At 56.6% G+C, this 49,306-nt stretch carries 44 protein-coding genes and 2 pseudogenes; 34 read left to right on the plus strand and 12 right to left on the minus strand.

Features of this window, described 5'->3' with window-relative positions:
* Positions 1-333: 333 nt before the first annotated feature.
* Positions 334-741 carry a hypothetical protein gene (locus tag EKA13_RS11650; protein WP_065759554.1) on the plus strand — a complete coding sequence of 136 codons (408 nt, stop codon included), beginning with the start codon at positions 334-336 and terminating at the stop codon, positions 739-741.
* Between the two features lie 544 nt (positions 742-1,285).
* On the opposite strand, the gene EKA13_RS11655 is transcribed toward EKA13_RS11650, so the two are convergent.
* From EKA13_RS11655 to EKA13_RS11675, 5 genes are all read right to left on the minus strand, one after another.
* Positions 1,286-1,510, minus strand: a complete 225-nt coding sequence (locus EKA13_RS11655; RefSeq protein WP_065759555.1) for a hypothetical protein — start codon at positions 1,508-1,510, stop codon at positions 1,286-1,288.
* A gap of 127 nt (positions 1,511-1,637) precedes the next feature.
* Complete coding sequence (locus tag EKA13_RS11660; protein WP_065759556.1) at positions 1,638-2,663, minus strand: hypothetical protein; 1,026 nt, start codon at positions 2,661-2,663, stop codon at positions 1,638-1,640.
* A gap of 487 nt (positions 2,664-3,150) precedes the next feature.
* A complete protein-coding gene (locus EKA13_RS11665; RefSeq protein ID WP_065759557.1) occupies positions 3,151-5,205 on the minus strand; it encodes a hypothetical protein in 2,055 nt (684 codons plus the stop codon).
* Between the two features lie 17 nt (positions 5,206-5,222).
* Positions 5,223-5,453 (minus strand): hypothetical protein, encoded by a 231-nt coding sequence (locus EKA13_RS11670; RefSeq protein ID WP_065759558.1) that lies wholly within the window; start codon positions 5,451-5,453, stop codon positions 5,223-5,225.
* 386 nt (positions 5,454-5,839) lie between these two features.
* Positions 5,840-6,046, minus strand: a complete 207-nt coding sequence (locus tag EKA13_RS11675; RefSeq protein ID WP_083199793.1) for a hypothetical protein — start codon at positions 6,044-6,046, stop codon at positions 5,840-5,842.
* 272 nt (positions 6,047-6,318) lie between these two features.
* Between EKA13_RS11675 and EKA13_RS11680 the strand changes: the two are divergent.
* A pseudogene (locus EKA13_RS11680) lies at positions 6,319-7,481 on the plus strand (IS3 family transposase).
* A 430-nt stretch (positions 7,482-7,911) separates the two neighbouring features.
* Here EKA13_RS11680 and gyrB read toward each other — a convergent pair.
* The 4 genes from gyrB to dnaA are packed head-to-tail and all read right to left on the minus strand — an operon-like array spanning position 7,912 to position 14,107.
* Complete coding sequence (gene gyrB, locus EKA13_RS11685) at positions 7,912-10,329, minus strand: DNA topoisomerase (ATP-hydrolyzing) subunit B (RefSeq protein WP_065759559.1); 2,418 nt, start codon at positions 10,327-10,329, stop codon at positions 7,912-7,914.
* 4 nt (positions 10,330-10,333) lie between these two features.
* Positions 10,334-11,437 (minus strand): DNA replication/repair protein RecF, encoded by a 1,104-nt coding sequence (gene recF / locus EKA13_RS11690; RefSeq protein ID WP_065759560.1) that lies wholly within the window; start codon positions 11,435-11,437, stop codon positions 10,334-10,336.
* 20 nt (positions 11,438-11,457) lie between these two features.
* Positions 11,458-12,561, minus strand: a complete 1,104-nt coding sequence (gene dnaN, locus EKA13_RS11695) for a DNA polymerase III subunit beta (RefSeq protein WP_065759561.1) — start codon at positions 12,559-12,561, stop codon at positions 11,458-11,460.
* A gap of 40 nt (positions 12,562-12,601) precedes the next feature.
* Positions 12,602-14,107: a chromosomal replication initiator protein DnaA gene (gene dnaA, locus EKA13_RS11700; protein ID WP_065759562.1), complete on the minus strand. Its 1,506-nt coding sequence runs from the start codon at positions 14,105-14,107 to the stop codon at positions 12,602-12,604.
* A gap of 582 nt (positions 14,108-14,689) precedes the next feature.
* Between dnaA and rpmH the strand changes: the two genes are divergently transcribed.
* The 21 genes from rpmH (at position 14,690) to glmS (ending at position 34,927) form a co-directional block, all read left to right on the plus strand.
* On the plus strand, positions 14,690-14,824 hold the full coding sequence (rpmH, locus tag EKA13_RS11705) for a 50S ribosomal protein L34 (protein WP_002551315.1): 135 nt from the start codon (positions 14,690-14,692) through the stop codon (positions 14,822-14,824).
* A 13-nt stretch (positions 14,825-14,837) separates the two neighbouring features.
* Entirely contained in the window at positions 14,838-15,239 is a 402-nt protein-coding gene (rnpA, locus tag EKA13_RS11710) for a ribonuclease P protein component (RefSeq protein ID WP_065759563.1), read from the plus strand.
* Positions 15,232-15,477, plus strand: a complete 246-nt coding sequence (gene yidD / locus EKA13_RS11715; protein WP_083199795.1) for a membrane protein insertion efficiency factor YidD — start codon at positions 15,232-15,234, stop codon at positions 15,475-15,477. Before rnpA ends, yidD begins: the two co-directional genes overlap by 8 nt.
* Positions 15,478-15,479: 2 nt before the next feature.
* On the plus strand, positions 15,480-17,153 hold the full coding sequence (gene yidC / locus EKA13_RS11720) for a membrane protein insertase YidC (RefSeq protein ID WP_065759564.1): 1,674 nt from the start codon (positions 15,480-15,482) through the stop codon (positions 17,151-17,153).
* A gap of 83 nt (positions 17,154-17,236) precedes the next feature.
* Positions 17,237-18,607, plus strand: coding sequence for a tRNA uridine-5-carboxymethylaminomethyl(34) synthesis GTPase MnmE (gene mnmE / locus EKA13_RS11725; protein ID WP_065759565.1), 1,371 nt, complete (start codon positions 17,237-17,239; stop codon positions 18,605-18,607).
* A 515-nt stretch (positions 18,608-19,122) separates the two neighbouring features.
* Complete coding sequence (gene mnmG, locus EKA13_RS11730) at positions 19,123-21,015, plus strand: tRNA uridine-5-carboxymethylaminomethyl(34) synthesis enzyme MnmG (RefSeq protein ID WP_065759566.1); 1,893 nt, start codon at positions 19,123-19,125, stop codon at positions 21,013-21,015.
* 5 nt (positions 21,016-21,020) lie between these two features.
* Complete coding sequence (gene rsmG / locus EKA13_RS11735) at positions 21,021-21,656, plus strand: 16S rRNA (guanine(527)-N(7))-methyltransferase RsmG (protein WP_176717420.1); 636 nt, start codon at positions 21,021-21,023, stop codon at positions 21,654-21,656.
* 18 nt (positions 21,657-21,674) lie between these two features.
* On the plus strand, positions 21,675-22,466 hold the full coding sequence (locus tag EKA13_RS11740; protein ID WP_065759568.1) for a ParA family protein: 792 nt from the start codon (positions 21,675-21,677) through the stop codon (positions 22,464-22,466).
* Positions 22,467-22,475: 9 nt separating this feature from the next.
* Entirely contained in the window at positions 22,476-23,348 is an 873-nt protein-coding gene (locus EKA13_RS11745; protein WP_065759569.1) for a ParB/RepB/Spo0J family partition protein, read from the plus strand.
* A gap of 149 nt (positions 23,349-23,497) precedes the next feature.
* On the plus strand, positions 23,498-23,905 hold the full coding sequence (locus tag EKA13_RS11750; protein ID WP_065759570.1) for a F0F1 ATP synthase subunit I: 408 nt from the start codon (positions 23,498-23,500) through the stop codon (positions 23,903-23,905).
* Between the two features lie 16 nt (positions 23,906-23,921).
* Complete coding sequence (gene atpB / locus EKA13_RS11755; RefSeq protein WP_065759571.1) at positions 23,922-24,791, plus strand: F0F1 ATP synthase subunit A; 870 nt, start codon at positions 23,922-23,924, stop codon at positions 24,789-24,791.
* 144 nt (positions 24,792-24,935) lie between these two features.
* The gene (atpE, locus tag EKA13_RS11760; protein ID WP_003097235.1) at positions 24,936-25,193 is read left to right on the plus strand and encodes a F0F1 ATP synthase subunit C; all 258 of its coding nucleotides are present in this window, start codon (positions 24,936-24,938) and stop codon (positions 25,191-25,193) included.
* A gap of 57 nt (positions 25,194-25,250) precedes the next feature.
* Positions 25,251-25,721: a F0F1 ATP synthase subunit B gene (locus tag EKA13_RS11765; RefSeq protein WP_065759572.1), complete on the plus strand. Its 471-nt coding sequence runs from the start codon at positions 25,251-25,253 to the stop codon at positions 25,719-25,721.
* Positions 25,722-25,733: 12 nt separating this feature from the next.
* Positions 25,734-26,270, plus strand: coding sequence for a F0F1 ATP synthase subunit delta (locus EKA13_RS11770; protein ID WP_065759573.1), 537 nt, complete (start codon positions 25,734-25,736; stop codon positions 26,268-26,270).
* Between the two features lie 21 nt (positions 26,271-26,291).
* Entirely contained in the window at positions 26,292-27,836 is a 1,545-nt protein-coding gene (atpA, locus tag EKA13_RS11775; RefSeq protein WP_065759574.1) for a F0F1 ATP synthase subunit alpha, read from the plus strand.
* 50 nt (positions 27,837-27,886) lie between these two features.
* Positions 27,887-28,747, plus strand: a complete 861-nt coding sequence (gene atpG / locus EKA13_RS11780) for a F0F1 ATP synthase subunit gamma (protein WP_065759575.1) — start codon at positions 27,887-27,889, stop codon at positions 28,745-28,747.
* 27 nt (positions 28,748-28,774) lie between these two features.
* Positions 28,775-30,151 (plus strand): F0F1 ATP synthase subunit beta, encoded by a 1,377-nt coding sequence (atpD, locus tag EKA13_RS11785; RefSeq protein WP_065759576.1) that lies wholly within the window; start codon positions 28,775-28,777, stop codon positions 30,149-30,151.
* Between the two features lie 44 nt (positions 30,152-30,195).
* Positions 30,196-30,621, plus strand: coding sequence for a F0F1 ATP synthase subunit epsilon (locus tag EKA13_RS11790; protein ID WP_065759577.1), 426 nt, complete (start codon positions 30,196-30,198; stop codon positions 30,619-30,621).
* Between the two features lie 115 nt (positions 30,622-30,736).
* Positions 30,737-32,104, plus strand: a complete 1,368-nt coding sequence (gene glmU, locus EKA13_RS11795; protein WP_065759578.1) for a bifunctional UDP-N-acetylglucosamine diphosphorylase/glucosamine-1-phosphate N-acetyltransferase GlmU — start codon at positions 30,737-30,739, stop codon at positions 32,102-32,104.
* Positions 32,105-32,312: 208 nt separating this feature from the next.
* Positions 32,313-33,080, plus strand: coding sequence for a DeoR/GlpR family DNA-binding transcription regulator (locus EKA13_RS11800; protein ID WP_065759579.1), 768 nt, complete (start codon positions 32,313-32,315; stop codon positions 33,078-33,080).
* An 11-nt stretch (positions 33,081-33,091) separates the two neighbouring features.
* Positions 33,092-34,927 (plus strand): glutamine--fructose-6-phosphate transaminase (isomerizing), encoded by a 1,836-nt coding sequence (gene glmS / locus EKA13_RS11805; protein WP_065759580.1) that lies wholly within the window; start codon positions 33,092-33,094, stop codon positions 34,925-34,927.
* Between the two features lie 58 nt (positions 34,928-34,985).
* Here the strand turns inward: glmS and EKA13_RS28835 are convergent, their stop codons facing one another.
* From EKA13_RS28835 to EKA13_RS11815, 3 genes and pseudogenes are all read right to left on the minus strand, one after another.
* Complete coding sequence (locus EKA13_RS28835; protein ID WP_425415171.1) at positions 34,986-35,690, minus strand: methyl-accepting chemotaxis protein; 705 nt, start codon at positions 35,688-35,690, stop codon at positions 34,986-34,988.
* Between the two features lie 153 nt (positions 35,691-35,843).
* Positions 35,844-36,560: pseudogene (locus EKA13_RS28840) on the minus strand (HAMP domain-containing protein); the annotation flags it as partial.
* A gap of 513 nt (positions 36,561-37,073) precedes the next feature.
* Positions 37,074-37,961 (minus strand): LysR family transcriptional regulator, encoded by an 888-nt coding sequence (locus EKA13_RS11815; RefSeq protein WP_065759582.1) that lies wholly within the window; start codon positions 37,959-37,961, stop codon positions 37,074-37,076.
* 130 nt (positions 37,962-38,091) lie between these two features.
* Between EKA13_RS11815 and EKA13_RS11820 the strand changes: the two genes are divergently transcribed.
* The 11 genes from EKA13_RS11820 (at position 38,092) to catA (ending at position 49,182) form a co-directional block, all read left to right on the plus strand.
* The gene (locus EKA13_RS11820; RefSeq protein ID WP_065759583.1) at positions 38,092-39,048 is read left to right on the plus strand and encodes an AraC family transcriptional regulator; all 957 of its coding nucleotides are present in this window, start codon (positions 38,092-38,094) and stop codon (positions 39,046-39,048) included.
* 163 nt (positions 39,049-39,211) lie between these two features.
* Positions 39,212-40,546: an MFS transporter gene (locus EKA13_RS11825; protein WP_065759584.1), complete on the plus strand. Its 1,335-nt coding sequence runs from the start codon at positions 39,212-39,214 to the stop codon at positions 40,544-40,546.
* Between the two features lie 80 nt (positions 40,547-40,626).
* Positions 40,627-41,880 (plus strand): OprD family porin, encoded by a 1,254-nt coding sequence (locus EKA13_RS11830; protein ID WP_065759585.1) that lies wholly within the window; start codon positions 40,627-40,629, stop codon positions 41,878-41,880.
* Between the two features lie 104 nt (positions 41,881-41,984).
* A complete protein-coding gene (locus EKA13_RS11835) occupies positions 41,985-42,941 on the plus strand; it encodes an AraC family transcriptional regulator (protein WP_065759586.1) in 957 nt (318 codons plus the stop codon).
* A 105-nt stretch (positions 42,942-43,046) separates the two neighbouring features.
* On the plus strand, positions 43,047-44,405 hold the full coding sequence (gene benA, locus EKA13_RS11840; protein WP_065759587.1) for a benzoate 1,2-dioxygenase large subunit: 1,359 nt from the start codon (positions 43,047-43,049) through the stop codon (positions 44,403-44,405).
* Complete coding sequence (gene benB, locus EKA13_RS11845; RefSeq protein WP_065759588.1) at positions 44,402-44,890, plus strand: benzoate 1,2-dioxygenase small subunit; 489 nt, start codon at positions 44,402-44,404, stop codon at positions 44,888-44,890. The genes benA and benB overlap by 4 nt, the downstream gene beginning before the upstream one ends.
* Positions 44,891-44,929: 39 nt before the next feature.
* Entirely contained in the window at positions 44,930-45,940 is a 1,011-nt protein-coding gene (gene benC / locus EKA13_RS11850) for a benzoate 1,2-dioxygenase electron transfer component BenC (protein ID WP_065759589.1), read from the plus strand.
* A gap of 62 nt (positions 45,941-46,002) precedes the next feature.
* Complete coding sequence (locus tag EKA13_RS11855; protein WP_065759590.1) at positions 46,003-46,764, plus strand: 1,6-dihydroxycyclohexa-2,4-diene-1-carboxylate dehydrogenase; 762 nt, start codon at positions 46,003-46,005, stop codon at positions 46,762-46,764.
* Between the two features lie 19 nt (positions 46,765-46,783).
* Positions 46,784-47,905 (plus strand): muconate cycloisomerase family protein, encoded by a 1,122-nt coding sequence (locus EKA13_RS11860; protein ID WP_065759591.1) that lies wholly within the window; start codon positions 46,784-46,786, stop codon positions 47,903-47,905.
* 14 nt (positions 47,906-47,919) lie between these two features.
* Complete coding sequence (catC, locus tag EKA13_RS11865; RefSeq protein WP_065759592.1) at positions 47,920-48,210, plus strand: muconolactone Delta-isomerase; 291 nt, start codon at positions 47,920-47,922, stop codon at positions 48,208-48,210.
* Positions 48,211-48,249: 39 nt separating this feature from the next.
* Complete coding sequence (catA, locus tag EKA13_RS11870) at positions 48,250-49,182, plus strand: catechol 1,2-dioxygenase (protein WP_065759593.1); 933 nt, start codon at positions 48,250-48,252, stop codon at positions 49,180-49,182.
* The last annotated feature ends 124 nt before the right edge of the window (positions 49,183-49,306 follow it).

Consider the following 49,306-nt stretch of genomic DNA (forward strand, 5'->3'; position numbering starts at 1 on the left):
TGAGAGCCTACAGCTAATGTAGGTTCACAAAATAGATGATTCGGTTGCCCCTGCAAACATTGACGAAAACTCACCTTTTCTGTGAGGCCGCCGGTTAGGTCTCACAAAAAAAATGAGAAGAGCCTATTCGCCTCACACAATAGTTGGTTCCACGTGGAACATGGGCGCGCAGGCGAACCGGCTGAGTGAATCGCCTCTTGTTTTCCTGAACACATCCAGCAGCACGGCCAGGTCCCTCAAAAAACTCCGCACCCACTGGATAAATACACAGTTAGCCCCCATCTTGTGTTCCAGGGCCAGCGCACCGCTGTCTCCCACAGTGAGGAAAGATCTATGCGTTTGATGCTTCAGGCTGTGTTTTCGTTGGCTGTTCCCCTTGCTATGCTAGCTGGCACCAGTGAAGCGAGCGAAATCGCACGTGTTGAATTTCCAGCGAATCAAGGGAATTACGTTCAGGCCTATGAGAGCGGTGGAACCAAATGGATCGAGCTTGTAACTGTCGATGCCAACGGCCACCGTCGTACTGCTAAGGGGACGGTTTCGCCCGGAAAGGGTGCTGATTTCTCCAAGCGGCTTTACGAGGTCTCAGCTGATTTTGGTCCATGTGGTACAGGGGAATTGATGCAGCCGGACTACGTCGGTAAAACTGTTTACTTTCAGGGCTTTAAAAATGGGACAGGTACATGTGAAATCCAGAATCCTCCCTATGAACTCACGCGGATCATCCGTCAAGTCGACTGAGAACTCCAAGTTTGACTGACGAGAGTCGCTGAGGATCTCGTAAGTTTCTAGTCAACAGCGACAAAGAGAAAGGGGCCGCTGTTTTTAGGCGAACTCTTTCTGCTAGAGGCACGTTAGGATGAGGAGTAGTCGCAGCGATCCTTTAGCTCCCAGTCTAGCGACCTTGGGTTCAGAATCCGACCGGCAATGCCCGCCGTCACTACTTCAGAGGAACCAGCTTCCTCTGCTGCCAAAATCGCGGGGGGGCTCATACTGGTACCCAGGCCCGACTAATGCGCAGTTGCAGCCCTCGATTGCAAGGCTATCCTACGCTGCACGCGTGTCAATCAAAATCCGATGCATCACTTTGGTTCACAGAGGTGAACAATCCATCTGACGCGGTGTAAACGCAATCTACGACATAGCCATATTCTTTAAGGCCTTGCGGTTGTTGGCCTCCGCAGAAGCACCTGATCCCTGAGCTTCAATAATGAAGCTAAGCAGGGAAATGACCTGAAGTAGAAGTACGCGTCGTGCGCGATCAGCGCACGACCCGTATTTTCTCTCACCCGTCGATCCCGATGCGCTTGAGGCTTTCAAGGGCCTTTCCACACTCAGGTGAGCCGTGCCGTAAGCCGCAGGCCAATGCAGCTTTGAGGCTGATGACACCGGCTACGAAACCGACTTGATTGCCGACCTCATGTCCGTTCGCAAATCCCTGATCATAGGCAATTTCCACAAGTGCATTGATCGCCGCCAGGGTGTCTTGTTTTTTGGTACTGTTCTGCATATCTACTCCGCGAGCATTCAGCTCATATCGCTCGGTTAGGTGGCGGCGCCTTCAGGTTTGGGGTGAGCGAATCCCGCTCCCATAGCCAATCCCTAACGGGGGGCATAGCCCGCCACCGTAAGAAAAATCAGCTATTGAGAGCAGGTGTCTTGTTTTGGTCACCCGTGCTGCTCGCCTCACCGCACTGGCACTGAGTGGGTACATCCGGATAGTCGCTGTGATTCTCAATGAACAGCGTTCGGCAGGTTTCGCACCCATGGATCCGGGGCAGGGATTTAAGGCCGCTCGGCAGCACATCGCTCAGAGGCTCGTTATGCCAAGGAGCCCCGTCAAGGATCCTGGAGCGAAGGATGTTTCCCAGCCGCCAGGTGTCACTTTGTGCGCGCCAAGACCACATCGGTGCAGAAAGCGAATACTGGATGAAGGTCTCTTGTGACTGCTTGGCGAGCGGGTACTTGGGGCGGGTCCAGCCGGAATCGATGATGCTGAACCCCATGCCCATTTCTGCGCTCGGATGGGTCTGTTCACCAAAGAAACGGTCATGCGTCGCTGGAGCGGTCGCATGATGGTCAGTCGGCGGGAATACCCACAGATAACACTCACCTCGGTTGACCATGCTGATGAGTTCGCTTGGCCCTCGCATAGGGAAATTTGCAGCCAGGGCGAAGCGATCCTTCCACGACATTTTGGGAGGCGGCGCAATACCAGCAGCGATCGCCAACGTGGCAGTCTTGGGGATGAAGCGATCGCCTAGCTCGTTCAGATCCAGATTTTTGCAGAGGGCCTTGAAAGCCTTTTTGCGAGTCTTCGAGGTGAAGGAGGGGTCAAGAAGCAGGCGAACCTGGTTCACGCCGATTCCCGCGGTTCGTAGCACCTCGATGACTTCTTCTGCCACACCGACTGCTTGAAGATCGGTCAATCCTAAGCACTTTTTCGCGCGCTCGACCGCCGCGTAGAGGTTGTACTGCCGAGTCTCGTTGTCACGATAGACCTGGATTGGCAGCTTGTCTTGGGAGGCAACTTGCGGTGCAACGGAGCCGATCGCCGCGTGGAACAGCTGGTGGATGTCCTGATGAGAGTAAGGACGGCCAGAAGCCGAGAACGAGGCGTGCAGCTGAGCAGCGAGAGGTTGAAGCAGCTTTTTTGCAGACATGACTATCCCCTAATGAGCGACGTTGGGGTAGCTGCGCTTGTAGGGCCGTTAGACGCGAAGCTGGACGTCGAATCAGGTTCAATCATGAGTAGGAGTCGAGTTTGATTTGCTTGCACGGCCACCATGCAAAACCCGACGCGGTAATCACACCAGATTCGTCGGGTTTTGGCAATAGGGTCCTCGGGTGAGCGAGGGCAGATAGGAGGAGGACGCTCCTGCTCGATCACGTCAGAAGCGGGAAAGCCAGAAGCACATTGAGTGCTTCCGGCTCAATCGTTCGCCCAGAATCAAGGAGTGCCGGGTAGCACGCGACATCTAGAGCTGCGGCTTTGCTCGCCAGGATCAACTGAATCCCCTTACAGAGGGATCTACAAATTGACCCAGACTAGCTTCTGCACAGGCACTGGTAATGCGGCCCTCGAACCACCTATTTTTTAGAGCTCTTCAAAATATCTCTGGGTCTAATCATCAATAAATTGTAACTTAGCTATGTAGATGACGGAAGAGCGGTCGGGTCGATTTTACTTACCACGCCAGTGGAGAAATCAATATCATAATTAGCGGAAATTCTTGCCAGCGTGCTTCGCTCCCTCAATAACTCATTGAATTTCCTTTGATTACGCACTGACCTGTTCTTGGTTAGAATACGAGATGCTATTTTTGCAGAGATCAATGGCACGCCTACCACAGAGGAAGCACAAAGAATTTGGATTAATAAATGTTTTCCAACATTTAACCCCCAGAAATTTGCAGCAACAGCCGCGGCAAAGCCTATGCCTAATACAAATCTCCAAATAATCTTAGATCTCTTCTCCTCAATGGAAATACTCTTGAACAAAAGGTCCTGTAGGTCTTCAATTTCCCTGCTAACTGACTCTTCGTCCCTCCGCTGCTGTTGTAATTTTAGCTCATGAATTTCTTCGTTTTTCGAAACAAGCTCGGCAGTAATGTCGTCTATGGATTTTTGGTTGAGCTGTATTGCTTTTTCCTTGGATTTTAATTCAAGCGCAAGTTTACTTTTCGCTTCTTCGCTTTGGAAATTTATTTTGCGCTGGGAAGATAAAATATCATTAATTTCTTGCTGGTGCCTAGCTGCCTGCTCTTCTTCTTTCGCTATGTGCTCCAAAGCCATTGAATCCCGAATCTCGGTTTCAAAGTCCACGAAGGCACGCTCAGCATCAGCCAGGTTGTCAATTACTGGGGTTTGATTAAGCAAATAGATTGCGCGATGTTGCGAAGATCGCAGGCTTGTCATCATTTCAACAAAGCTATCAGCTTTATCTCCAGATGCTTCTTTCAGAAAGTTTGTGACTTTTGATAGCAAAAAATGGTTGGGCTCAAGTGCTGAGGCGCAGTTGGCCAGCAATTTCTGGTGAGTGAGCTCTGTAGATGCAGCACTACCATACAGAACAAAAATTAGGCCCGCCATGTAGCGCCCAGTTACAGCCGGTGGTGTATAGTTCTCCTTATAAGCCAAGTTGGCAATTGTAAAGTCAAAAGATACTGATGCAACTTTAACGTTTTCCGTTACAAAAATGTGCTGACATTCATGGAAGTAGTTTCGGGAATTGATTTTTCCAGCCCTGAGCCTCATGACTCCTGCAACAGCCTCTGCGTCCCTCTGGCGAGCGTGCAATGCGTACGACCCTAGATCCCTAGTTAAATTCTCTACCTGCTCTTCCGAGAAATAGGACACGTTTTTAGATACAGGTATGACATAAATTTGCCTGCTCTTAAGATAGCCCTCTACATCAGTCAATATGAGCTGAACCTGTGAGCGGAACGCGGCACTACCCATGCGTCTATGGGTTGCCCGCCTTATACCTGTCCCATCTTGAGTAGTGGCAGATCTCAAGTTATCTCTGAGCTCGTCAACATGCGGCTTGAATATATATAAAGAGGCACCTTTTTCTCTTAGACTGTCAATGAGAAGCTTAGTATGAGCACTTACCAGCTCCTCATTTAAATCTAAATACGACATCACCAGCGGCGCATCCAGGTATAGACGAAGTGATTGCAGCGTAAAAGAGCTATTTGGCTCTCTTAGGTTGAGGATGTATTCAGCTAAAATTGCTCCTGAAGCAATGTTAATCAGTTGATTGTAGAAGTGTTTCTTATCAACACTGGTGTGCATTACATAAGCCGCACTGATGATTTTCATCTGTTCGACCTGAGCTTGCGATGGCCTACCACTTAATGAGTTATAATCGCCATTTGAAATGTCCTCGTTCTCGTCATTTTCCGTAGGACGCAACTGCAATAGCCTGCTGCTCCGAGGATTGTTGTTGCTTGGTCTTAACAGACTTATTTGGAAGTCGGCTGTTGCAATCTGGTTGAAAAAGTGCTTGCGGAGTAGTTCCTCCGGCATTTCAATCCTGGACTTTTCTATTACAGTTTTAGAATAGCCAATAAAATCCTCTAGTATTTCTTCGATATCACTTTCTGTTGTCGTCGTTAGTCCATCATCGGTTTTCTCGTTGTACTTGTACATCGCTCCCGAACGATTACTACTTGTCTTGCTTATAATATTGGCTTTTTCCATCCGAGGCACAAGCTCATCTAACGCCCAAGGATGCACATCAATACCATATAATTTTTTAGTTCTTTGCTTAAATGGTCGCGTTCGAAATATTTCCCCGACTGTTCTTTAGCAATCGGAGCAATCAACGGCACTAGACCTGTCAATATATCATTCTGCGCGCCAGTCTGAGCTAAGTAAGCATATGCAAGAAGTGGGCGCTCATAATCTATTTTCATTCTGACTGCCTCTGTCATTGCGCCTTGTTGCATTTTCTGTCCTTAGGATGTAAGAGATGCCAAACAGATAAGGCATATTGATATCATTCTGCTTCAACATGCTGATGCTTTTCAAGCGGGAGGTCTTAACGCTTGTGAGCTAGTAATTGTTGGGAACACTCATACCTCTTCTTCTACCCGATGCGGACGAGCTGAAAGAGGTGATCTACTCAGTACCGATCCCGTCTTGCTCCTCTCTCAGATTGGGGAAGAATTTTCCACGACACGGTTTTTCTTCTGACAGAAAGTCGCACTCGTTTCGCCCGGAGCGAAATTGATCGAGCCTGGTTCGCTCATTGTTGCGTCGCTGCGACATCTGTGAAGTCAACTTTGATCAAAGTTACGCGCAGGGTGCCCCAGCATTGGGTAATGCCTCTCGATCAATTGGCGGTACAAGGCTGACGGCCCAGCGCACTGAGCTGATACTCGTTTACAGCTCGAAATTGCATTTCAGCTATCTGACGAAGGCGCTGGATTTCATGATCAGGACAACCATTGAGCTGAGCTTCGTGATAACGCTTCATCGCCTCGACAGCGTCGGTGTACAAGGGATGGTCGGGAAAAATGATCGGAAATTTTTTTGTCACTGCCCTAACCTCTCAGTGAAATGGTTGACTGTGGCTGCCTCGCCTTCACAATCTGAAAGTAAACAGCGGTCTGATAACGCAAATTCGCGAATATCTGAAGACGCTCTACCTCAGGCTCTGCCAAAGGCTGAACCCTCAGCGTTGCTTCCCGGATTGCCTCAAACGCTTGCCTCATCGCGCCCGATCAATGAGCGCTTCCCAATCACAGTGTAGTGGTCTAATGAAACCGGACACCTATTTAGGCGAGAATGCTCGCCAGATTGAGGTGTCAGATGACCAAACAACGCCGTTCCTTTTCTGCTGAATTCAAACGCGAGGCTGCCGACCTCGTGCTCAAGCAAAACTACAGCTACATCGAAGCTAGCCGTTCACTCGGCGTCGGCGAGTCGGCCCTGCGCCGCTGGGTTGATCAGGTTCAGCAGGAGCGCCAAGGTGTTACGCCGCAGAGCAAAGCATTGACCCCGGAACAACAGAAAATTCAGGAGCTGGAAGCCCGGATTGCCCGTCTTGAACGGGAAAAATCCATATTAAAAAAGGCTACCGCGCTCTTGATGTCGGAAGATCACGAGCGTACGCGCTGATCAATCAGCTGAGCGTCCATGAGCCGGTTGATTGGCTGTGCAAGGTGTTTGAAGTCACCCGCTCGTGTTACTACGCCTAGCGCCTTAGGCGCCGCACGCCCGATGTTGAACGGCTGCGGTTGCGCAGCCGGGTGAGCGAGTTGTTCATGCAAAGTCGTAGCGCTGCCGGCAGCCGCAGCATCTTGTCGCTGATGCTTGAAGACGGTGAGCAGCTTGGTCGGTTCAAAGTGCGCAGCTTGATGCGCGAGCTTGATTTAGTCAGTAAACAACCCGGCTCACATGCCTACAAACGAGCGACGGCAGAGCGACTCGATATCCCGAACATCTTGAATCGGGAGTTCGATGTCCCGGCCCCCAACCAAGTGTGGTGCGGCGACATCACTTACATTTGGGCCCAGGGGAAATGGCATTACTTGGCGGTCGTGCTGGATCTTTGCACGCGCCGGGTGGTGGGCTGGGCGTTGTCGGAAAAGCCGGACGCTGAACTGGTGAGCAAGGCCCTGGATATGGCCTACGAGCAGCGTAGCAGGCCTTCGAGTCTGCTGTTTCACTCAGATCAGGGGTCGCAATACGCAAGCCGGCTATTTCGTCAGCGATTGTGGCGTTATCGCATGCGCCAGAGCATGAGTCGCCGAGGAAATTGCTGGGACAACGCGCCAATGGAGCGCGTGTTCCGCAGCTTGAAAACGGAATGGATACCGACTACGTTCTACAGAACGGCTCAAGAAGCCCAGCGCGATATCAGCCACTTCTTGATGCATCGGTACAACTGGGTAAGACCCCATCAATTTAACGGTGGGCTGGCGCCAGCTCGGGCCGAGGAAAAACTTAACGTCGTGTCCGGGATTAGTTGACCACTACAAATCGGAAAAAGTTGGTCATAGATCTTATTCCAACATCCCTTCGAAATCTACAAAAAATCCAACTTGGCAACTTCCAATAAATGCCGCTTCAATACCCAGGTGTTTAAATTAATACTTAACGCGTACGCTTAATTAACTATTACATATTCAGATATTAGTTTTTAATATCCTTTGAGTCCCTCTGCTGCTCAAATTCGCCCGCCGATCCTCTGAGCATTTCCGGCGCTCCATCAGATCCCTTCCTCAACGCCCCACATTTCCATCATTTTCCCATGAGCGGAGTAGGGCGCCCCAGCAGGAATTCCAGGCAAAAAAAAGCCCGCGAAGGCGGGCTTGATGGTGACCGACAGGGCCCAGGGTTGCAGCCCGGCCGGTCAACTATTCGTGAAACGAAGCATCTATTGTGTGAACCTACAGCTAATCAGAAGTCCAGGTTGGACACTGCCAGTGCGTTGCTCTCGATGAACTCACGACGCGGCTCCACCGCATCGCCCATCAAGGTGTTGAAGATCTGATCGGCAGCGATCGCGTCTTCGATGGTCACCCTGAGCATGCGACGCACGCTTGGGTCCATGGTGGTTTCCCACAGTTGGTCCGGGTTCATCTCGCCCAGCCCTTTGTAGCGCTGGATGGTGTGGCGCTTGGTGCTTTCAGTCATCAGCCAGTCAAGGGCTTCCTTGAACTCGGTAACGGCCTTCTTGCGCTCGCCACGTTGAACATAGGCGCCGTCGTCCAGCAGAGTGACCAACTGCGAACCCAGAGCGGTAACGGTTCGGTAGTCGTTACTGCCAAAGAAGTCACGGTTGAAGGTCACGTAGCTGGCCAAGCCGTGAGAGGTGATTTCCACTTCTGGCAGCCAGACATTGCGCTCGCGGTCTTCACGCAGGCTGGCCTTGTAGACCAGGCCGGACTTCTCGCTGGTGCGCAGGCGCTCGTCGAACTTGGCCAACCAGGCTTGCATCCCGGCATGGTCAGACAATTGTTCAAGCGATACCGCCGGCAGGTAGATGAAGTGCTCGGTCAGCTCCTGTGGGTACAGGCGCGACAGACGCTTGAGGGTCTTCATCACGGTGCGGAACTCGTTGACCAGACGCTCCAGCGCCTCACCGGAAATCCCCGGGGCCGAGTCGTTCAGGTGCAGGCTTGCGTCCTCGAGGGCCGACTGGGTCATGTACTCTTCCATGGCCTCGTCGTCCTTGATGTACTGCTCCTGTTTGCCTTTCTTCACTTTGTACAGCGGTGGCTGGGCAATGTAGATATAGCCGCGCTCAACCAGCTCCGGCAACTGACGGAAGAAGAAGGTCAGCAGCAGGGTACGAATGTGCGAACCGTCAACGTCAGCATCGGTCATGATGATGATGTTGTGATAACGCAGCTTTTCGATGTTGTACTCGTCGCGCCCGATACCACAACCCAACGCAGTGATCAGCGTGCCAACTTCCTGGGAAGAGATCATCTTGTCGAAACGTGCTTTCTCGACGTTGAGGATCTTACCTTTGAGCGGCAGGATTGCCTGGGTCTTGCGGTTACGGCCTTGCTTGGCCGAACCACCTGCGGAGTCACCCTCCACCAGGTACAGTTCGGAAAGGGCAGGGTCTTTCTCCTGGCAGTCAGCCAGTTTGCCTGGCAGGCCGGCGATATCCAGCGCACCTTTACGGCGGGTCATTTCCCGTGCCTTGCGCGCTGCTTCACGAGCACGCGCCGCGTCGATCATCTTGCCAACAACGGCCTTGGCTTCGTTCGGGTTCTCCAGCAGGAAGTCGGAGAAGTACTTGCCCATCTCCTGCTCCACTGCCGTCTTCACTTCAGAAGAAACCAGCTTGTCTTTGGTCTGGGAACTGAACTTCGGATCTGGAACCTTGACCGAGATGATCGCGGTCAGACCTTCACGGGCATCGTCGCCAGTGGTCGAGACCTTGTTCTTCTTGGCCAGACCTTCCTGCTCGATGTAGTTGTTCAGGTTACGGGTCAGCGCCGAGCGGAAACCAACCAGGTGAGTACCGCCGTCACGCTGTGGAATGTTGTTGGTGAAGCACAACAGGTTCTCGTTGAAGCTGTCGTTCCACTGCAGGGCAATCTCGACACCCACACCGTCTTCACGCTGAACGTTGAAGTGGAACACCTGGTTGACCGGCGTCTTGTTGGTGTTCAGGTACTCAACGAATGCGCGCAGACCACCTTCGTACTTGAAGTGTTCGTCCTTACCGGAGCGCTCATCCTTCAGCAGGATGCCGACGCCCGAGTTGAGGAACGACAGTTCGCGAATACGCTTGGCCAGGATGTCCCAGCTGAAGTGGATATTCTTGAAGGTCTCAGCCGATGGCTTGAAGTGGATCTGGGTACCAGTCGTTTCACTTTCACCAACGATTTTCATCGGAGCCTGTGGAACACCATGAACGTAGATCTGTTCCCAGATCTTGCCGCTGCGGCGAACGGTCAATACCAGTTGCTCAGAAAGGGCGTTTACTACAGAAACACCCACACCGTGCAGACCACCGGAGACTTTATACGAGTTGTCGTCGAATTTACCGCCAGCGTGCAGAACGGTCATGATGACCTCTGCTGCGGAGACGCCTTCTTCTTTATGCACATCGACCGGGATACCACGGCCGTTGTCGCGGACGGTGATGGACTCGTCCGGGTGAATGATTACGGTGATGTCGTCACAGTGGCCAGCGAGGGCTTCGTCGATCGAGTTATCGACCACCTCGAACACCATGTGGTGCAGGCCGCTACCATCATCGGTGTCGCCAATGTACATACCGGGACGCTTGCGCACGGCATCCAGCCCTTTCAGCACTTTAATGCTGGAGGAGTCGTACGTTTGATTTTCGCTCATGCCTTCACTCCCGATGGTCGTGGGTCTGGGTGATACGGCCCTGTTCCACGTGGAACAAGGCAACTGGCGTTTCCGTCTGCCAGCCTTCCCTCAATAATTCGTGATCTACACAGGTGATAAATACCTGGCAGCGTAATTCTTCCAACAAACGACAAAGCGCGTGGCGGTGCTGCTCATCCAGCTCGGACGGCAAGTCATCCACCAGATAAATACACTGACCTCGCCGAGCCTGGCTGACCAGATGGCCTTGGGCGATACGTAATGCGCACACCACTAGCTTTTGCTGGCCCCGGGAGAGAATCTCCGCGGCGTTATGCCCGCCTAGCCTCAAGCGCAGATCCGCACGTTGCGGCCCGGCCTGGGTGTGGCCCATTTGCTGATCCCGCTGCAGGGAGCTGGCGAGAACTTCACTAAGCTCCCGGTCCTTGTCCCAACCGCGGTAATAGCTGAGGGTCAATCCTTCAAGCTCGACCAACTCACTCAAGGTTTGCTCGAAAACCGGCTTCAAGGCTTTGATGTAAGTACGGCGGTATTCATCCAATTCCGCACTGGCCAGGCACAATTCCCGGTCCCATGCCGCTTGCGAAACTGGGTCAAGTGTACCATGCCGCAACCATGAGTTCCGCTGCCGCAGGGCCTTCTGCAGTCGCTGCCAGGTTCCCATGAAGCGAGGTTCCACGTGGAACACCCCCCAATCGAGAAACTGCCGGCGGATTTTCGGAGCGCCCTCAAGGAGGCGAAAGCTGTCCGGATTGATCAATTGCAACGGCAGAATTTCAGCCAATTGAGCCGTGCTACGGGCATTCTGCCCGTCAATACGAATAGTGAACTCCCCTTGGCGATCTCGGGAAATACCCAGGTTGCTTGAACCACCCTCGGCCAATTCAACCTGACCGAACACGGTGCAGGCCAACTGTTCATACTGAATAACCGGGTTCAAACGTGTGCTGCGGAAGGAGCGGGCAAGACCCAGCAAATGGATCGCTTCAAGAACGCTGGTTTTTCCGCTGCCGTTGGCGCCATGCAGAATGTTGATGCGGGGGGAGGGGGAGAATGTCACCGGGTGCAGGTTACGCACCGCGGTGACAGAAACGCGACTGAGGGACATCTAGACTATGCGAGACAAGGTTACAGACGCATCGGCATGACGACGTATGCGGAATCGTCATTGCCTGCTTCCTGCAGCAGGGCACTGCTGTTGGAGTCAGACAGAATCAGACGAACCTGCTCGGTGGTCATGACACCCAGTACGTCCAACAGGTAGCTGACGTTGAAACCGATTTCCAACGAGCTGCCGTTGTAGTCGACGCTGATTTCCTCTTCCGCTTCTTCCTGCTCCGGGTTGTTCGCCTGAATCTTCAGCTGGGCATTGGCCAGTTGCAGACGAATACCACGGTACTTTTCGTTGGACAGAATTGCGGTACGGCTGAATGCCTCACGCAGTGCCTGACGGTCGCCCACTACCAGCTTGTCGCCGCCCTTGGGCAGCACGCGCTCGTAGTCCGGGAACTTGCCATCGACCAGCTTCGAGGTGAACGTGAACTCGCCAGTGGTTGCACGGATATGGTGTTGGCCAAGCACAATACTAACAGTGCCTTCAGGCTCGGTCAGTAGACGCGCCAGCTCAAGAATACCCTTACGTGGCACGATCACCTGATGACGATCTGCTTGATCAATGTTTGCGCTCATCGAGCACATTGCCAGGCGATGGCCATCGGTAGCAACGGCTCGCAGTGTGCCTGTGGATACTTCCAGCAGCATACCGTTGAGGTAGTAACGAACATCCTGTTGCGCCATGGCAAAGCTGGTACGCTCGATCAATCGGCGCAGTTTGCTTTGCTCCAGGGTGCAGGTCAGCGAACCAGGGCCTTCCTCGACTGTCGGGAAATCGTTGGCAGGCAGGGTCGACAGGGTGAAGCGGCTGCGACCCGCCTTGACCAGCAGCTTTTGCTCATCGACCTTGATGTCGATCAGCGCATCGCTCGGCAGGCTTTTGCAGATGTCCATCAGCTTGCGCGCAGGTACCGTGATCTCGCCAGGTTCGGCAGGCTCTTCCAATTGCACACGGCCAACCAGTTCCACTTCCAGGTCGGTACCGGTAAGCGACAGTTGTTGGCCTTGGACAACCAGCAGCACGTTGGACAATACCGGCAAGGTCTGACGGCGCTCGACGACGCCTGCGACCAGTTGCAGGGGTTTCAACAGGGCTTCGCGTTGAATGGTGAAATGCATGGTCTAGTCCCTTGCCTTTAATAAGCTGCGCTGACAGTCATCACGTTGTCAGCGTCCGCAGCAGGTTCTTGTAGTCCTCGCGGATATCCGCGTCGGATTCCTTGAGTTCGTTAATCTTGCGGCACGCGTGCAACACTGTGGTGTGGTCACGACCGCCAAATACGTCGCCAATTTCAGGCAAGCTGTGGTTGGTCAGTTCCTTGGACAACGCCATCGCCACTTGTCGTGGTCGCGCGACCGAGCGGGAACGCCGCTTGGACAACAGATCGGAGATCTTGATCTTGTAGTACTCGGCAACGGTGCGCTGGATGTTATCCACACTCACCAGTTTGTCCTGCAGCGCCAGCAGATCCTTGAGCGACTCCCGAATCAGTTCAATGGTGATGTCACGGCCCATGAAGTGCGAATGGGCAATAACCCGCTTGAGCGCACCTTCAAGTTCACGGACGTTGGAACGAATCCGCTGAGCGATAAAGAACGCCGCATCGTGCGGGAGATCGACCTTGGCCTGATCGGCCTTCTTCATCAGGATCGCCACCCGCGTCTCCAGCTCCGGTGGCTCGACGGCAACCGTCAATCCCCAACCGAAACGAGACTTCAGGCGTTCTTCCAGGCCTTCGATTTCCTTCGGGTAACGGTCACTGGTGAGAATGACCTGCTGACCACCCTCAAGCAAGGCGTTGAAGGTGTGGAAAAACTCTTCCTGCGAACGCTCTTTACGGGCAAAGAACTGAATGTCATCGATCAGCAGCGCATCGACCGAACGGTAGAAACGCTTGAATTCGTTGATGGCATTGAGTTGCAGTGCCTTCACCATATCCGCAACAAAACGCTCGGAATGCAGGTAGACAACCTTGGCATTCGGATTTTTCTTGAGCAGGTGGTTACCCACAGCGTGCATCAAGTGCGTTTTACCCAGGCCAACGCCCCCATAAAGGAAGAGGGGGTTATAGCCATGTTTCGGGTTGTCGGCCACTTGCCAGGCAGCCGCACGGGCCAACTGGTTGGATTTACCCTCGACAAAGTTCTCGAAGGTAAAGGTACGGTTCAGGTAGCTGGTGTGTTTCAACGCACCTTCAACCTGCACGGTTCGTTGTTCGGCCCGGCCGCCAGAAGCAGGGGGGGCGTTGTTTTCCCCCATGGCATCGAAGCTATCGCGTGAAGGCGCATCCTCGATTTGAGCCACAACTGGCGCAGCGATCGGTTCAACGACCGGCGGGGCGACTTGAGCGGCTTGCGCCTGGGAAGCGGCAACAGCGGCCGCCAGCGGCGCATTGGGCGCAGCGCGAGGCGCAGAGCTGCGTCTGCTGCCTATTAATAAGGAAAGCGCTGGCGCAATGCCGTTGCCCTGTTCGCCTAGCAGTTCGAGCAGACGCCCAAGGTACTTCTCATTGACCCAATCGAGAACGAAACGGTTGGGCGCATACACGCGCAACTCGTCGCCTTCGGCTTCGACCTGTAGCGGACGGATCCAGGTGTTGAATTGCTGGGCAGGCAGTTCATCGCGCAGAAGCTCTACGCACTGCTGCCAAAGTTCCACTGACACGGATATCCCCTGAGTTTGAAAGCCGGTGAGGCAAAAACAAGCAGCCATTGTACCCGACCGGCCGCGCAGTTATCCACATGCCGATGCGATGAGCGTGGTGATAGATCAGCGACTTAGTGAACAAAATGATGCCGGAGGGGTGTGAATAAGCCCTGTGGATAACCGTACCTGAGGTCTTTGCACAAGTCCGGGTCGAAATCTGTTGATAACTCGCGTGTTGATAACTCACATTTTTATCCACAGATTTTCCGAGCGTTCGGCACAGCCAGGGCACCGCTTCCCGACAAGGTTTAAATTCTCTGTACGCTATGAAGATAAAGGCCTGTAGAACCTTATCCACAGAATTCTTCTACATAAGCTTTATAAGATTTACAGAAAAGCTTTAAATAATTCCTCTCTCTTTTTTTATGTTTAGGTCTGAACCCTGTACCTCGACACGTTCACACCCAACCCCCACCCATGTGACCACCTATAAGGAAAAGCTGGTTGGAAATTGACCTATGGCCTTGCTTTCTCTAGAATCGCCGATCTCTTAAAACGGGGGCCATTCCGGCCCGTAGTCGACGAACCAGGTAACACGCCATGAAACGTACTTTCCAACCAAGCACCATCAAGCGCGCTCGCACTCACGGTTTCCGTGCCCGTATGGCCACCAAGAACGGTCGTGCCGTTCTGTCGCGTCGTCGTGCCAAAGGCCGTAAGCGTCTGGCCGTTTGATCATTCGGCACAGGTGGTGAGTCAGGACTTCAGTCGGGAAAAGCGTCTGCTGACCCCCCGACATTTCAAAGCGGTCTTCGACTCCCCAACCGGCAAGGTTCCAGGCAAGAATCTTTTGCTCCTTGCCCGCGAGAACGGTCTGGATCATCCCCGCTTGGGGCTTGTGATCGGAAAAAAGAGCGTCAAGCTCTCCGTTCAGCGAAATCGACTCAAGCGATTGATGCGCGACTCATTCCGCCTTCACCAAGATTTATTGGCAGGTTGGGATATCGTTATCGTTGCGCGCAAAGGCCTGGGCGAGATCGAAAACCCAGAATTGCACCAACATTTTGGCAAGCTCTGGAAGCGTCTTGCGCGTAATCGGCCCGCTCCAGCGCCAACCGAATCCGTAGGGGTAGACAGTCCAGATGCGTAAACTGGTACTCGTTCCGATCCAGTTTTACCGTTACGCCATTAGTCCTCTGATGGCCAATCACTGTCGTTTCTACCCCTCCTGCTCCTGCTACGCACTCGAAGCCATTGAGTCTCATGGTCTTCTGCGTGGCAGTTGGCTGACCGTTCGTCGACTGGGGCGTTGCCATCCGTGGAACCCTGGTGGATACGACCCGGTTCCGCCCGCTTCTTCTTCCCGTACTTCTTCGATAGCCGAGTAATCATGGATATTAAACGCACGATCCTGATCGTCGCCCTGGCAATCGTGTCTTATGTCATGGTTCTTAAGTGGAACCAGGACTACGGACAGGCAGCCTTGCCGACCCAGAACGCCGCCACCGCGCCGGCGTTGCCGGACACCGCGCGGGCCGCAAGCAATTCCGCCAGTGCCGATGTTCCGAGCGCCAACCCCGAGTCGAATTCGACCGAACTGGCCCCGGTTGCCATCAGCAAAGACCTGATTCGGGTCAAGACCGATGTTCTTGATCTGGCTATCGATCCCAATGGCGGTGATATCGCGCAGCTGATGCTGCCGAAATACCCACGCCGTCAGGACCATCCCGATATTCCGTTCCAGCTGTTCGACAACGGCGGCGAGCGCGTTTACCTGGCACAGAGCGGTCTGACCGGTACCAACGGCCCGGATGCTCGTCCATCTGGTCGCCCGCTGTACGCTACCGAACAGAAAAGTTATCAACTGGCCGACGGTCAGGATCAACTGGTCGTCGACCTGAAGTTCAGCGACAACGGCGTCAACTACATCAAGCGCTTTACACTCAAGCGCGGTGAGTACGACCTGACGGTCAGCTACCTGATCGACAACCAGAGCGGTCAGGCCTGGAGCGGCAACCTGTTTGCCCAGCTCAAGCGCGATGCCAGCTCGGATCCGTCCTCGAGCACTGCCACCGGTACTGCCACTTACCTGGGTGCTGCCCTGTGGACAAGTGCAGAGCCGTACAAAAAAGTGTCGATGAAAGACATCGACAAGGGCAATCTGAAAGAAAATGTGTCTGGTGGTTGGGTAGCCTGGCTGCAGCACTACTTCGTGACGGCCTGGATTCCGAACAAGTCTGACAACAACATCGTTCAGACGCGCAAGGACAGCCAAGGCAACTACATCATCGGTTTCACTGGCCCGACACTGGAAGTCGCTGCAGGTGGTAAAGCCGAAACCAGCACCATGCTGTATGCCGGTCCGAAAATTCAGTCCAAGCTCAAGGAGTTGTCCCCAGGCCTGGAACTGACCGTCGACTACGGCATTCTCTGGTTCATTGCCCAGCCAATTTTCTGGCTGCTGCAACATATCCACAGCCTCCTGGGTAACTGGGGCTGGTCGATCATTGTCCTGACCATGCTGATCAAGGCACTGTTCTTCCCGCTGTCGGCTGCCAGCTATCGTTCGATGGCGCGCATGCGTGCCGTGGCACCCAAGCTTGCTTCGCTGAAAGAACAATTTGGCGATGACCGGCAGAAAATGTCGCAGGCCATGATGGAGCTGTACAAGAAAGAGAAGATCAACCCGCTGGGCGGCTGCCTGCCGATCCTGGTGCAGATGCCAGTCTTCCTTTCGCTGTACTGGGTGTTGCTGGAAAGCGTGGAAATGCGCCAGGCACCTTGGATGTTCTGGATTACCGACCTGTCGATCAAGGATCCGTTCTTCATCCTGCCGATCATCATGGGCGCGACCATGTTCATTCAGCAGCGCCTGAACCCAACCCCGCCGGATCCGATGCAGGCCAAGGTGATGAAGCTGATGCCAATCATCTTCACCTTCTTCTTCCTGTGGTTCCCTGCAGGTCTGGTGCTGTACTGGGTTGTGAACAACGTGTTGTCCATCACTCAGCAGTGGTACATCACCCGTAGCATCGAAGCGGCTAGCAAGAAAGCTGCTGCATAACGGGTTAGCCAGCTAACCTGTGGATAAACGCCCCCTCGTGGGGCGTTTTGCTATCTGTCGTTTTTGTCGTGAGGCCATCGATCATGAATACTCCGCGTGAAACCATCGCTGCCATCGCCACCGCCCAAGGGCGCGGAGGGGTAGGGATTGTGCGTATCTCCGGCCCCTTGGCGAGCCAAGCCGGGTTGTTGATCGCTGGCCGGACACTAACCCCGCGCTACGCGCATTACGGGCCTTTTCGCGGCGACGATGGCCAGGTCATCGACGAAGGGCTGGCGCTGTACTTCCCTGGACCGAATTCGTTTACCGGTGAAGACGTACTCGAACTCCAGGGGCACGGTGGCCCGGTGGTGCTGGACATGCTCTTGCAGCGTTGCCTGCAGTTGGGCTGCCGGCTTGCTCGCCCAGGTGAATTCAGCGAGCGTGCTTTTCTCAACGACAAGCTTGACCTGGCGCAGGCCGAAGCAATTGCCGATCTAATCGAGGCCAGTTCTGCACAAGCGGCACGTAACGCCTTGCGTTCGTTGCAGGGTGAGTTTTCCCGACGTGTGGATAAACTCACCGAGAGGTTGATCAACCTGCGCATCTACGTGGAAGCAGCCATCGACTTCCCTGAAGAGGAAATCGACTTCCTTGCCGATGGCCATGTCTTGAGCATGCTTGATCAGGTACGTGCTGAATTATCCACAGTACTGCGCGAAGCCGGGCAGGGGGCCTTGCTGCGCGATGGCATGAACGTGGTTATTGCCGGGCGCCCCAACGCGGGCAAATCCAGCCTGTTGAACGTGCTCGCCGGTCGCGAGGCAGCCATCGTCACTGATATTGCCGGTACTACCCGGGACATTCTTCGTGAACATATCCACATCGATGGCATGCCGCTGCATGTCATCGATACCGCCGGTTTGCGTGACACCGACGACCATGTGGAAAAGATTGGTGTAGAACGCGCACTGAAAGCTATTGGCGAGGCCGACCGGGTATTGCTGGTGGTGGATAGCACCGCACCTGAAGCCAGCGATCCATTTGCGCTCTGGCCAGAGTTCCTTGATCTGCGCCCGGATCCCGCCAAGGTCACCCTGATTCGCAACAAGGCGGACCTCAGTGGTGAGCCGATCACCATGACGCACAGCGATGATGGCCATGTCACCATTACCTTGAGTGCCAAGGATACGGACATGGGGCTTGATCTACTGCGCGAACACCTCAAGGCCTGCATGGGTTATGAACAGACCGCCGAGAGCAGCTTCAGCGCTCGCAGGCGCCACCTGGAAGCGCTCCGCCAGGCCAGCGACAACCTTGAACACGGTCGTGCACAGTTGACCCTGGCTGGCGCTGGTGAGCTTTTGGCTGAAGACCTGCGTCAGGCACAACAAGCTCTTGGTGAAATCACCGGTGCATTCAGCTCCGACGACTTGTTGGGCCGAATCTTCTCCAGCTTCTGCATCGGCAAGTAAGCACCTTATCCACAGTCGGCTCAGTTTCGAGCCGACTGCTGCGCGTCATCTCCCGCCTTTCTCTCCCGACACGAATGCATTCACAGGTCACGCCTGAGGGTTTTTCCTGCCCGCGTACTGGCTACCTGTGAATTAAGCCCTGTGGAAAACTCACCTTCAGCTCCGTTGATAACTGGCCTTCAAGGTTGGAGATAACCTGCGCTGTGGGTAACTAGCCATTTGATCCACAGGCTTAAAGCGCTTATCCAGAACGCTCAGACCCACTAGATCACAGGCTTATAAATCGCTGTACACGACGTAGATAAAGGCCTGTAGCACTTTATCCACAGAAAGGTGGCTGCATAAGAATAAACATAAAAACAAAGCTTTAATAAATTTCTCTCTTTAATTTCTATTGCCTGCCACTCATCCACAGGCTGGTTAAATTTTGTGCAAAAGGTTCCTTTAGAGGGGGGGAAGTCCCTATACTTGTCGGCTATCCCTTATTTATTCGCGAAACAGGCACGAGGTGCGTGGTGGATTTCCCTTCCCGTTTTGAAGTGATCGTCATCGGCGGCGGCCATGCCGGTACCGAGGCTGCGCTTGCGTCAGCACGCATGGGTGTGAAAACCCTGCTGTTGACCCACAACGTGGAAACCCTCGGTCATATGAGTTGCAACCCGGCCATCGGTGGTATTGGCAAAAGCCACCTGGTCAAGGAAATCGATGCACTCGGTGGCGCAATGGCGCTGGCAACCGACAAGAGTGGTATCCAGTTCCGCGTTCTGAACAACCGCAAAGGTCCGGCAGTACGTGCCACCCGTGCACAGGCAGACCGTGCGATCTACAAGTCGGTAGTGCGCGAGATCCTTGAGAACCAGCCCAACCTGTGGATATTCCAGCAGTCGTGCGACGACCTGATCGTCGAGCAGGACCAGGTGCGTGGTGTGGTTACTCAAATGGGCCTGCGTTTCTTCGCCGATGCAGTGGTACTGACCACCGGTACTTTCCTTGGTGGACTTATCCACATCGGTTTGCAGAACTACTCCGGTGGTCGTGCCGGTGATCCACCGTCGATTGCCCTGGCACATCGCCTGCGTGAATTGCCCTTACGGGTTGGTCGTCTGAAAACCGGCACCCCGCCGCGTATCGATGGTCGCTCTGTGGATTTCTCGGTGATGACCGAACAGGCGGGTGACACGCCCACCCCGGTGATGTCGTTCATGGGGTCGCAGCAGATGCACCCGCGCCAGGTCAGTTGCTGGATTACCCACACCAACGCACGCACCCATGAAATCATTGCGTCGAACCTTGATCGTTCGCCAATGTACTCCGGTGTCATCGAGGGTATTGGCCCGCGTTACTGCCCTTCGATCGAAGACAAGATTCACCGCTTTGCGGACAAGGAGAGCCATCAGGTCTTTATCGAACCTGAAGGCCTGACGACACACGAGCTGTATCCGAACGGGATATCCACATCCCTGCCATTCGACGTGCAACTGCAGATCGTTCGATCGATCCGCGGCATGGAGAATGCGCACATCGTTCGTCCGGGTTATGCCATCGAGTACGATTACTTCGATCCACGAGATCTCAAGTACAGCCTTGAAACCAAAGTGATTGGCGGCCTTTTCTTTGCTGGCCAGATCAACGGCACCACCGGCTACGAAGAAGCCGGTGCACAAGGATTGCTGGCCGGGACCAACGCCGCATTGCGTGCACAGGGCCGTGAAAGCTGGTGCCCGCGCCGCGATGAAGCGTATATCGGTGTGTTGGTCGACGACCTGATCACCCTCGGTACTCAAGAGCCGTACCGCATGTTCACTTCTCGGGCCGAGTACCGGTTGATCCTGCGTGAAGACAACGCCGACCTGCGTCTGACCGAAAAAGGTCGCGAACTGGGCCTGGTCGACGACGCCCGTTGGGCGGCCTTTACCGCTAAACGCGAAGGTATCGAGCGCGAAGAACAACGTTTGAAAAGCACCTGGGTACGCCCTGGTACGGCGCAAGGCCAAGCCATTGCAGAGAAATTCGGTACGCCGCTGAGCCATGAGTACAACCTGCTCAACCTGCTCACCCGTCCGGAAATCGATTACGCCGGTTTGATTGAAGTCACCGGTAGCGAAGGCATTGATCCACAAGTTGCCGAGCAGGTCGAAATCAAGACCAAGTACGCCGGCTACATCGATCGCCAGCAGGAAGAAATTGCTCGTCTGCGTGCCAGCGAAGATACCCGTCTGCCCGAGGATATCGACTACACGAACATTTCCGGGCTTTCCAAGGAAATTCAGAGCAAACTCAGCCAGAGTCGTCCGGAAACATTGGGTCAGGCTTCCCGTATCCCTGGCGTAACCCCGGCAGCAATTTCACTCTTGCTGATTCACCTGAAAAAACGCGGCGCAGGCCGTGAGTTGGAGCAAAGCGCTTGAGTTCCATGGTCACCCCTCAACATGCCGAAGAGTTGTCCACAGGCGCCCGCGAACTGGGCGTCGAGTTGAGTGCCAGCCAGCAGGAGCAACTGCTGGCGTACCTGGCACTGCTGATCAAGTGGAACAAGGCGTATAACCTGACCGCTGTGCGTAACCCGGACGAGATGGTTTCCCGTCATTTGCTCGACAGCCTGAGTGTAATGCCGTTTATCCACAGCGAGCGTTGGCTTGACGTCGGCAGCGGCGGTGGCATGCCCGGTATTCCATTGGCTATCCTGCATCCGGAAAAGCAGGTCACGGTGCTCGACAGCAATGGCAAGAAAACCCGCTTCCTGACTCAGGTAAAGCTGGAATTGAAACTGGATAACCTGCAAGTTATCCACAATCGGGTTGAGGCGTTCCAGCCGGAGCGCCCTTTCACCGGAATCATTTCGCGTGCTTTCAGCAGCATGGAAAACTTCACTAACTGGACGCGGCACCTGGGGGATACCCAGACGCAGTGGCTGGCAATGAAAGGGCTGCATCCAGCTGATGAGCTGGTAGCATTGCCGGCAGATTTCAAAGTGGATAGCGAGCAGGCCTTGACCGTACCGGGTTGCCAAGGCCAGCGCCATCTGCTGATACTGCGCCGCACGGCATGACTGGGAACACAAGCAAGAATGGCTAAGGTATTCGCAATCGCGAACCAGAAGGGTGGTGTGGGTAAGACCACCACCTGTATCAATCTCGCAGCATCGCTGGTGGCGACCAAGCGCCGCGTGCTGCTGATCGATCTCGATCCACAGGGCAACGCCACCATGGGCAGTGGTGTGGATAAACACGTCCTGGAACATTCGGTCTATGACCTGTTGATCGGTGAATGCGATCTGGCCCAGGCCATGCGCTTCTCCGAGCACGGTGGTTATCAACTGCTGCCGGCCAACCGTGACCTGACCGCCGCCGAGGTGGTGTTGCTGGAAATGCAGATGAAGGAGAGTCGCCTGCGTACCGCGCTGGCGCCGATCCGTGAAAGCTACGACTACATCCTCATCGATTGCCCGCCGTCGTTGTCGATGTTGACCCTCAACGCCTTGGTCGCGTCCGATGGCGTGATCATTCCGATGCAATGTGAATACTTTGCGCTGGAAGGTTTGAGTGACCTTGTGGATAACATCAAGCGGATTGCCGAGCGGCTTAATCCACAGCTGAAGATCGAAGGTTTGCTGCGGACCATGTATGACCCGCGCCTGAGCCTGATCAACGATGTATCGGCGCAGCTCAAGGAGCATTTCGGTGATCAGCTGTACGACACCGTGATCCCGCGCAACATTCGCCTGGCCGAGGCACCAAGCTTCGGCATGCCGGCGCTGGCCTATGACAAGCAATCGCGCGGTGCCTTGGCCTACTTGGCCCTGGCCGGTGAGATGGTGCGTCGCCAGCGTCGTCAATCTCGCACTGCACAAGCAACTTAAGGAATCCGTATGGCCGTTAAGAAACGAGGTCTCGGACGTGGGTTGGATGCACTGCTGAGTGGTCCGACTGTCAGCGCGCTCGAAGAGCAGGCTGTCAAAGTCGATCAGAAAGAACTGCAACACCTGCCGCTCGACCTGATCGAGCGCGGGAAGTACCAACCTCGCCGCGACATGGATCCGCAGGCGTTGGAGGAATTGGCGCACTCGATCCGTAGCCAGGGCGTCATGCAGCCGATCGTGGTTCGTCCGATCGCTGACAATCGCTACGAAATCATTGCGGGTGAGCGCCGCTGGCGCGCCAGTCAGCAGGCCGGCATGGATACCATTCCGGCAATGGTTCGTGATGTGCCCGATGAGGCAGCCATCGCGATGGCGCTGATCGAGAACATCCAGCGCGAGGACCTCAACCCGGTGGAAGAGGCGATTGCCCTGCAACGGCTGCAGCATGAGTTCCAGCTGACCCAGCAGCAGGTTGCTGATGCCGTGGGCAAGTCGCGGGTTACCGTGGCCAACCTGTTGCGCTTGATCACCCTGCCGGAAGTCATCAAGACCATGCTCTCCCATGGAGATCTGGAAATGGGCCATGCACGTGCATTGCTCGGATTGCCGGATGAGCAACAGGTTGATGGGGCGCGACATGTTGTCGCACGTGGACTGACGGTGCGCCAGACTGAAGCACTGGTCCGTCAGTGGCTCAATGGCAAGCCTGAACCGGTCGAACCGGCCAAGCCTGATCCGGACATCGCACGCCTTGAACAGCGGCTCGCAGAGCGGTTGGGCTCGGCTGTCCAGATCCGTCATGGGAACAAGGGCAAGGGCCAGTTGGTGATTCGTTATAACTCACTGGATGAGTTGCAGGGCGTCCTTGCTCACATCCGCTGAAACAATTCCTGTTGTAGCGCACAGTCGGAAATCACTACCCAGCAGTTGAATAGGGGTTAAACCGCCCCTATACTCTGCGCGCATTTTGTCGGCACAAATTATGCCAAGTCAGAGTTGACGGGTTGGCCGACTTTTGAGGAGCAGTTGTGATGGAAACCCGCACGCCAAACCGCTTGCCTTTCCATCGCTGGGCGGTTTTTCCGGTACTGCTGGCTCAGTGTGTCGTGTTTCTGTTGGCAGCCTTGGCGTTGTGGCAGTGGCGCGGGGCAGTCGACGGATATTCAGGTCTCTGCGGAGGGCTGATTGCCTGGCTACCGAATGTGTACTTTGCTTGGAAGGCTTTTCGGTTTACCGGAGCCAGGGCAGCGCAGGCCATCGTCAAGTCGTTTTACGCTGGCGAGGCAGGCAAATTGATTTTGACGGCAGTGCTGTTCGCGCTGACGTTTGCAGGAGTGAAGCCATTGGCGCCATTAGCAGTATTCGGCGTCTTTCTGCTGACCCAGTTGGTCAGCTGGTTCGCGCCCCTGCTAGTGAAAACAAGACTTTCGAGACCTTAGGGCGTTTGAGGCAAACATGGCAGCAGAAACCGCTTCGGGCTATATCCAGCACCACTTGCAGAACTTGACCTACGGTCAACTACCAGACGGCGGTTGGGGCTTTGCCCATTCCGCAGCAGAAGCCAAAGCAATGGGCTTCTGGGCGTTCCACGTGGACACCCTGGGTTGGTCCTTTGCGCTGGGTCTGATCTTCATTCTCCTGTTCCGCATGGCGGCCCGGAAAGCAACTTCCGGTCAACCTGGCGGCCTGCAGAACTTCGTTGAAGTGCTGGTGGAGTTCGTCAACGGTTCGGTCAAGGACAGTTTCCACGGTCGTAGCCCGGTTATCGCACCGCTGGCGCTGACCATCTTCGTCTGGGTCTTCCTGATGAACGCCATCGACCTGGTACCGGTCGACTGGATTCCTCAACTGGCCATGCTGATTTCCGGCGACAAGCACATTCCTTTCCGTGCGGTCTCCACGACTGACCCGAACGCTACTCTGGCCATGGCCTTCTGCGTGTTCGCGTTGATCATTTTCTACAGCATCAAGGTCAAGGGCATCGGCGGTTTCCTCGGCGAACTGACCCTGCATCCGTTCGGCAGCAAGAACATCTTCGTTCAGATCCTGCTGATTCCGGTGAACTTCCTGCTGGAATTTGTGACCCTGATCGCCAAGCCAATCTCCCTGGCACTGCGTCTTTTCGGCAACATGTACGCCGGCGAGCTGGTGTTCATCCTGATTGCCGTGATGTTCGGTGCTGGTCTGCTCTGGCTCAGCGGCCTGGGCGTGGTGCTGCAGTGGGCGTGGGCGGTGTTCCACATCCTGATCATCACCCTGCAAGCGTTCATCTTCATGATGCTTACCATCGTCTACCTGTCGATGGCTCACGAAGATAACCATTAAGACCGCCTGGCGTGTCTGAAGACCCTTTCGCCGGTACGGGCAAGGGTCGCAAAAGGTCCGCAAGGGCAGCTGTACAAAACGATTTTGCTTTACCGCTTCAAACTAAAAAACCTAACCAATACGACGTAAAAGTCGGGAGGAAAGATGGAAACTGTAGTTGGTCTTACCGCTATCGCTGTTGCTCTGCTGATCGGCCTGGGTGCACTGGGTACCGCCATTGGTTTCGGCCTGCTGGGCGGCAAGTTCCTGGAAGGCGCTGCTCGCCAGCCAGAGATGGTTCCAATGCTGCAAGTTAAAATGTTCATCGTTGCCGGTCTGCTCGACGCCGTAACCATGATCGGTGTTGGTATCGCTCTGTTCTTCACCTTCGCTAATCCCTTCGTTGGTCAAATCGCCGGCTAATCACTCGAATTTTCGAGTGGTTTTGTGTGATGGACAAAGAACGAGCGAGGTGTTGGCGTGAACATTAATGCAACCCTGATTGGCCAGTCCGTTGCGTTCTTCATCTTTGTGCTGTTCTGCATGAAGTTCGTGTGGCCTCCGGTCATCGCGGCATTGCAAGAACGTCAGAAGAAGATCGCGGATGGACTGGACGCTGCCAGCCGAGCAGCTCGCGACCTGGAGCTGGCCCAAGATAAAGTGGGTCAGCAACTGCGCGAAGCGAAAGCTCAGGCAGCCGAAATCATTGAGCAAGCCAAGAAGCGCGGTGCTCAGATCGTCGAGGAAGCCCGTGATCAGGCCCGCGTCGAAGCTGACCGTGTGAAGGCTCAGGCTCAGGCCGAGATCGAACAGGAACTTAACGGTGTCAAAGACGCGCTGCGCGCCCAACTGGGTAGCCTGGCCGTTAACGGCGCTGAGAAGATCCTTGGTGCCACAATCGATCAAAACGCGCATGCGGAGCTGGTTAACAAACTGGCCGCTGAAATTTAAGCGAGGGCGATCATGGCAGAATTGACCACGTTGGCCCGACCTTACGCTAAGGCTGCCTTTGAGCATGCCCAGGCCCATCAGCAACTGGCCAATTGGTCAGCCATGCTCGGCCTGGCTGCTGCGGTGTCGCAAGACGGCACCATGCAGCGCCTGCTCAAGGCCCCGCGACTGACGAGCGCAGAAAAGGCCGCCACTTTTATTGAAGTGTGCGGTGACAAGTTTGATGCCCAGGCACAGAATTTCATTCATGTTGCCGCGGAAAACGACCGTCTCCTGCTGTTGCCGGAGATTTCGTCGCTGTTCGAGCTGTACAAGGCCGAGCAGGAAAAATCCGTGGACGTGGAAGTCACTAGTGCTTTTGCGTTGAACCAAGAACAGCAAGACAAACTCGCCAAGGTTCTCAGTGCACGGCTCAGCCGGGAAGTGCGACTGCACGCTGTGGAGGATACCTCCCTCATAGGTGGTGTCGTGATCCGCGCCGGCGACCTGGTAATCGATGGCTCGATTCGCGGCAAAATCGCGAAACTGGCCGAAGCATTGAAATCTTGAGTTTGAAGGGGCAGCAGAGCAATGCAGCAACTCAATCCTTCCGAAATTAGTGAAATCATTAAGGGTCGCATCGAGAAACTCGATGTCGCCTCTCAAGCCCGCAACGAAGGTACTGTCGTCAGCGTTTCTGACGGTATCGTGCGGATCCACGGTCTGGCCGACGTTATGTACGGCGAAATGATCGAGTTTCCGGGCGGCGTCTACGGTATGGCCCTCAACCTGGAGCAAGACTCCGTTGGTGCGGTAGTACTGGGCGCATATACCTCCCTTGCCGAAGGCATGAGTGCCAAGTGCACCGGCCGCATCCTGGAAGTTCCGGTTGGTAAGGAACTGCTGGGTCGCGTAGTCGACGCACTGGGTAACCCAATCGACGGTAAAGGCCCACTGAACAACACCGAGACCGATGCGGTCGAGAAAGTTGCTCCGGGCGTTATCTGGCGTAAATCGGTAGACCAGCCTGTACAGACTGGCTACAAATCCGTCGACGCCATGATTCCAGTCGGCCGTGGCCAGCGTGAGCTGATCATCGGTGACCGTCAGATCGGTAAAACCGCCATGGCGGTTGACGCGATCATCAACCAGAAAAACAGTGGCATCTTCTGCGTCTACGTCGCCGTTGGTCAGAAACAATCGACCATCGCCAACGTTGTTCGCAAGCTGGAAGAAAACGGCGCTCTGGCTAACACCATCGTTGTTGCCGCCAGTGCCTCGGAATCCGCCGCACTGCAATTCCTGGCGCCATACGCCGGTTGCACCATGGGCGAGTTCTTCCGTGACCGCGGTGAAGACGCGCTGATCGTTTACGATGACCTGTCCAAGCAAGCTGTTGCTTACCGTCAGATCTCCCTGCTGCTGCGTCGTCCACCAGGACGTGAAGCGTACCCAGGTGACGTGTTCTATCTCCACTCCCGTCTGCTGGAGCGTGCATCGCGCGTTTCCGAAGAGTACGTTGAGAAGTTCACCAACGGTGCAGTAACTGGCAAAACCGGTTCCTTGACCGCTCTGCCGATCATCGAAACCCAGGCTGGCGACGTTTCCGCGTTCGTTCCGACCAACGTGATCTCGATCACCGACGGTCAGATCTTCCTGGAATCGGCCATGTTCAACTCGGGCATCCGCCCTGCAGTTAACGCCGGTGTTTCGGTATCCCGTGTAGGTGGTGCCGCTCAGACCAAGATCATCAAGAAGCTGTCCGGTGGTATCCGTACCGCTCTGGCTCAGTACCGTGAACTGGCTGCATTTGCCCAGTTCGCTTCTGACCTGGACGAAGCCACCCGTAAGCAACTCGAGCACGGTCAACGTGTTACCGAGTTGATGAAGCAGAAGCAATACGCGCCAATGTCCATCGCTGACATGTCGCTGTCGCTGTATGCCGCTGAGCGTGGGTTCCTGGTCGACGTTGAAATCGCCAAGATCGGTAGCTTCGAACAAGCGCTGATTGCTTACTTCAACCGTGATCACGCCGAACTGATGGCGAAGATCAACGTGAAGGGTGACTTCAACGACGAAATCGACGCTGGCATCAAAGCCGGTATCGAGAAGTTCAAGGCCACCCAAACCTGGTAAGCCGCAGCGGGGGCTTTGCAGCCCCCGCTTGCTAACCTGATAGGTGTTACATGGCAGGCGCAAAAGAGATTCGCAGTAAGATTGCGAGCATCAAAAGCACGCAAAAAATTACCAGCGCCATGGAAAAAGTGGCGGTCAGCAAGATGCGCAGGGCTCAACTGCGTATGGCTGCTAGCCGTCCTTACGCGGAGCGCATCCGCCAGGTGATTGGTCATCTGGCCAACGCCAACCCGGAATACCGCCACCCGTTCATGATCGATCGCGCCATCAAGCGTGTCGGTTATATCGTGGTGAGCAGTGACCGTGGTCTGTGCGGCGGCTTGAACACCAACCTGTTCAAGGCCCTGGTCAAGGACATGTCGGCAAACCGCGAACAAGGCGTCGAGATCGACCTGTGCGTGATCGGCAGCAAAGGTGCGGCATTCTTCCGTAACTTCGGCGGTAACGTCGTTGCTGCAATCAGCCACTTGGGCGAAGAGCCATCGATCAACGATCTGATTGGTAGCGTCAAAGTCATGCTGGACGCATACCTGGAAGGCCGTATCGATCGCCTGTCCGTGGTGTCGAACAAGTTCATCAATACCATGACGCAAAAACCAACGGTCGAGCAGTTGATTCCGTTGGTCGCAACCCCGGATCAAGAACTCAAGCACCACTGGGACTACCTCTACGAACCCGATGCCAAAGAGCTGCTGGACGGCCTGATGGTGCGTTACGTGGAGTCGCAGGTCTACCAGTCGGTAGTCGAGAACAACGCGGCTGAACAAGCTGCGCGGATGATCGCAATGAAAAACGCCACCGACAACGCCGGCGACCTGATCAGCGATTTGCAGCTGATCTACAACAAGGCACGTCAGGCTGCGATCACCCAAGAGATCTCGGAAATCGTCGGCGGCGCTGCCGCGGTTTAACGGTTCAAATATTCAGAGGATCCAGCTATGAGTAGCGGACGTATCGTTCAAATCATCGGCGCCGTCATTGACGTGGAATTCCCACGTGACAGCGTACCGAGTGTCTATAACGCGCTGAAAGTACAGGGCGCGGAAACTACTCTGGAAGTTCAGCAGCAGCTGGGCGACGGCGTAGTACGTACCATTGCGATGGGCTCGACCGAAGGCTTGAAGCGCGGTCTGGACGTCGTTGACACCAAGGCAGCCATCTCCGTTCCAGTCGGTAAAGCGACTCTGGGCCGTATCATGGACGTCCTGGGCAACCCAATCGACGAAGCTGGTCCGATCGGCGAAGAAGAGCGTTGGGGCATTCACCGTGCCGCGCCTTCCTTCGCAGAACAGGCTGGTGGCAACGACCTGCTCGAAACCGGTATCAAGGTTATCGACCTGGTTTGCCCGTTCGCCAAGGGTGGTAAGGTTGGTCTGTTCGGTGGTGCCGGTGTAGGCAAAACCGTAAACATGATGGAACTGATCCGTAACATCGCCATCGAGCACAGCGGTTTCTCCGTGTTCGCCGGTGTGGGTGAGCGTACTCGTGAGGGTAACGACTTCTACCACGAGATGAAGGATTCCAACGTACTGGACAAGGTTGCTCTGGTATACGGCCAAATGAACGAGCCACCAGGAAACCGTCTGCGCGTAGCGCTGACCGGCCTGACCATGGCTGAGAAGTTCCGTGACGAAGGTAACGACGTTCTGCTGTTCGTCGACAACATCTATCGTTACACCCTGGCCGGTACCGAAGTATCCGCACTGCTGGGCCGTATGCCTTCGGCAGTAGGTTACCAGCCGACCCTGGCTGAAGAAATGGGCGTGCTGCAAGAGCGCATCACTTCGACCAAGCAAGGTTCGATCACCTCGATCCAGGCCGTATACGTACCTGCGGACGACCTGACTGACCCGTCGCCAGCGACCACCTTCGCCCACTTGGACGCCACCGTGGTACTGTCCCGTGACATCGCCTCCCTGGGTATCTACCCAGCGGTCGATCCACTGGACTCGACTTCGCGTCAGCTGGACCCTCTGGTCATCGGCACCGAGCACTACGAAACCGCTCGCGGTGTTCAGTACGTGCTGCAGCGCTACAAAGAGCTGAAGGACATCATTGCCATTCTGGGTATGGACGAACTGTCCGAATCCGACAAGCAACTGGTATCCCGTGCTCGTAAGATCCAGCGCTTCCTGTCCCAGCCGTTCTTCGTGGCTGAAGTCTTCACCGGTGCTTCGGGTAAATACGTTTCCCTGAAAGACACCATTGCTGGCTTCAAAGGCATCCTCAACGGTGACTACGACCACCTGCCAGAACAAGCGTTCTACATGGTCGGCGGCATCGAAGAAGCGATCGAGAAAGCCAAGAAACTGTAATCCCGGCGCCCCGAAAGGGGCGCTAATCAGGTTGAGGCAAGCAGATGGCTATGACAGTCCATTGCGATATCGTCAGCGCGGAAGGAGAAATTTTCTCCGGTCTGGTCGAGATGGTGGTTGCGCACGGCAACCTGGGTGATATCGGTATCGCTCCAGGCCACGCCCCGCTGATCACTGATCTGAAGCCGGGTCCGATCACGCTGACCAAGCAGGGTGGCGACAAGGAGGTGTTCTACATCTCCGGTGGTTTCCTCGAGGTCCAGCCGAACATGGTCAAGGTGCTTGCCGATACCGTGCAACGCGCTAGCGACCTGGATGAAGCCTCCGCTCAGGAAGCCGTCAAGGCTGCTGAAAAGGCCCTGCACGAAAAAGGCGCGGAGTTCGACTACGGTTCCGCCGCTGCACGTCTGGCCGAAGCCGCAGCCCAGCTGCGCACCGTCCAGCAGATCCGCAAGAAGTTCGGCGGTTAAGCCAAGCTTCTGTAGTGCGATTGAGTTAAAGGGTAGCCTCGGCTACCCTTTTTCTTTTTCTGTAACTCCTTCTTTTTGGTCACAGTCGCTGACCACCCAGGATTGGTAGCCAGTCATGTCTCTCGATATCGTTATTCTCGCCGCGGGCCAAGGCACACGCATGCGTTCAGCCTTGCCCAAGGTGCTGCACCCGGTTGCGGGCAACTCCATGCTTGGCCATGTTATCCACAGCGCCCGGCAGCTTCAGCCACAGGGTATGCATGTGGTAATCGGGCATGGCGCGGAAGTGGTTCGTGAGCGTTTGGCTGCCGACGATCTGAATTTTGTACTGCAGGACAAACAACTGGGCACAGGCCATGCTGTCGCACAGGCGCTGCCACACCTGACGGCCGATACCGTGCTGATCCTTTACGGTGATGTGCCGCTGATCGAAGTCGACACCCTCAAGCGGTTGCTGGCCAAGGTTACTGCGCAGCAACTGGGCTTGCTGACCGTTACGCTGAACGACCCGACAGGCTATGGCCGTATCGTGCGTGATGCACAGGGCCAGGTGGCGGCAATCGTCGAGCACAAGGATGCCAGCGAAGCACAGCGGGCGATCAAGGAAGGCAACACCGGTATCCTCGCTGTCCCGGGGGCGCGTTTGGCTGAGTGGCTTGGCCGGCTGTCTAACAACAATGTGCAGGGTGAGTACTACCTCACCGACGTGATCGCCATGGCCGTTGCGGATGGCCTGGTGGTTGCCACCGAGCAACCGCACGACCCGATGGAAGTGCAAGGCGCCAACGACCGTCGCCAACTGGCTGAGCTGGAGCGTCATTATCAGTTGCGTGAGGCACGTCGGCTCATGGCGCTGGGCGTCACCCTGCGTGATCCGGCGCGTTTCGATGTACGTGGCGAGGTTACCGTTGGTCGTGATGTGCTGATCGACATCAACGTGGTCCTGGAAGGTCGTGTCGAGATCGAAGACGACGTGGTGATCGGTCCTAATTGTGTGATCAAGGACAGCACCCTGCGCAAAGGCGTGGTGGTCAAGGCCAACAGCCATATCGAAGGTGCCATCATGGGCGAGGGCAGCGACGCCGGCCCATTCGCGCGTCTGCGCCCTGGCAGCGTGCTGGAAGCACGAGCCCATGTGGGTAACTTTGTCGAGTTGAAGAATGCTCACCTGGGCGAGGGTGCCAAAGCCGGTCACCTGACCTACTTGGGCGACGCTGAAGTCGGCGCACGGACCAACATTGGCGCAGGCACCATCACCTGCAACTATGACGGTGCGAACAAGTTCAAGACGGTGTTGGGTGAGGATGTCTTCATCGGTTCCAACAACTCCCTGGTTGCGCCTTTGGATATCCTTTCTGGCGCTACAACGGCAGCCGGTTCGACCATTACGCAGAATGTCGATGCAGCTCAGTTAGCCGTTGGTCGGGCACGTCAGCGCAATATCGATGGCTGGAAGCGGCCAGAGAAGATCAAGAAGAACTGACGTTATCCACATGTGAATAAAAGAGCCGACTGGATTGTGCATAAGTCGGCTTTTTTTATGCCAGGCGCTCTAGGCCGGGATTGGTGGATAAAAGCTCCAGTCATGTCTAGTTATGCACAGGCAAAAACATACGCATCGTCCTTGACGAAGTGAAAGCTTTAGGTTTTGATTGGCTTCATTAACTTACGAAACGAAACTTAAAGCCAAAATGTCGAAACGAAACACTCCACAACGACGGCACAACATCCTCGCGCTGCTGAATGAGCTGGGCGAGGTCAGTGTCGATGCGTTGGCCAAACGTTTCGAGACCTCGGAAGTCACTATCCGCAAAGACCTGGCGGCTCTTGAGGCCAATGGTCTGTTGCTGCGTCGTTACGGCGGCGCGGTTACGCTGCCTCAGGAACTGATTGCCGATCAGGCACAGCCGGTGTCTGCCTATAAACAGGCCATTGCCCGCGCTGCAGTGGGCAGGATTCGTGAGCATGCGCGAATCATCATCGACAGTGGCAGTACGACCGCCGCCATGATCCCTGAGCTTGGCCAGCAGCCGGGCCTGGTGGTGATGACCAATTCGTTGAATGTCGCCCGCGCCCTTAGCGAGCTTGAGCATGAACCGGTGCTGTTGATGACCGGCGGTACCTGGGATCCGCATTCCGAATCCTTCCAGGGCCAGGTCGCCGAGCAGGTACTACGCTCTTACGATTTCGACCAGTTGTTCATTGGCGCCGATGGCATCGACCTGGTGCGTGGCACCACCACCTTCAATGAGTTGCTGGGGTTGAGCCGGGTCATGGCCGAGGTCGCGCGGGAAGTGATTGTCATGGTCGAATCGGACAAGGTCGGTCGCAAGATCCCCAATCTCGAGCTGCCCTGGAGCAGCGTCAATACCCTGATTACTGATGAGCGCCTGCCCCAAGCGGCACGTGAACAGATTGAAGCCCGCGGCGTAAACGTTATCTGCGCCGCAATCAGCTAGGAGTAATTTCTATGTGTGGAATCGTTGGCGCCGTCGCTGAACGTAACATCACCACTATCCTCATCGAAGGCCTCAAGCGCCTGGAGTACCGTGGCTATGACAGCGCCGGCCTGGCCGTCTATAGCGCGCAAGGCGTCCTGGAGCGCCGTCGTCGTATCGGCAAGGTCAGTGAGCTGGAAGCTGCCGTTGCCGCCGAACCGCTGTCGGGCCTGCTGGGTATCGCCCATACCCGTTGGGCAACCCACGGTGCGCCCAGCGAGCGCAATGCACACCCTCATTTTTCCGGCCACGACCTGGCGGTGGTGCATAACGGCATCATCGAGAACCATGAGGAGCTGCGCGAGCAGCTCAAGAGCCTGGGTTATGTGTTCAGCTCGGAAACCGATACCGAGGTGATCGTTCACCTGCTGCATCACACCCTCAAGACCCAGCCGGACCTGACCGAAGCGCTCAAGGTAGCGGTCAAGCAACTGCACGGTGCCTATGGCCTGGCCGTTATCAGCGCCAAACAACCGGATCGCCTCGTCGCTGCGCGTAGCGGCAGCCCGCTGGTGATTGGCCTGGGCCATGGGGAAAACTTCCTGGCGTCCGACCAGTTGGCCCTGCGCCAGGTCACCGACCGTTTCATGTACCTGGAAGAAGGTGATATCGCCGAGATTCGCCGCGACAAGGTCAGTATCTGGAACCAGGCTGGCCAAGCTGTTCAGCGTGAAGCGGTGCAGTACCACGAAGGTGCAGAAGCGGCTGACAAGGGTGAATACCGCCACTTCATGCTCAAGGAAATCCACGAGCAGCCTACGGTGGTGCAGCGCACGCTGGAGGGTCGGCTGGGCACTGACCATGTGCTGGTTCAGGCCTTTGGCCCGCAAGCCGCCGAGCTGTTTGCCAAGGTTCGCAATGTGCAGATCGTTGCCTGTGGCACCAGTTACCATGCGGGTATGGTTGCGCGCTACTGGTTGGAAGAACTGGCCGGTATTCCGTGCCAGGTCGAAGTGGCCAGCGAGTTCCGCTACCGCAAGGTGGTTGTGCAGCCCGACACCCTGTTCGTTTCGATCTCCCAGTCTGGTGAAACCGCAGACACCCTGGCAGCGCTGCGCAATGCCAAGGAGCTGGGCTTCCTGGCCAGCCTGGCCATTTGCAACGTCGGGATCAGTTCGCTGGTACGTGAATCGGACCTGACCCTGCTGACACTGGCCGGCCCGGAAATCGGTGTGGCCTCGACCAAGGCGTTCACCACCCAACTGGTTTCGTTGATGCTGCTGACCCTGGCCCTGGGCCAAGTGCGTGGCACCCTGGGAGCAGGCGTTGAGGCCGATCTGGTCGAGCAATTGCGCCGCCTGCCGGTTCGCCTGGGCGAAGCGTTGGCGATGGATGCCACCATCGAGAAAATCTCGGAGCTGTTCGCCGACAAGCACCATACCTTGTTCCTTGGTCGTGGTGCGCAGTTCCCGGTGGCGATGGAGGGGGCGCTCAAGCTCAAGGAGATCTCCTATATCCACGCCGAAGCCTACCCGGCTGGTGAGCTCAAGCATGGCCCGCTGGCGCTGGTGGACAACGACATGCCGGTGGTCACCGTGGCGCCGAACAACGAGCTGCTGGAAAAGCTCAAGTCCAACCTGCAGGAAGTGCGCGCCCGTGGTGGCCAACTGGTCGTCTTTGCTGATGAGCAAGCCAGCATGAGCAATGGTGAAGGGACTCACGTGATCGCGATGCCGCACATCGCTGATGCCCTGGCGCCGATTCTCTACACCATTCCGCTGCAGTTGCTGTCGTACTACGTTGCCGTGCTCAAAGGGACCGACGTTGACCAGCCACGCAACCTCGCCAAGTCGGTGACCGTGGAGTAAGGCAGCTGTTGAGGCGAGCGCGTTGCTTACCAGCGCTGCTCGCCTGCTTCAGACCGGCCTATAGCTTGAACTGGCTGACAATCTCATCCAGCCGTCGAGCGTCTTCACCAGCCGCTCGGCCACTGGCCAGTGTGCTCTCAGACAATTCTGCGGTACGCCCGGCGACATTCGCCACGCTGCTGATCCGCTGGTTGATTTCATCGCTGACCATGGACTGCTCGCGAGCCGCTTCAGCGATGTGCAAGCTCATCCCCGATACCGAGGCCATCAAGGTACTGATGTTCACCAGTGCCTGACCGGCTATTTCGGCCTGCGTGACACCTTTTTCGGCATAGGTACGGCTTTCCTGCATGACTGCGACGGCCTCTTGGGACGCACTCTGCAGGCGCTCGATCATGCCCTGGATTTCTTGGGTCGAGGCCTGGGTACGGCTGGCCAAGGTGCGGACTTCATCGGCTACCACGGCAAAGCCCCGGCCTTGCTCGCCTGCGCGTGCCGCTTCAATGGCGGCGTTCAACGCCAGCAAGTTGGTTTGTTCGGCAATGGTCCGTATCACTTCCAGCACCCCACCGATGGAACGTGAGTGGGTTTCCAGGGTTTGAATCACTTCGGACGCCCGGCCGACTTCGTTGGCCAAGGTTCGAATCTCGACAATTGTCTGGTTCACCACGCCAATCGCTTCTTGCGTCTGGCGATCAGCATCACCGGTTTGGGCCGAGCTTGCCTGGGCATTGGCGGCCACGCCCTGTACGGTGGCGGCCATCTGATTGACTGCTGTGGCCACTTGATCCACTTCCGAACGCAAGGTTTCGGCGCTCGCTTCGGCAGCTTGCGCATCATTGACCAAGTGCGTCGATGACTGGCCCAAGGTGCAGCCTACTTGGGCTACCGTCGCAATTTGCCCCCTGAGGCCGGCAACGAACTGATTGAAGCCCGCAACCACTTCACCGATCTCATCATCGTTGTCCTGGCGCAGCGTACGGCTGAGGTCACCATTACCGGTGTTCAAATCGCGTAACGAACTGGACATCCGGTTGAGGGGGGGCAGGACGCGGCGGCTGATCAGCCAAAGGGTGCCAAGGATCAATAGCAACGCTATGCCCCAGGCCACGAGCGTATTGACCTTCAGGGACTCACGCACTTCGCTGGTTTCGCTGAGGGTTGTCTTGTACTTGGCCGACAGCGGGTCACGTAGCCCGGCGAACGCACGAATCACTTCTGCCGAACGCTGGTCGAAGTCTTCCATCACCTTGTCGCCAGACTCCTTGCCGGGACCGGTGTAGGCCTGGAACATGCGCAGGCCCACATTGTCGAGCCGTTCTGCCGGGGCGTTCATCGCCTCCAGTTCGAGGCGGAATGCTGGAATTGCCTGCTTGAGTTCGTTCAGCTTCTCCTGCATCCGCTGAAAGTGCCGATGGGCGGTGGCGGCTGCCTCGTTTTCGCCGGTCAAGCTTGCGTCGGTGTAGAACTGCTGAATTTGCGCCGTGTGGTAACGAAGTTCTTCTACCTCTTGCTGGGCACTACTGAGGTTTTCCAACTGTCGGCTGAGATCATCCAGGCGGTTGACCTGATGAGAAATCCAGAATGACAGCCCCAGCGCCACAAGGATCAGTGCTGTAGCGCTGCTGATCATCAGGCGGGTAATAGTGAACTTCACGAAACGCTCCTTACAATGTAGTTAAATCGTGCAATCTAGAACATGAGCCGCGGTGCACAGTGCGTCAGCCGAAGTACTGTTCATTCGGCCAATAGTGCCTTGCTGATAAATCAGTTTATTAACGATCGTTTCCAGCGATGGGATAACACAGGGCACGAACGTGAGGATGCGGGATAGTTATTTGCCTATCTTACTATTGCGCGAGCGCCCGTGCGCTTACATTTTCAACGGGTTTTCATGTACTTAAGTACTGGTTTTGTTGAAGGCAACAGGCAAGCGACGCGATATTAATCAACACCATCACCTGACGGTGATGCTGTATTGATTCAGGTCAACTAGAACAGTATTAGTTGAGAGTGATACGCAACTAAAGGCCTATTCAGAAGTGCAGTACAGATTTTGTAAGTTGTTGATTTTTATAGTTTAAATTTCAACTAACAGTTTTTCCCTTAACCCTTGGCATCTGCAAGGTGGTCCTGCACTGGCGCTTCAGGCGTTGTTATCCACAGCCTGCATCTGTTCAATCAGAGCCAGGCAGTGCTTGAGCAGGGGTGAGTTATCCCCAGCCCGGCGGCTGAGAATGATGGGTGAAACCGCCGAGGTTTCGGTCAGTGGTGCGTAGATGATGTCTGCACGGTGCTGGGTTTGTACCGACGCGGGTACCAGGGTTATCCCCAGCCCGGCCGCCACCAGCCCGAGGGCAGTCTGCAGTTCATTGGTCCATTGCACTACCCTGACGCTGAGGCCATGGTTGGCGAACAGTGCCATGATGTGGTCGGCGTAACTTGGCCGTGGCGTGGCGGGGTAGAGCACAAAGGGTTCGCGGGCCAACAGCGCCAGGTCCAGCGGCTGCCCCAGTAAGGGATGCCCGCAAGGCAAGGCGGCAACCAACGGGTCTTCGCGCAACACATGCTGTTCAATGGCCGGGTCATTGATGCGGATACGGCCGAAGCCGATATCGATGCGCCCGGCCTTCAGGGCCTCGACCTGTTGCAGGGTAATCATCTCCTGCAGGCCCAGCTCCAGATCCTCGGAGCGACGCAGTTGGCGGATCAACTCCGGTAGCAGGTCGTACAAGGTCGAAGGTGCGAAACCGATCCGCAACCACTGGCGCTCACTGTTGGCAATGCGTCGGGTGGCTTCGGCAACTTGTTCAAGCTGGTCGAGCAGGGCGGCGCTCTGTTCATGGAAGAAGCGCCCGGCTTCGGTCAGGCGCAGCGGACGGCTTCGCTCCAGCAGCTCTACGCCAAGGGTTTCCTCCAGTTGGCGGATCTGTCGACTCAGCGGTGGCTGGGCAATGTGCAACTGTTCGGCGGCGCGGGTGAAATTCAGGGTCTGCGCCAGCACGCGGAAATAACGCAAATGGCGCAGTTCCATGATACCTCCAAGGTATGGTTACCCACTTAACGGATATTGGACTGCCCACATCGACTAACGCAAGCTGGTCGCCTGTGGATAACCAGACCCTGTGGATATCGACATCATAATAATAAAACGAGGCCAGCCTATGAGCAGCCACCTGCTGAGCGAGCGCAGCCGTGTATTCGAGCGCGCCGACCCTTATGTGGTCTCCGACTACGTCAATCAGCATGTCGGCGGCCATTGCTTGCGCCTGCCCAGAACTGGCGACCTGCAGGCCAGTATCAACCATCGCAAGTTCGCCAGCCTCGACTTGTGTCGCCTGAGCTATGGCGGCAAGGCGCAGGTCACGTCCCCCGCGCTGGGCACCCTGTATCACTTGCAGATCCTCCTCAAGGGCCATTGTCTTTCGGCTTGCCGTGGCAATGAGCACCCTTACGTTCCAGGCGAGTTGCTGTTGATCAACCCCGATGACCCGGTAGACCTGACCTATTCGGCCGACTGCGAGAAATTCATCCTCAAGCTGCCGGCCAGCCTGCTCGAACAGACCTGCCTGGAACAGCGCTGGCAGGTGCCTGAGGGCGGCATTCGCTTCACATCGGCCCGTCACAAGACCCAACCGCTGGATGGTTTCATCGGTTTGCTCGGGTTGGTCTGCGCTGAGGCCGAGTCCGACCATTCGCTGTTGCAGGTTCAGGAACACTACGGCCGTATTGTCGCCAGCAAGCTGCTGACCCTGCTGGACAACAACATTCAACGGGGGGAGCCGCAGGTTCAGGCTCATTCCTTTGAGCAGTTGGTGGAGTACATCGACGCCAACCTGAATCAAGACATCAGCATCGTGCAGTTGATGAATGTGGCGCGGGTCAGTGAGCGAACGCTGTATTCACTGTTTGAGCGCCATGCAGGCCTGTCGCCGAAGGGGTATGTGCGCCAGCGCAAACTGGAGCGTATCCATGCGGTCTTGCAGGATCCGGCCAGCAGCGTACGCAACGTGACGGAAATCGCCTTGGACTATGGTTTTCTGCACTTGGGGCGCTTTGCCGAGAGTTATCGCCAGCGCTTTGGCGAACTGCCCTCGGTGACCTTCAAACGCCACCGCTGACACCTGGTCAGCCCCTGCGCTATCTGGATAGCGATTCGCAGGAAATGGCTATTGCCATGCTCGACGTCTCCCTAACCTGAGTGTGCGAACACCGCCAGGCCCCAGCGCCGAGTGGGTATTGCGCCTTCGGGTTTCGATAACAACAACAAAAGAGACGCGCACCATGCGAGCAGTCGATATCAATGCCCTGATCGATCAGGCGAAGTTCAATCCCTTTCACTGGCGCGTGCTGTTCTGGTGTGCGCTGATCATCATCTTCGACGGTTACGACCTGGTCATTTATGGCGTGGTGCTGCCGGCATTGATGCAGGAGTGGGGCATGACCCCGCTGCAGGCCGGTGCCCTGGGTAGCTATGCGCTGTTTGGCATGATGTTCGGCGCACTGGTGTTTGGCCCGTTGTCGGACCGCATCGGTCGCAAGAAGGCAATCACCCTCTGCGTGATCCTGTTCAGTGGCTTTACGGTACTCAACGGTTTCGCCCGCAACCCTACGGAGTTCGGTCTCTGCCGGTTTATCGCCGGTTTAGGAATCGGCGGCGTCATGCCCAACGTGGTGGCGCTGATGAACGAATACGCACCGAAGAAAATTCGCAGCACCCTGGTCGCGATCATGTTCAGTGGTTACTCGGTGGGCGGCATGCTGTCTGCCGGGCTGGGCATTGTGCTGTTGCCGGCCTTTGGTTGGCAGTCGGTGTTCTATGTGGCGGTCATTCCGCTGCTGACGCTGCCGTTGATCTTGCGCTTTTTGCCGGAGTCCCTCGGTTTTCTGGTACGTCAGGGCCGGGTAGAGCAGGCTCAGCAACTGTTGCAGCGGGTTGAGCCGAGCTATCAGCCGCAAGCGGGCGATCGGCTTGAAGCCGCCGCAGGCAAGGCGCCGGGTGCGGCGGTACCGCAACTGTTCCACGAAGGTCGGGCGCTGAACACGCTGATGCTCTGGGTGGCGTTCTTCTGCTGCCTGCTGATGGTTTATGCCCTCAATTCCTGGCTGCCGAAATTGATGAACAACGCAGGTTATGGCTTGGGTTCCAGCCTGGCGTTTCTGCTGGTACTGAACTTCGGTGCGATCTTTGGCGCCGTGGGCGGTGGCTGGATTGGCGACCGCTTCAAGCTGGACAAGGTGTTGGTGGTGTTCTTTGCGGTGGCGGCCCTGTCCATCAGCCTGTTGGGCTTCAAAAGCCCGACACCGGTGCTTTACCTGCTGATCGCGATTGCCGGTGCGACCACCATCGGCACGCAGATTCTTGCCTATGCCTGTGTTGCACAGTACTACCCGATGGGCATCCGCTCGACGGGCCTGGGTTGGGCCTCGGGCGTTGGTCGCAGTGGGGCCATCGTCGGGCCGCTGTTGGGGGGCGCATTGCTGGGTGTCCAGCTGCCATTGCCGCTCAATTTCCTGGCGTTCGCGGTACCGGGTGCCGTCGCCGCCTTGGCGATGATGGTGTTCGCCAGCCGCTCGCCGTTCGCCAGTCAGGCGTCGTCGTTGCCCGCCAAAGCCTGAGCACCAAGCGGCCGGCTATGCCGGCCATCAAAGCTCCGCGTAGCACCGGTTAAAACAACAATAAAAAGAGCACGTTACCCATGAACAACCTCCGTCATTCCTGGTTGCTGTCCACCCTTGCCTTGTGTGTTGGTGCCAACGCCGCTGAGCCCGGCTTTGTCAGCGGTTCGAGCGCTACGTTGCAGGCCCGCAACTACTACTTCAGCCGCGATTTCTCCGACATCGTTGGCGCCAACAAGCAATCCAAGGCCGAGGAGTGGGGGCAGGGCTTTATCTTCAACTTCAAGTCCGGCTATACCCCTGGCCTGATCGGTGTGGGTGTCGATGCCATCGGCGTGGTGGGGTTCAAGCTCGACAGTAGCCCTGATCGTACGGGTACCGGGCTATTGCCGGTGCACGGCGATGGTCGCGCCGCTGATGAGTACAGCCGGGTCGGCGGCACCCTCAAGCTGCGTTACTCGAAGACTGAGTTGAAGGTCGGCGAATTGCAAACCAACCTGCCTATTCTCCAGTACAACGACTCAAGGCTGCTGCCACCGACCTATCAGGGGGCAAGTATCACATCTTCAGAACTTGAGGGCCTGACGCTACAAGCCGGGCACTTGAGCTCCACCAGCCTGCGCAACGAGGCCGGTGACGAGAAAATGATTGCAGTGCTCGGCCATGTTCCCCAGCGTAAAGCCGATAGCGATGCGTTCAATTTTGCCGGGGGCGACTACAGTTTCAACGGCAATCGCAGCACCGTCAGCCTTTGGTACGGACAGTTGGAGGATATCTACCAACAAGGGTTTGTCGGTTTCAAACACAGCCAGCCGTTGGGCGATTGGACGCTCGGCGCCAACCTCGGCTACTTCTCTGCCCGTGAGCAAGGAGCCAGCAAGCTGGGGGATATCGACAACCAGGCGTTTTACTCGTTGCTCTCAGCCAAACGTTCCGGGCATACCTTCACGGTGGGCTACCAGGCAATCTATGGTGATGATGCCTTCCCCCGTGTGTTCCCGAACATTTCGCCATTGGGCAACGAAGTACCGACCTATGAGTTCGCCTACACCGACGAACGTTCGTGGCAGGTGCGTTACGACTATGACTTCGTTGCCATGGGCATTCCTGGGCTGACAGCAACCGCACGCTACCTCAAAGGCGATAACGTCAACACCGGTTTGGGGTATGAGGGCCGGGAGCATGAGCGCGATTTCGATCTTGGCTACGCGGTACAGGGCGGAGTCTTGAAAGGCTTGGGAATCCGCGTGCGCAATGCCATGGCGCGCTCGAACTACCGTTCTGACATCGATGAGAATCGCTTGATCCTGAGTTACACCTGGATCTTGTTGTAAGGGCTGGCAGGGTGGGTTCCCACAGGGGACCACCCATCTCACGTTTATCCACAACCCCTGAGGATCACATAGACTGAGCAGACAAAAACAACGAGTACCCTGGTATGGATAGTCCCCTGCTTAGTCATCGCAGCCGGGTTTTTGAGCGTGCCGACCCCTATGCCGTGTCGACCTACGTTAACCAGCACGTCGGTCAGCATCATATTCGACTACCGCGCAATGGCCTCCCGGAGGCCAGCCTCGATCACCGAAAGTTTGCCAGCCTGGACCTGTGTCGGATCAGCTATGGTGGCGAGGTGAGGGTGCTGTCTCATGCCCTGGAAAGTGTTTTTCATCTGCAGATTCTCTTGCGGGGGCACTGTATGTGGCGCCGGGGTCGGGCCGAGCGCCTGCTCGGTCCGGGTGAGCTGTTGTTGATCAATCCGGATGAGCCGGTGGACCTGGCGTATTCCGCCGACTGCGAGAAGTTCATCCTCAAGCTGCCGGCTCGCCTGCTCGATGCGGTTTGTGATGAGCAGCGCTGGCAACGCCCCAGTGAAGGCGTCCGGTTTATCCACAGCCATTACCAACTGCTGGCGCTGGAAGGTTTTGCCGGGCTGTTGACGATGGTCTGTCATGAGGCCGAGGCCTTTGATTCGCTGCAGCGTGTCCAGGAACACTACAGCCAGATCGTTGCCAGCAAGCTGCTGACGCTGATGCAGACCAACGTCAGCCGCGAGAGCCTGGGCAGCCAGGCCGTCACCTTTGAGCGTATTGCCGAGTACATTGAGCGCAATCTCAAGCAAGACATCGGCATTGAGCAACTGGCGCAGCAGGCTAGCATGAGCCTGCGTTCGCTCTATGGGTTGTTCGAACGCAATGCCGGTACCACCCCGAAGCACTACATTCGGCAGAAGAAGCTTGAACGCATTCGTCGCAACCTCAGCGACCCGGACTGCAGCGTGCGCAACATCACCGAACTGGCCCTGGAATACGGCTTTGTTCACCTGGGCCGATTCTCGGAAAGTTACAAAGCGCTGTTTGGCGAACTACCCTCCGATACCCTCAAGCGTCGCCCCTGACGTGTTTGCAGAAAACGGATAAAGGTCTGCACAAAGCGGATATTTACCTGAGCCTGCGCTCCCTACCCTGACATGGCCTGAACAATAACAACGGAGGCCCCGGCCATGTCCCTGGGATTCGAATACCTTAATTCCCTGCTTGAAGAAGATCAGGAGAAGGGCATCTACCGCTGCAAGCGCGAGATGTTCACCGACCCCCGTCTGTTCGAACTGGAAATGAAACACATCTTCGAGGGCAACTGGATCTACCTGGCCCACGAAAGCCAGATTCCCGAGAAGAACGACTTCCTGAGTACCACCATGGGGCGCCAGCCGATCTTCATCGCGCGCAACAAGGATGGGGTACTCAACGCCTTCCTGAATGCCTGCAGCCACCGCGGTGCGATGCTCTGCCGGCACAAGAGTGGCAACCGCTCTTCCTATACCTGCCCGTTCCACGGTTGGACCTTCAACAACTCCGGCAAACTGCTCAAGGTCAAGGATCCGGTCGATGCCGGTTACCCGCAGAGCTTCAATTGCGAAGGCTCCCATGACCTGACCAAGGTTGCGCGTTTCGAGTCTTACCGCGGCTTTCTGTTTGGTAGCCTGAACCCGGATGTACTGCCTCTGGTCGAGCACCTCGGCGAGTCGGCCAAGATCATCGACATGATCGTCGACCAGTCACCGGACGGCCTTGAAGTGCTGCGTGGTTCTTCCACCTACATCTACGAAGGCAACTGGAAGCTGACCGCCGAGAACGGCGCCGACGGCTATCACGTCAGTGCCGTGCACTGGAACTACGCCGCCACCCAGAACCAGCGCAAGCAGCGCGAAGCGGGTGAAGAGGTCAAGACCATGAGTGCCGGTGGCTGGGCCAAGAATGGCGGTGGTTTCTACTCCTTTGACAAGGGCCACCTGCTGCTCTGGACGCGCTGGGCCAACCCGGAAGACCGTCCGTTGTTCGAGCGTCGTGATGAACTGGCTCGCGACTTCGGTCAGGCCCGTGCCGACTGGATGATCGAAAACTCGCGCAACCTGTGCCTGTACCCCAACGTTTACCTGATGGATCAGTTCAGCTCGCAGATCCGTATTGCCCGGCCGATTGCCGTGGACAAGACCGAGATCACCATCTACTGCATCGCGCCCAAGGGTGAAAGCGCCGAGGCCCGTGCCTTGCGTATTCGTCAGTACGAAGACTTCTTCAACGTCAGTGGCATGGCGACACCGGATGACCTGGAAGAATTCCGCTCCTGTCAGATGGGTTACCAGGGCAACCGTGGCTGGAATGACATGTCCCGCGGGGCTACGCATTGGGTTGAAGGCGCCGACGCCGCGGCCCAGGAAATCGACCTGCATCCACACCTCAGCGGTGTGCGTACCGAGGATGAGGGCCTGTTTGTACTGCAGCACAAGTACTGGCAGGAAACCATGCTCAAGGCCCTTGAAGCCGAGCAGCAGTTGATCCCTGTGGAGGCCGTGCAATGAGCATTTCCTACGAAGCCGTACGCGACTTCCTTTATCAGGAAGCCCGCTACCTGGACGACAGCCAGTGGGATCAATGGCTGGAATGTTATGCCAGCGATGCCACGTTCTGGATGCCGGCATGGGACGACAACGACCAGCTTACCGAGGACCCGCAGCGGGAAATCTCGCTGATCTGGTACGGCAACCGTGGCGGTCTGGAAGACCGGGTGTTCCGGATCAAGACCGAACGCTCCAGTGCGACCATGCCCGACACCCGCACCTCGCACAACATCAGCAACCTCGAACTGCTTGAGCAGAGCGATGGGCTGTGCCACCTGCGCTTCAACTGGCACACCCTGAGCTTCCGCTACAAGACCGTGGACAGTTACTTCGGCACCAGTTTCTACACCCTTGATGTGCGTGGCGATCGCCCGCTGATCAAGGCCAAGAAAGTGGTGTTGAAGAACGACTACGTACGCCAGGTCATCGACATCTACCACATCTGACCCGGTTTTCGAGCAACAACCTGATCCACGAGGTGCGCCATGCACAAGATCGCCTTGAATTTCGAAGACGGGGTCACCCGCTTCATCGACGCCGCTGGCGGCGAAACCGTGGCCGATGCGGCCTACCGCCAGGGTATCAACATCCCGCTGGACTGCCGTGATGGCGCTTGCGGAACCTGCAAGTGCTTTGCCGAGGCCGGTCGTTACGACCTGGGCCAGGAATACATCGAAGACGCCCTGAGCGAGGAAGAAGTGGCCCAGGGCTACGTGCTGACTTGTCAGATGCGCGCCGAAAGCGACTGTGTGATCCGCGTACCGGCCTCGTCACAGGTGTGCAAGACCGAGCAGGCCAGCTACCAGGCCAGCATCAGTGACGTGCGCCAGCTCTCAGACAGCACCATTGCGCTGTCGATCAAGGGCGAGGCGTTGAGCCGCCTGGCATTTCTGCCGGGCCAGTACGTCAACCTTGGCGTACCGGGCAGCGAGCAGACCCGTGCCTATTCCTTCAGCTCACTGCAGAAGGATGGCGAAGTCAGCTTTCTGATCCGCAACGTGCCGGGTGGGCTGATGAGCAGCTTCCTCACTGGCCTGGCCAAGGCCGGTGACAGCATGACCCTGGCCGGTCCGTTGGGCAGTTTCTACCTGCGCGAGATCCGTCGTCCGCTGCTGTTGCTGGCTGGCGGTACCGGGTTGGCACCGTTCACCGCAATGCTCGAGAAAATCGCCGAAGAGGGCAGTGCGCATCCGCTGCACCTGATCTACGGGGTCACGAACGACTTCGACCTGGTTGAACTGGATCGTCTGCAAGCCTTTGCCGCGCGCATTCCCAATTTCACCTTCAGCGCCTGTGTGGCCAACCCCGACAGCCAGCACCCTCTCAAGGGCTATGTCACCCAGCACATCGAGCCGCGCCACCTCAATGACGGTGATGTCGATGTCTACCTGTGCGGCCCGCCGCCCATGGTCGAGGCAGTCAGCCAGTACATCCGCGAGCAGGGCATCACCCCGGCGAACTTCTACTACGAGAAATTCGCTGCGTCCGCGGCCTGATCCTTTTTTGGAGCCGTTCGCATCGTGCGGGTACGGGCGGCTCTTTTTTATTCGAGGTTGTCATGGGCAACAGATTCGACAACAAGGTCGCGCTGGTTACGGGTGCGGCGCAGGGTATCGGTCGGCGTCTTTCCGAGCGCCTTCTGGAAGAGGGTGCCGTACTGGTCGCGGTTGACCGTTCGGAGCTGGTGCATGAGCTGCAGGCCGAAGGTGTATTGACCCTCACCGCCGACCTGGAACAGCACAGCGAGTGCCAGCGTGTGATGGCGGCAGCGGTGGAGCGCTTCGGTCGGCTCGACGTGCTGATCAACAACGTCGGCGGGACCATCTGGGCCAAGCCTTTCGAGCATTACCAGGCCGACCAGATCGAGGCCGAAGTGCGTCGTTCGCTGTTCCCGACCCTTTGGTGCTGCCACGCTGCGCTGCCGTACATGCTTGAGCAGGGCCACGGGGCCATCGTCAACGTCTCCTCGATTGCCACGCGCAGCATCAACCGCGTGCCTTACGGCGCGGCCAAGGGCGGGGTCAATGCATTGACCGCGTGCCTGGCCTTCGAGACTGCCGAGCGTGGTGTGCGGGTCAATGCCACGGCGCCGGGCGGCACGCAAGCACCGCCCCGTCGCGTGCCGCGCAACAGTGCCGAGCAAAGCGCGCAGGAACAGGACTGGTACCAGCAGATCGTCGACCAGACCTTGGATAGCACCTTGATGAAACGCTACGGCAGCCTCGACGAACAGGTCGGCGCGATTCTTTTTCTCGCCTCCGACGAGGCCTCTTACATCACCGGCACGGTGCTGCCGGTCGGTGGCGGCGACCTCGGTTGAGCCCCCCTGGAGAATCCTGATGAGTTACCCCCTGATCGAGAGCATCTCGACAACCATCGTCGACCTGCCGACCATCCGCCCGCACAAGCTGGCCATGCACACCATGCAGCAGCAGACCCTGGTGATCATTCGTCTGCGCTGCACTGACGGCATCGAAGGTCTGGGCGAGGCCACCACCATCGGTGGTCTGGCGTATGGCAATGAAAGCCCGGAAAGCATCAAGCAGAACATCGACAGCTACTTTGCGCCGATGCTGATTGGCCTCGATGCCAGCAACATCAACAGTGCCATGCAGCGCTTGGACAAGGTGATCAAGGGCAATACCTTCGCCAAGTCGGGCATTGAAAGTGCCTTGCTCGATGCCCAAGGCAAACGCCTGGGCCTGCCGGTCAGCGAGCTGTTGGGCGGGCGAGTGCGTGACAGCCTGGAAGTCGCCTGGACCTTGGCCAGCGGCGACACTGCCCGCGATATCGCAGAAGCCGAGCAGATGCTCGATCAGCGTCGCCACCGTATTTTCAAGTTGAAGATCGGCGCCAATGAAGTGGCCCATGACCTGCGCCACGTCATCGCGATCAAGCACGCCTTGGGCGACCGCGCCAGCGTGCGGGTCGATGTCAATCAGTACTGGGACGAGTCTCAGGCGATTCGCGCCTGTCAGGTGTTGGGTGACAACGGCATCGACCTGATCGAGCAGCCGATCTCGCGCATCAACCGTGCCGGTCAGATACGCCTGAACCAGCGCAGCCCGGCACCGATCATGGCCGACGAGTCCATCGAGAGTGTCGAGGACGCCTTCAGCCTGGCCGCCGACGGTGCCGCCAGCATCTTCGCCTTGAAAATTGCCAAGAACGGTGGCCCGCGTGCGGTGTTGCGCACCGCCCAGATCGCCGAAGCCGCCGGGATCGCCCTGTATGGCGGAACCATGCTCGAAGGTTCTATCGGCACCCTGGCCTCGGCGCATGCCTTCGTCACCTTGAACGCGCTCACCTGGCACACCGAACTGTTCGGCCCGCTGCTGCTGACTGAAGAGATCGTCGTCGAGGCACCGGTGTACCGCGATTTCGCCTTGCACGTCCCGCGCACCCCAGGCCTGGGCCTGACCCTGGATGAAGAGCGCCTGGCGTTCTTCAGCCGCCGCTGAATAGGAGAGCCCACATGTTGTTCCACGTGAAAATGACCGTGAAATTGCCCCTCGACATGGACCCGGCCCAAGCGGCCCGGCTCAAGGCTGACGAAAAGGCGCTGGCCCAACGTCTGCAGCACGAGGGTATCTGGCGCCACCTGTGGCGCATTGCCGGGCATTACGCCAACTACAGCGTCTTTGACCTGCCCAGCGTCGAAGCGCTGCACGACACTCTGATGCAACTGCCGCTGTTCCCCTACATGGACATCGAGATTGACGGCCTGTGCCGGCATCCCTCGTCGATCCATTCCGATGACCGTTGATCGCTGATTACTGATAACAACAATTCGAGGTAGCCAATCATGACCGTGAAGATCGCTCACACTGCCGATGTGCAAAAATTCTTCGAAGAAGCCAGCGGCTTGCTTAATCAGGAAGGCAATCCACGCCTGAAGACCCTGGTCAATCGCATCATCAATGACGTTGCCCGGGTCATCGAAGACCTGCAGGTGACGCCGGATGAGTTCTGGAAAGCAGTGGATTACCTCAATCGCCTGGGCGCACGTCAGGAAGCCGGTTTGCTGGTGGCCGGTCTTGGCCTGGAGCACTACCTGGACCTGCAACTGGATGCCCAGGATGAAGCCGCAGGTTTGTCCGGCGGAACGCCGCGAACCATTGAAGGCCCGCTGTACGTAGCCGGTGCGCCATTGGCCGAAGGTGAAGTGCGGATGGACGATGGTCTTGATGCTGGCACCGTGATGTTCCTGCAAGGGCGGGTACTGGATGAGCACGGCCAACCGGTAGCCGGCGCGGTGGTCGACTTGTGGCACGCCAACACCCAGGGGACGTACTCCTACTTCGACAGCACCCAGTCGGACTACAACCTGCGTCGTCGCATCATCACCGATGCAGAAGGCCGTTACCGTGCGCGCAGCATCGTGCCGTCGGGCTATGGCTGCCCAGCGGACGGTCCAACCCAGGAGCTGCTTGACCAACTGGGCCGCCATGGCAATCGCCCAGCGCATGTGCACTTCTTTATCTCTGCACCGGGTCACCGTCACCTGACCACCCAGATCAACCTGTCCGGTGATCAATACCTGTGGGATGATTTCGCCTACGCCACCCGCGATGGGCTGGTCGGTGAACTGCGCTTCGTCGAAGATGCTGCGGCTGCCGATGCCCGGGGTGTCGAAGGACGCTTTGCCGAGATGGACTTTGACTTCCAGTTGCAGGCCGCGCCGCAGCCAGCCTTTGAACTGCGCAGCAATCGTCCGCGTGCCTTGCAGGATGCCTGAGTAACGCACTCGGTTTGTCGCCGGCCTAGCCGACGCCTGTATCAATGATATGAACCATTGATGCAGGCGTCGGCTTTGCCGGCGTTCTGCGTTAAGACAAGCACAAGCCCATGGTGGCCCGATG

The organism is Pseudomonas defluvii (assembly GCF_001695625.1).
Classification (GTDB): domain Bacteria; phylum Pseudomonadota; class Gammaproteobacteria; order Pseudomonadales; family Pseudomonadaceae; genus Aquipseudomonas; species Aquipseudomonas defluvii.

What these genes read in the sequence shown, in the direction of transcription:
- EKA13_RS11650 (WP_065759554.1), top strand. Translation starts at nt 334, where the DNA reads ATGCGTTTGATGCTTCAGGCTGTGTTTTCGTTGGCTGTTCCCCTTGCT.
- EKA13_RS11655 (WP_065759555.1), bottom strand. Translation starts at nt 1,510, where the DNA reads ATGCAGAACAGTACCAAAAAACAAGACACCCTGGCGGCGATCAATGCA.
- EKA13_RS11660 (WP_065759556.1), bottom strand. Translation starts at nt 2,663, where the DNA reads ATGTCTGCAAAAAAGCTGCTTCAACCTCTCGCTGCTCAGCTGCACGCC.
- EKA13_RS11665 (WP_065759557.1), bottom strand. Translation starts at nt 5,205, where the DNA reads ATGGAAAAAGCCAATATTATAAGCAAGACAAGTAGTAATCGTTCGGGA.
- EKA13_RS11670 (WP_065759558.1), bottom strand. Translation starts at nt 5,453, where the DNA reads ATGCAACAAGGCGCAATGACAGAGGCAGTCAGAATGAAAATAGATTAT.
- gyrB (WP_065759559.1), bottom strand. Translation starts at nt 10,329, where the DNA reads ATGAGCGAAAATCAAACGTACGACTCCTCCAGCATTAAAGTGCTGAAA.
- recF (WP_065759560.1), bottom strand. Translation starts at nt 11,437, where the DNA reads ATGTCCCTCAGTCGCGTTTCTGTCACCGCGGTGCGTAACCTGCACCCG.
- dnaN (WP_065759561.1), bottom strand. Translation starts at nt 12,561, where the DNA reads ATGCATTTCACCATTCAACGCGAAGCCCTGTTGAAACCCCTGCAACTG.
- rpmH (WP_002551315.1), top strand. Translation starts at nt 14,690, where the DNA reads ATGAAACGTACTTTCCAACCAAGCACCATCAAGCGCGCTCGCACTCAC.
- yidD (WP_083199795.1), top strand. Translation starts at nt 15,232, where the DNA reads ATGCGTAAACTGGTACTCGTTCCGATCCAGTTTTACCGTTACGCCATT.
- yidC (WP_065759564.1), top strand. Translation starts at nt 15,480, where the DNA reads ATGGATATTAAACGCACGATCCTGATCGTCGCCCTGGCAATCGTGTCT.
- mnmE (WP_065759565.1), top strand. Translation starts at nt 17,237, where the DNA reads ATGAATACTCCGCGTGAAACCATCGCTGCCATCGCCACCGCCCAAGGG.
- rsmG (WP_176717420.1), top strand. Translation starts at nt 21,021, where the DNA reads ATGGTCACCCCTCAACATGCCGAAGAGTTGTCCACAGGCGCCCGCGAA.
- EKA13_RS11740 (WP_065759568.1), top strand. Translation starts at nt 21,675, where the DNA reads ATGGCTAAGGTATTCGCAATCGCGAACCAGAAGGGTGGTGTGGGTAAG.
- EKA13_RS11745 (WP_065759569.1), top strand. Translation starts at nt 22,476, where the DNA reads ATGGCCGTTAAGAAACGAGGTCTCGGACGTGGGTTGGATGCACTGCTG.
- EKA13_RS11750 (WP_065759570.1), top strand. Translation starts at nt 23,498, where the DNA reads ATGGAAACCCGCACGCCAAACCGCTTGCCTTTCCATCGCTGGGCGGTT.
- atpB (WP_065759571.1), top strand. Translation starts at nt 23,922, where the DNA reads ATGGCAGCAGAAACCGCTTCGGGCTATATCCAGCACCACTTGCAGAAC.
- atpE (WP_003097235.1), top strand. Translation starts at nt 24,936, where the DNA reads ATGGAAACTGTAGTTGGTCTTACCGCTATCGCTGTTGCTCTGCTGATC.
- EKA13_RS11770 (WP_065759573.1), top strand. Translation starts at nt 25,734, where the DNA reads ATGGCAGAATTGACCACGTTGGCCCGACCTTACGCTAAGGCTGCCTTT.
- atpA (WP_065759574.1), top strand. Translation starts at nt 26,292, where the DNA reads ATGCAGCAACTCAATCCTTCCGAAATTAGTGAAATCATTAAGGGTCGC.
- atpG (WP_065759575.1), top strand. Translation starts at nt 27,887, where the DNA reads ATGGCAGGCGCAAAAGAGATTCGCAGTAAGATTGCGAGCATCAAAAGC.
- atpD (WP_065759576.1), top strand. Translation starts at nt 28,775, where the DNA reads ATGAGTAGCGGACGTATCGTTCAAATCATCGGCGCCGTCATTGACGTG.
- EKA13_RS11790 (WP_065759577.1), top strand. Translation starts at nt 30,196, where the DNA reads ATGGCTATGACAGTCCATTGCGATATCGTCAGCGCGGAAGGAGAAATT.
- glmU (WP_065759578.1), top strand. Translation starts at nt 30,737, where the DNA reads ATGTCTCTCGATATCGTTATTCTCGCCGCGGGCCAAGGCACACGCATG.
- EKA13_RS11800 (WP_065759579.1), top strand. Translation starts at nt 32,313, where the DNA reads ATGTCGAAACGAAACACTCCACAACGACGGCACAACATCCTCGCGCTG.
- glmS (WP_065759580.1), top strand. Translation starts at nt 33,092, where the DNA reads ATGTGTGGAATCGTTGGCGCCGTCGCTGAACGTAACATCACCACTATC.
- EKA13_RS28835 (WP_425415171.1), bottom strand. Translation starts at nt 35,690, where the DNA reads ATGGCCGCCACCGTACAGGGCGTGGCCGCCAATGCCCAGGCAAGCTCG.
- EKA13_RS11815 (WP_065759582.1), bottom strand. Translation starts at nt 37,961, where the DNA reads ATGGAACTGCGCCATTTGCGTTATTTCCGCGTGCTGGCGCAGACCCTG.
- EKA13_RS11820 (WP_065759583.1), top strand. Translation starts at nt 38,092, where the DNA reads ATGAGCAGCCACCTGCTGAGCGAGCGCAGCCGTGTATTCGAGCGCGCC.
- EKA13_RS11825 (WP_065759584.1), top strand. Translation starts at nt 39,212, where the DNA reads ATGCGAGCAGTCGATATCAATGCCCTGATCGATCAGGCGAAGTTCAAT.
- EKA13_RS11830 (WP_065759585.1), top strand. Translation starts at nt 40,627, where the DNA reads ATGAACAACCTCCGTCATTCCTGGTTGCTGTCCACCCTTGCCTTGTGT.
- EKA13_RS11835 (WP_065759586.1), top strand. Translation starts at nt 41,985, where the DNA reads ATGGATAGTCCCCTGCTTAGTCATCGCAGCCGGGTTTTTGAGCGTGCC.
- benA (WP_065759587.1), top strand. Translation starts at nt 43,047, where the DNA reads ATGTCCCTGGGATTCGAATACCTTAATTCCCTGCTTGAAGAAGATCAG.
- benB (WP_065759588.1), top strand. Translation starts at nt 44,402, where the DNA reads ATGAGCATTTCCTACGAAGCCGTACGCGACTTCCTTTATCAGGAAGCC.
- benC (WP_065759589.1), top strand. Translation starts at nt 44,930, where the DNA reads ATGCACAAGATCGCCTTGAATTTCGAAGACGGGGTCACCCGCTTCATC.
- EKA13_RS11855 (WP_065759590.1), top strand. Translation starts at nt 46,003, where the DNA reads ATGGGCAACAGATTCGACAACAAGGTCGCGCTGGTTACGGGTGCGGCG.
- EKA13_RS11860 (WP_065759591.1), top strand. Translation starts at nt 46,784, where the DNA reads ATGAGTTACCCCCTGATCGAGAGCATCTCGACAACCATCGTCGACCTG.
- catC (WP_065759592.1), top strand. Translation starts at nt 47,920, where the DNA reads ATGTTGTTCCACGTGAAAATGACCGTGAAATTGCCCCTCGACATGGAC.
- catA (WP_065759593.1), top strand. Translation starts at nt 48,250, where the DNA reads ATGACCGTGAAGATCGCTCACACTGCCGATGTGCAAAAATTCTTCGAA.